Genomic DNA, 56,076 nt, shown 5'->3' on the forward strand with positions numbered 1-56,076 from the left:
AGAACCGAGAGCCGAAAGAGCCAAGCGTATGACTGATTCCATCCTCGTAACCGGCTCCAGCCGTGGCATCGGCCGCGCCATCGCCTTGCGCCTGGCGCGGGCCGGCTTCGATCTGGTGCTGCACTGCCGCAGCGGCCGCACCGAAGCCGATGCCGTGCAGGCCGAAGTCCAGGCACTGGGGCGCAGCGCCCGCGTACTGCAGTTCGACGTGGCCGACCGCGAAGCCGCGCGCAACATCCTCGAGGCCGACGTGGAAACCCATGGGGCCTATTACGGCGTGGTGTGCAATGCCGGCCTGACCCGCGACGGCGCCTTCCCTGCGCTCACCGAAGAGGACTGGGACCAGGTGCTGCGGACCAACCTCGACGGTTTCTACAACGTCCTGCACCCGGTGATCATGCCGATGATCCGCCGCCGCCAGCCGGGACGCATCGTCTGCATCACCTCGGTGTCCGGGCTGATCGGCAATCGCGGCCAGGTCAACTACAGCGCCTCCAAGGCCGGTGTGATCGGCGCCGCCAAGGCGCTGGCCATCGAGCTGGGCAAGCGGAAAATCACCGTGAACTGCGTAGCGCCGGGCCTCATCGACACCGCGATGCTCGACGAGCAGGTGCCGGTGGAGGAAATCCTCAAGATGATCCCCGCCCAGCGCATGGGCACCCCGGAAGAAGTCGCCGGCGCGGTGAATTTCCTGATGTCGGCCGAGGCCGGCTACATCACTCGCCAGGTGCTGGCGGTCAACGGAGGGCTGTGCTGATGAAGCGCGTCGTCATCACCGGCATGTCCGGCATCACCTCACTGGGTTCGGACTGGGCGAGCATCGAGGCGAACTTCAGCGCCAACCAGAGCGGCATCCGCCGCATGGACGAGTGGGACCGCTTCACCGAGCTGAACACCCGCCTGGCCGGCCCGGTGCTGGACTTCACAGTGCCCAAGCACTGGACCCGCAAGCAGCTGCGCAGCATGGGCCGCGTCTCGCGCCTGTCGGTGGGCGCCGCCGAGCGCGCGCTGGCCGACGCCGGGCTGCTGGGCGACGCATCCATCCGCGACGGCCGCATGGGCGTCGCCTGCGGCTCGTCCACCGGCAGCACCGACGAGATCAAGGCGTTCGGCAACATGCTGCTGAACTCGGTGGCCGACGGCCTCAACGCCAACTCCTATGTGCGCATGATGCCGCACACCACGGCGGCGAATATCAGCATCTTCTTCGGCCTCACCGGCCGGGTGATCCCCACCTCCAGCGCCTGCACCAGCGGCAGCCAGGGCATCGGCTACGCCTACGAGGCAATCCGCTTCGGCCGCCTGCCGCTGATGCTCGCCGGTGGCGCCGAGGAGCTGTGCCCGACCGAGGCCATGGTGTTCGATGCGCTCTACGCCACCAGCCTGAAGAACGACACCCCGCAGCAGACGCCGCGCCCCTATGACAGCAGCCGCGATGGCCTGGTGATCGGCGAAGGCGCCGGCATGCTGGTACTGGAAGACCTCGACCACGCCCTCGCCCGCGGTGCGCGCATCCACGCCGAGATCGTCGGCTTCGGCAGCAACGCCGACGGCCAGCACACCACCCGCCCGGAACAGTCGACCATGCGCCGCGCGATGGAGTTGGCGCTGGAAGATGCCGGCCTGCCGACCGAGGCCATCGGTTACGTGAACGGCCACGGCACCGCCACCGAGCAGGGCGATATCGCCGAAACCCTGGCCACCAGCGAACTGTTCGGAAATCGCATGCCGATCAGCTCGCAGAAGAGTTTCCTGGGCCACACTCTGGGAGCGTGCGGCGCGCTGGAGTCCTGGTTCAGCATCGAGATGATGAACAGCGACCGCTACGTGCACACCCTCAACCTGGACGAGATCGACCCGCGCTGCGGCGACCTCGACTACCTGCGGGGCGAGCCACGCGCGATGAGCCACGAGTACGTGATGAACAACAACTTCGCCTTCGGCGGCATCAACACCTCGCTGGTCTTCCGCCGCTGGCACTGAGCCCTTCTCACTGTTACCGCCCAACGACACTGCAAGGAGAGCAAACCATGTCCCGACTGATCCGCAGCCTGCTGCTCTGCGTGGCCACCGCGATGGCCGTCGGTTGCACCACAAAGCCCGTGGAAAACATCGACCAGAGCCTGCCGCCGGACAGCAACCGCACCTCGGTGCAGGTGCAGGCGGCGATCCACGATGCGCTGGAAGAGCAGAAATGGACCGTGCAGCAGGACTCCGGCAACGTGATCTACGCCGAGATCACCGTGCGCGAGCGGCACCACGCCGAAGTCAGCATTCCGTACAGCAGCCAGCAGTACTCCATCAAGCTGCGCAGCAGCCGCGGCCTGGACGAGAAGGACGGGCAGATCCACCGCAACTACAACAAGTGGGTCGCCATCCTCAACAACAAGATCCTGCAGAACCTGCACCTCGCCCCGCCGAGCAACTGATCCCCCTCATCGACAAGGAGTCGATCCATGCAACGCAAGACCCTCGGGCTGTTCGCCCTCGCGCTCTGCGCGTCCATCCCCGGCATCAGCCAGGCTCGCGACACCACCCTGCACCTGCCCTTCGACGAAGTCGTCGCCGAGGCGGTGAAGGCCGGTCGCCTGGACGGCAGCGTGAAGTTCTACCTGGCGGGCAACCCGGCGGGTGACAAGCTGAGCGTGGTCCAGTCCGGCGCCATCACCAACAAGAAGACCAATGCCTTCAACAAGAGCGACGAGGAAGCCTGCCGCTGGGCCCTGCAATCGGCGCTGATCACCCTGCAGGATTCGGCGAAGAAGGCCGGCGCCACCGCCGTGACCAACATCGTCAGCTACTACAAGCGCAACGAGTTCAAGGACGCCAAGCAGTTCGAGTGCCACGCCGGCGCGGTCATCGCCGGCGTCGCGCTGAAGGGCGACTACGCCAAGTAAGCCTCTGCCCCACAACGCTATCCGCCGTGCCCAGCTTTGGCCATCGGCGGATAAAGCGTTCCGCGTTATCCGCCGATGTGCCAGAGTCAAGCCTGGATTTGCTGGGTCACCAGGTCGAAGAACGACTGCGCCAGGCGTGACGTCTCGTTGCGCCGCCGCACCAGCCACACCGAGCTGGTCGCGCCCGGATCGCTGAGGGTGCGATAGACCACGCCGTCCACCCGCGTCCGGCGGAACGACGCCGGCAGCATCGACACGCCGAGCCCGGCCGCCACCAGGCCGATGATGGTCATCGCCTCGCCCGCTTCCTGGGCGATGCGCGGGCTGAAGCCGGCCTGCCGCGACAGCGCCATCAGCTGACTGTAGAGGCCCGTGCCGTAGCTGCGCGGGAAGAACACGAAAGGCTCGTCCGCCAGCAAGGCGAACTCCAGCCCCTCCTGGCTGGCCTGCGCCAGCGGATGATCGGCGCGCAGCACGGCGACCAGCGGCTCGCTGAACAGCTCCACGGCTTCCAGGGTTTCCGGCAGCGGGATCGGACGAATCAGGCCGACCTGCACGCGCTCTTCCAGCAGCGCCTGCACCGCTTGCCCGCTGCTCAGTTCCTGCAGGTCCAGATGCACGTCCGGGTAGGCCTGACGGAACGCCAGGATGGCGCGCGGGATGCTGGAGGTGAACGGCGCCGAGGCGGTGAAGCCGACCTTCAGCTCGCCGATTTCGCCCTGGTGCGCACGCCGCGCCAGCAAGACGGCTCGGTCCACCTGCTGCAGCACCTGCCGCGCTTCGTCGAGAAACAGTTTGCCGGCCTCGGTGAGCGCCACGCGGCGGTTGGTGCGTTCTAGCAGGCGCGCACCGATCTCTTCCTCCAGCGCCTGGATCTGCTGGCTCAGCGGCGGCTGGGAAATACCCAGCTGCTCGGCGGCGCGGCCGAAGTGCAGCTCTTCCGCAACGGCAATGAAATAACGCAGGTGTCGCAGTTCCATCCGGCCTCCGCCCTTAACGATTCGTAAAACGAATCAAACGTGTCGATTAATATATTGGAAATAATAAAGCCCGCTCCTTATCCTTTCCACACAAGCCCAATAACGACTACCAACCTGCTCCTTGCCTGGCCGCGCGGGCCTTTTCCGCCACTCCAGGTCCTCTGCTGTCATCTACCCCAGCTTTTCCATCCAGAGGTGTGTCGTGAGTCAACCTGCCCTGCGGGCTTTGCGGGAAGAACATTCCATGGCGGCCGAGCCGTCTGTCGTACAAGAACCGGTAGCCGCCAACGACCCGGCCGAGCTGCTGGACGCTGCGCGTGAAGCCAACGACGACGTGGTGCGCGCCGTCGAAGAGATCGAAACCTACATCGAGAAAGGCACCCCGGAATTCATGCGCACATCGCTGGCGCTGTTCTCCGGCGGCTTCGCCACCTTCGCCCTGCTGTACTGCGTGCAGCCGATGATGCCGGTGCTGTCCAGGGCCTTCAGCCTGACCGCCGCGCAGAGCAGCCTGGTACTGTCGATCTCCACCATCACCATGGCCTTCGGCCTGCTGGTCACCGGGCCGATTTCCGACGCCATCGGGCGCAAGTCGATCATGGTCGCCTCGCTGGTCCTCGCCGCCCTTTTCACCATCGGCAGCTCGCTGATGCCGACCTGGCACGGCGTGCTGGCCATGCGCGCGCTGCTCGGCCTGTCACTTAGCGGCCTGGCGGCGGTGGGCATGACCTACCTCTCCGAAGAAATCCACCCGCAGCACATCGGGCTGTCCATGGGGCTGTACATTGGCGGCAACGCCATAGGCGGCATGAGCGGACGACTGATCAGCGGCGTGCTGGTGGACTACGTGAACTGGCACGTCGCTCTGGCCACCCTGGGCGTGCTCGCCCTGGCCGCGGCACTGCTGTTCTGGCGCATCCTTCCCGAATCGAAGAACTTCCGCCCGGCGCCGCTCAAGCCGCGCCGGCTCATCGAGGGCTTCACCGGGCACTTCCGCGACGCCGGCCTGCCCTGGCTGTTCCTCGAGGCGTTCCTGCTGATGGGTGCCTTCGTCACCCTGTTCAACTACATCGGCTACCGCCTGCTGGCAGAGCCCTACCACCTCAGCCAGGCCATCGTCGGCGTGCTCTCGCTGGTCTACCTGTCGGGCATCTACAGCTCGGCCTGGGTCGGCTCGCTGGCCGACAAGCTGGGCCGGCGCAAGGTGCTCTGGGCAATGATCGCGCTGATGCTCGGTGGCGTACTGATCACCCTGCTGCAACCGCTGGCCCTGGTACTGGTCGGCCTGCTGGTGTTCACCTTCGGCTTCTTTGGCGCGCACTCGGTGGCCAGCAGCTGGATCGGCCGCCGCGCCCTCAAGGCCAAGGGCCAGGCGTCGTCGCTGTACCTGTTCTGCTACTACACCGGTTCCAGCGTCGCCGGCACCGCTGGCGGCCTGTTCTGGCACCAGTACGGCTGGAACGGCGTGGGCCTGTTCATCGCCAGCCTGCTGGGCATCGGCCTGCTGGTGGCCCTGCACCTGGCGCGCCTGCCTGTGTTACCGCGCGCCCTGCCCGTACTCAACAAAGCTGGGTAGTTTCTACACATATAACAATCTGCATGCCTAAAAACGACATGGAACGGTCGTACAAAGACATTTATCTCAGATCCGACAACGCCTGCCAGGCGGGCGTTGTGGGATAAATTCCCAACCTACGACTTAAGTCGTAACAGAATGTGGCGCGATCCTTGCGTTCATTATGTCGAACGACTTGTTGGAATCCTGAAACGGACCTCGACTCCCGCAGTACGCAATTCCCTCCGCAGTTGTAGGTAAAGCATGAGCAGCACCCCCTCTTCCGGGCTCTCCCAGGGCCTGCAAAATCGTCACGTCACGATGCTTTCGATCGCCGGTGCCATTGGCGCGGGCCTGTTCGTAGGCTCCGGCCACGCCATCGCCGAAGCCGGCCCGGCCGTCATGGTTTCCTATCTTGTCGCCGGCCTGCTGGTGGTCCTGGTGATGCGCATGCTGGCCGAAATGGCCGTCGCGCAGCCGGACAGCGGCTCCTTCTCCACCTACGCCGACCGCGCCATCGGTCACTGGGCCGGTTTCACCATCGGCTGGCTGTACTGGTGGTTCTGGGTCCTGGTGATCCCGCTGGAAGCCAACGCCGCCGCAGCGATCATCCACGCCTGGTTCCCCGGCGCGCCGATCTGGATCCTGGCCTTCCTGATCACCTCCGCACTGACCGTGACCAACCTGTTCAGCGTGAAGAACTACGGTGAGTTCGAGTTCTGGCTGGCGCTGATCAAGGTCGTCTCGATCATCGCCTTCCTGGTGCTGGGCTGCGCGGCCATCTTCGGCTTCTCGCCCAACAGCGAAGTCTCCGGCATCGGCCATCTGACCAGCGAAGGCTTCCTGCCCAAGGGCTGGGGCGCCGTGCTCGCCGCGCTGCTGACCACCATGTTCTCCTTCATGGGTTCGGAAATCGTCACCATCGCCGCCACCGAGTCCAAGGACCCGGAGCAGCAGATCACCCGCGCCACCAACTCGGTGATCTGGCGTATCGCGCTGTTCTACCTGCTGTCGATCATGATCGTGGTCTGCCTGGTGCCGTGGAACGACCCGCGCCTGGTGAGCATGGGCTCCTACCAGACCGTGCTGGAGCACCTGCATATCCCGTACGCCAAGCTGATCGTCGACATCATCGTGCTGGTCTCGGTGACCAGCTGCCTGAACTCGGCGCTCTACACCGCTTCGCGCATGATGTACTCGCTGAGCAAGCGCGGTGACGCACCGAAGATCGCCCAGGTAACCAGCGCCAGCCGCACCCCGGTCTACGCCGTGCTGCTGTCCACCGCCATGGCCTTCCTGTGCACCTTCGCCAACTACCTGGCCCCGGCCGAAGTGTTCAACTTCCTGCTGGCCAGCTCCGGCGCCATCGCCCTGCTGGTGTACCTGGTGATCGCCATGTCGCAACTGCGCATGCGCAAGAAGCTGCTCGCCCAGGGCCACCAGCTGAAGCTGAAGATGTGGCTGTTCCCCTGGCTGACCTGGGCGGTGATCATCTTCATCGTCGGCGCCCTGGTGATCATGCTGATCCGCCCGGATCACCGCATGGAAGTGGTCGCTACCACCCTGCTGACCGTCGTGGTGGTCTGCTCCGGCCTGCTGGTGTCCAACCGCCGCAAGTCCCAGCGCGCCGCCGGCCTGGTGGGCGACGCTGCGTGATGCATTCTGAAGGGGCCTGAGGCTCCTTAAGGGAATGAAGAAGCCCCGCTGCAGAGCGGGGCTTTTTTATTGCGTCGCGAAATGCCGTGCCGTTCAGGCCGATCGCGGACAGAGTCCGCTCCTACGCCCATATCTGCATTCATACGGGGCATGACCTGCTTCTGCAGAGGACGGTCGGCGCCAAGCAGTTCGCGAGCAAGCTCCTACGAAGAGCCGATGCCTCGCCCGCCCCTGGCTTGGGCTTTGGCTCTTGAGGACTTCCATAGAAACATCCGCACACGCCGACTGCCCCGTTCAGGAGGCCTCGTTGAAGCGGAGTTTCAGGGGTTGAGCGACATGGATGTCGCGAGAGCTGCGATGGGCCAAGGATGGCCCTTCGCAGCGTGCCCCTGAAACTGCGCTTCAACGAGGGTATTTTTCGCCCCAAGCGAAAAACCGGATGTCCGGGGCAAGCCTTCTTGGTTACTTCTTTGGCGTTTGAAAGAAGTAACTCGCCCGAGGGGGCGAAACACAGAGTCCACGCGCACGCCGAAGCGGCGCAGAAACACCCAAGCCAACGCAGCAAACCTGCAACACCAGAGTAAAAGAAAGCGCCGGCCCAGCCGGCGGATCGCGGGCATGGCCCGCTCCTACAGGGAGCCACAAAAAAGCCCCGCATAGGCGGGGCTTTTCAGTGACGTGTCAGGCTTAGTGATACTGCGCCGACAACTCGTGCACCGCTTCGAAGAAGGCACCAGCATGCGCCGGATCGACTTCCGGGGTGACGCCGTGGCCGAGGTTGAACACGTGGCCATTACCGTTACCGAAGGCGCCGAGGATACGCGCGACTTCAGCGCGGATGGCATCCGGCTTGGCGTAGAGCACCGCCGGGTCCATGTTGCCCTGCAGGGCAACCTTGTCGCCGACGCGGGCGCGGGCACTGCCGATGTCGCAGGTCCAGTCCAGGCCCAGCGCTTCGGCGCCGGTATTGGCCATAGATTCCAGCCACAGGCCGCCACCCTTGGTGAAGAGGATCACCGGCACGCGACGCCCTTCGTGTTCACGGATCAGGCCGTCGACGATCTTCTGCATGTAGGCCAGGGAGAACTCCTGATAGGCCGCCGCCGACAGGCTGCCGCCCCACGAATCAAAGATCTGCACCGCCTGGGCGCCCGCCAGGATCTGGCCGTTCAGGTAGCTGGTGACCGACTGCGCCAACTTGTCCAGCAGCGCGTGCATGGCCTGCGGATTTTCGTAAAGCATCGCCTTGGACTTGCGGAAGTCACGGCTGGAGCCGCCCTCAACCATGTAGGTGGCCAGGGTCCAGGGGCTGCCGGAGAAGCCGATCAGCGGCACGCGGCCGTTCAGCTCACGGCGGATGGTACGCACGGCGTCCATCACGTAGCCCAGGTCCTTTTCCGGATCGGGGATCGGCAGGGCTTCGATGTCAGCCAGGCTGCTGACGACCTTCTTGAAACGCGGGCCTTCGCCGGTCTCGAAGTACAGGCCCTGGCCCATGGCGTCGGGGATGGTGAGGATGTCGGAGAAGAGGATCGCCGCGTCCAGCTGCGGGTAGCGGTCCAGCGGCTGCAGGGTCACTTCGCAGGCCATCTGCGGGTTCATGCACAGGCTCATGAAGTCACCGGCCTTGGCGCGAGTGGCGCGGTACTCCGGCAGGTAGCGGCCGGCCTGGCGCATCATCCAGACAGGGGTGACATCGACGGGCTGCTTGAGCAGGGCGCGGAGGAAGCGATCGTTCTTCAAGACAGTCATAACGGCATCCGGCAAAAAAGTGCGGGTATTTTCGCAAAGCCCAAAAGAAAAGGCACGGCGGGTGCCGTGCCTTTCGTCCATCGCGACAGTTTGTCGCTGCGTCAACCTCGTAGGGCGCATAAGGCGTTCCGCCTTACTCGCCCTATGTGGATCGCACTCAGACGCCCAGGTAGTCCAGGATACCTTCGGCGGCGGTGCGGCCTTCGAAGATCGCCGTCACTACCAGATCGGAACCGCGGACCATGTCGCCACCGGCGAAGATCTTCGGGTTGCTGGTCTGGTGCTTGAACTGCGAGGCGGCCGGGGCGATGACGCGACCCTGGCTGTCGATTTCCACCTGGTGCTGGTCGAACCACGGGGCCGGGCTCGGGCGGAAGCCGAAGGCGATCAGCACGGCTTCTGCCGGGATGATTTCCTCGGAACCCGGGATCGGCTCGGGGCTGCGACGGCCACGGGCGTCCGGCTCGCCGAGACGGGTCTCGACGACCTTCACGCCTTCCACCTTGTCCTCGCCGACGATGGCGATGGGCTGGCGGTTGAAGAGGAACTTCACGCCTTCTTCCTTGGCGTTCTTCACCTCTTTGCGCGAGCCGGGCATGTTCTCTTCGTCACGGCGGTAGGCGCAGGTCACGCTCTTGGCGCCCTGGCGGATGGAGGTGCGGTTGCAGTCCATCGCGGTGTCGCCACCGCCCAGTACCACGACACGCTTGCCCTTCATGTCGACGAAGTCTTCCGGCGACTTCTCGAAGCCCAGGTTGCGGTTCACGTTGGCGATCAGGAAGTCCAGCGCGTCATGCACGCCGGGCAGGTCCTCGCCGGGGAAGCCGCCTTTCATGTAGGTGTAGGTGCCCATGCCCATGAACACGGCATCGTACTCATCGAGCAGCTGCTCCATGGTGACGTCCTTGCCGATCTCGGTGTTCAGGCGGAACTCGATACCCATGCCGGTGAAGACTTCGCGACGGCGCGAGAGCACCTGCTTCTCCAGCTTGAACTCGGGGATGCCGAAGGTCAGCAGGCCGCCGATTTCCGGGTTCTTGTCGAACACCACCGGGGCCACGCCATTGCGCACCAGCACGTCGGCGCAGCCCAGGCCCGCCGGGCCCGCGCCGATCACGGCTACGCGCTTGCCGGTGGGCTTGACCTTGGACATGTCCGGGCGCCAGCCCATGGCGAAGGCGGTGTCGGTGATGTACTTCTCCACCGAGCCGATGGTGACCGCGCCGAAGCCGTCGTTCAGGGTGCAGGCGCCTTCGCACAGGCGGTCCTGCGGGCACACCCGGCCGCAGACTTCCGGCAGGGTGTTGGTCTGGTGGGACAGTTCGGCGGCGGCGAGGATGTTGCCTTCGGAAACCAGCTTCAACCAGTTGGGGATGAAGTTGTGGACCGGGCACTTCCACTCGCAGTACGGGTTGCCGCAGCCCAGGCAACGGTGGGCCTGGTCAGCCGCCTGCTGCGGCTTGAACAGGTCGTAGATTTCCACGAACTCGCGCTTGCGCTGGCGAAGAAGCTTCTTCTTCGGATCCTTGCGCCCGACTTCGATGAACTGGAAGTCATTGTTAAGACGTTCAGACATTTTCAGACCTCATCAAACTTCTGGCGCTTATTGCGGGTTGGCACGAGTGCTGGTCAGCAGGGAACCGAGGCTTGCGGCCTTCGGTTTCACCAGCCAGAACCGACGCAGGTAGTCGTCGAGGTTCTCCAGCAGATGTGCGCCCCACTCGCTCGCCGTTTCCGCCACGTACTCGACCAGCACCTTGCGCAGATGGTTGCGCTGGGCTTCCATCGCTTCGCCGCTGATGCGCTGGATTTCCACCAGCTCATGGTTCACGCGGTCGACGAAGGTGTTGTCCATGTCGAGGACATAAGCGAAGCCGCCGGTCATGCCGGAGCCGAAGTTGTAGCCGGTCTTGCCCAGTACGCAGATGAAGCCGCCGGTCATGTATTCGCAGCAGTGGTCACCGGTACCTTCAACCACGGCATGGGCGCCGGAGTTGCGCACGCCGAAACGCTCGCCCGCGGTGCCGGCGGCGAACAGCTTGCCGCCTGTGGCGCCGTATAGGCAGGTATTGCCAACAATGGCCGATTCCTGCGACTTGAACGGGCTGCCCTTGGGCGGGGTGACGATCAGCTTGCCGCCGGTCATGCCCTTGCCGACGTAGTCGTTGGCGTCGCCTTCTAGGTACAGGTGCAGGCCGCCGGCGTTCCACACGCCGAAGCTCTGGCCCGCGGTGCCCTTGAAGCGGAAGGTGATCGGCGACTTGGCCATGCCCTGGTTGCCGTGGACCTTGGCGATCTCGCCGGAAATCCGCGCGCCGATGGACCGGTCGCAGTTGCAGATGTCCAGTTCGTACTCGCCGCCCTTGGCGCCCTGGATGGCGGAGCGCGACAGCTCGACCATCTTCTCGGCCAGCAGGCCCTGGTCGAACGGCGGGTTCTTCTCGACTTCACAGAACTGCGGCTTCTCGGCCGGGATCAGGTCGCTGCCCAGCAGCGGCGTGAGGTCGAGGTTGCCCTGCTTGGGCGTCTCGCCCGGCAGGATTTCCAGCAGGTCGGTACGGCCGATCAGCTCTTCCAGGCTGCGCACGCCGAGCTTGGCCAGCCACTCACGGGTCTCGCTGGCGATGAAGGTGAAGAAGTTCACCACCATGTCCACGGTACCGATGAAGTGGTCCTTGCGCAGCTTGTCGTTCTGGGTGGCGACGCCAGTGGCGCAGTTGTTCAGGTGGCAGATACGCAGGTACTTGCAGCCCAGGGCGATCATCGGCGCGGTGCCGAAGCCGAAGCTTTCGGCGCCGAGGATGGCCGCCTTGATGACGTCCAGGCCGGTCTTCAGGCCGCCGTCGGTCTGTACCCGGACCTTGCCACGCAGGTCGTTGCCGCGCAGGGTCTGGTGCGCCTCCGCGAGGCCCAGCTCCCACGGGGAACCCGCGTACTTGATGGAGGTGATCGGCGAAGCACCGGTACCGCCGTCATAGCCGGAGATGGTGATCAGGTCGGCATAGGCCTTGGCCACGCCAGCGGCGATGGTGCCGACGCCGGGCTCGGAAACCAGCTTCACCGATACCAGCGCCTGCGGGTTGACCTGCTTGAGGTCGAAGATCAGCTGGGCGAGGTCTTCGATGGAGTAGATGTCGTGGTGCGGCGGCGGCGAGATCAGGGTCACACCGGGTACGGCATAGCGCAGGCGGGCGATCAGGCCGTTGACCTTGCCACCGGGCAGCTGGCCGCCTTCGCCGGGCTTGGCGCCCTGAGCCACCTTGATCTGCAGGACTTCGGCGTTGACCAGGTATTCCGGGGTCACACCGAAGCGGCCGGTGGCCACCTGCTTGATCTTCGAGCTCTTCAGCGTGCCGTAGCGCGCCGGGTCTTCGCCACCCTCACCGGAGTTGGAGCGACCGCCCAGGCGGTTCATGGCTTCGGCCAGGGCCTCGTGGGCCTCCGGCGACAGCGCGCCGAGGGAGATACCGGCGGCGTCGAAGCGCTTGAAGATGGATTCCAGCGGCTCGATCTCGTCCAGGCTCAGCGGCTGCTCGACGGTCTTCACCTTGAGCAGGTCGCGCAGCATCGACACCGGGCGGCTGTCCACCAGCGCTGTGTATTCCTTGAACCTGGCGTAATCACCTTGCTGCACAGCGGCCTGCAGGGTGTTCACCACATCCGGGTTGTAGGCGTGGTATTCGCCGCCGTAGACGAACTTCAGCAGGCCACCCTGCTGGATCGGCTTGCGGTTGTTCCAGGCCTCGAAGGCCAGCAGCTTCTGCTCGTTCTCGATGTCGAGGAAGCGCGCGCCCTGGATGCGGCTCGGGGTACCCGGGAAGCACAGGCCGGTGACTTCGTCGGCCAGGCCGATGGCTTCGAACAGCTGGGCGCCACGGTAGGAGGCGATGGTGGAGATGCCCATCTTCGAGAGGATCTTCAGCATCCCCTTGGAGATGCCCTTGCGGTAGTACTTGAAGACCTCGTAGAGGTCGCCCAGCACTTCGCCGGTGCGGATCAGGTCGGCCAGCACTTCGTAGGCGAGGTACGGGTAGACCGCGGAAGCGCCAAAGCCCACGAGAACCGCGAAGTGGTGCGGGTCACGGGCGGTGGCGGTTTCCACCAGGATGTTGGAGTCGCAACGCAGACCGGTCTGCACCAGGCGGTGGTGCACGGCGCCGACGGCCAGGGCCGCATGCACCGGCAGCTTGCCGGGGGCGATGTGACGGTCGGACAGCACCAGCAGCACCTTGCCGGCGCGCACGGCTTCCTCGGCCTGGTCGGCGATGTTGCGCACGGCCGTTTCGAGGCCGACGGACTCGTCGTAGTTCAGGTCGATGTGGTGCAGGTCGAAGCCCGGACGCTCCAGGTTCATCAGGGTCCGCCACTTCGCCGGGGAGATCACCGGGGTGGTCAGGATCGCCTGGTTGGCGTGGTGCGGGGACTCTTCGAAGATGTTCTGCTCGATGCCCAGACAGGTTTCCAGGGACATCACGATCGCTTCGCGCAGCGGGTCGATCGGCGGGTTGGTCACCTGCGCGAAGACCTGGCGGAAGTAGTCGTACGGCGAGCGGATGCGCTTGGACAGCACCGCCATCGGGGTGTCGTCGCCCATCGAGCCGACCGCTTCCTGGCCCTGCTCGGCGAGCGGGCGCAGCACCTGGTCACGCTCCTCGAAGGTGACCTGGAACATCTTCATGTATTGCTTGAGCTGGTCGCCGTCGTAGCTGGCAACGCCCTGGTCATCGTCCAGGGTCGCCTGGATGCGCAGCGCGCTCTGACGCAGCCACTGCTTGTAGGGGTGGCGCGACTTCAGGCGGTTGTCGATGTCCTCGGTCTGCAGCAGCTGGCCGGTCTCGGTGTCCACCGCGAGGATCTGGCCCGGACCGACACGGCCCTTGGCGATGACGTCCTCGGGCTTGTAGTCCCACACGCCGATTTCCGAGGCGAGGGTGATGTAGCCGTTCTTGGTGGTGACCCAGCGCGAGGGACGCAGGCCGTTGCGGTCGAGCAGGCAGACGGCGTAGCGGCCGTCGGTCAGCACGACGCCGGCGGGGCCGTCCCACGGCTCCATGTGCAGCGAGTTGAATTCGTAGAACGCGCGCAGGTCGGCGTCCATGGTCTCGACGTTCTGCCAGGCCGGCGGAATGATCATGCGCAGGCCACGGAACATGTCCATGCCGCCGGTGACCATCAGCTCGAGCATGTTGTCCATGCTGGAGGAGTCGGAACCCACGCGGTTGACCAGCGGGCCGAGCTCGTCGAGGTCCGGCATCCACTCGTTGGCGAACTTGGCGCGACGGGCCTGGGCCCAGTTGCGGTTACCGGTGATGGTGTTGATCTCACCGTTGTGCGCCAGCAGGCGGAACGGCTGGGCCAGCGGCCATTTCGGCAGGGTGTTGGTCGAGAAGCGCTGGTGGAAGACGCAGATGGCGGTCTTCAGGCGCTCGTCGGAGAGGTCCGGATAGAAGGCGGCGAGGTCCGCCGGCATCATCAGGCCCTTATAGATGATGGTCTTGTGCGAGAAGCTGCAGATGTAGTGGTCGGCGTCCTCGGCGTTGGCCACGGAGGAGCGGCGACGGGAGCTGAACAGCTTGACCGCGAATTCCTGGTCGGACAGGCCTTCACCACCGATGAACACCTGCTCGATCTGCGGCAGGCGCTCCAGCGCCAGGCGACCCAGGACGCTGGTGTCGATCGGCACCTTGCGCCAGCCGACCAGCTTCAGGCCGGCGCGCTCGATCTCGCGATTCATGTTCGCGCGGGCGGCTTCGGCTTTCACCGGGTCCTGGTTGAAGAAGACCATGCCCACAGCATACTGGGCGGGCAGCTCGGCGCTGAAGGACTCTTGGGCCACGGCGCGCAGGAACTGGTCGGGCTTCTGGATCAGCAGCCCACAGCCGTCCCCGGTTTTCCCGTCCGCGTTGATCCCACCTCGGTGGGTCATGCAGGTCAGTGCTTCGATGGCGGTTTGCAGAAGTTCGTGGCTTGCCTCGCCCGTCATATGGGCGATCAGACCGAATCCGCAGTTATCCTTGAACGTCTCAGGATGGTACAGACCTGCTTTCATAGGGAACTCTCACCGGCAAAACTTTTATAAATTCCAGGGTCTGCTGACGTTTCGCCATCGCCCTGTTTCGCCGTGCAGGCTCGTTTCCCGCGCACCCCAAAGGCTCGGGCCGCATCTATCGTGCAGCGCCGTTCTAGCCCCTGGTTCACCTGGAATGACCGTTCCGCGCGAGGTGCCACGTCTTACCCAACGTGGCGGCGGTTCCGGCCCTGGCCATGACGAAACGTCAGCAGACCCTCTTCAAGCACTTCGCCTGTCTACTCGCTCAAGCGGCAAGTTTCCGATAGGCAAAGGGAGGTCATTGTACACATGGGGAAAGCGACGTCACTGTTTTTTTTGACGCACTGCTGACACCCGATGTCGCATTTTTATAAGAATGCAGCAAAAGACACAAGCCAATAAAAAAGCCGAGCCCCAGGCTATGGGGCTCGGCTTTTTCAGTATTGCGACCCTGCGACCTTTCAGCGCGCCCCGGCGATGTCCTGCTGGATGCTGGAGAAAGGACGAGCCCAGGGCTTGGAAGCCTGGATCTTCGCCGGCAGCTTCTTGATCGCCGCCTGCGCGGAGGCGCGGTCGGCAAAGCTGCCGTAGGTCACGACATAGAACGGCTTGCCCTGCAGGTTCTTGCGGAAATAGCGGTAGTCGCCGCCCCCCTGCTGGCTGATGAAGGCCTTGGCACTGGCTTCGGAGCCGGTACCCAGCACCTGCACGGAGTAGCGCGAACCGGCCTGGGACTGGTACCAGCTACTGCCACCGGCGCTACCGGTTGCGCCGGCGGGCTTGCTGGCGGCGGTCGCCGGCTTGGCGCTGGCAACGGTGGTGGCGGGCTTGGTCGCAGCCGGCTTGGCAGCCTGGACAGGCTTGGCCGGCGCGGTGGCGGCAGGCTTGACCGGCTCCGGACGCGGAGTGGGCACAGGAGTCGGGGCTGGCTGGATCGCAGCCTGCTGCTGGACGGGAGCCGCCGGCACCGGGTTCAGTGGTTTCGGGCCATTGTTCGCCAGCGGGGTCACCGGCGGCGCGGTGGTGGTCACGGTCGGCGGGATGGCGGCAGAGGGCATGGCGCCTTCGTCGGCATCTTCCTGGCCACCGGCCTGGGCCATGGGTTCGCGGATCACCGGCTGGCTTTCGCCTACCAGCGGCAGCGGCAGCGGCTGGTTGGAGCCGGCGAACTCCACCGACGGGCCATTGCCCTGGGCATCCGGCTGCGGCTGCGCGCCCGGCTGCGGAGCAGCAGCGCCACCCAGCGGCAGTTGCGACGAAGTCTGCGCGGCGGTGTTGCTCGCAGTCTCCGGCTTGGTGGTCTTGCCTTGCATGAACCAGGCAGCGATGACGCCGATGGCGACCACGCCAAGGATCGCCAGGTGCTTCTTCGGCAGCTTGAAGCCGGCACCGGCGGCTTTGCGCTCGCCACTGCGGTCGGCCAGCATCGCTTCGATCATGGCGTCGCGGGCAGTCTGGTTGATGGTGCCGGGCCAGCCGCCGGATTGCTCGTGGATGTCGGCCAGCAGGTCGGCCGAGATCAGCTCGATGCCCTGCCCCGCACCTTCGAGGCGCTGCGCCAGGTATTCGCGGGTCTCTTCCTCGCTGTACGGCTGCAGCTCGATGGCGTGGAAGCGCTCTTCGCCCTCGGACAGCACTTCGAGGCGCGACAGCAGCTCGGGCTCGCCGAACAGGAAGACGTGCAGGCGCGCTTCGGAGTTGCCGGCCGCCAGCAGCAGCAGGACTTCGAGGGCGTCGTCGCGCAGTTGCTCGGCGTCATCCACCAGCAGGTAGACATCCTGGCCGGTGATCGCCAGCTGGGCGACCTTGGCGAGGATCGGCTCGATGCTGGTCTGGGTGATGCCCAGTCCTTGTGCGAGCTGACGCAGCAGAGTGGCTTCATCGGTCACCGAGCGACCGGAAATCACCACGCTGGAGACGGCGTCCTTGTTGGTGCTGGCCACCAGGGCCTGGCGCAACAGGGTCTTGCCACTGCCCAGCGGGCCGGTGACGGCCAGCAGCAACTGGCTGTAACGCGCCAGGTGGTGCAGCTGACCCAGTACGGGCTTGCGCTGCGCCGGGAAGAACTTGAAGCCCGGAACCCGCGGTGCGAACGGGTCGTGGCTGAACTGGTAGTGGGCCAGGAAGGCCTCATCGGCATGCAAGCTGGACATGGGACCTCAGTGTTCTCCTGCCTGACCGACCAGTGTCTGGTAGTCAGCGCGCAGTGTTTCTTCCAGAATCTCACGGGGGAATTCGGCGGTCACGACCGCGCCCCCCAGCCCTTGGAGCAATACCAGACGCAGACGGCCATCGAGCACTTTCTTGTCGACAGCCATGTGCTCGAGAAAATGCTCGGCGTTCATTTCCTGCGGCGGGACCACTGGCAGCTTCGCCGCGGCGAGCAGGCGGATGCCGCGATCGAGCTCGGCCTTTGTCAGCCATCCCAGCCGATGCGACATCTCAAGTGCCATCACGGTTCCCGCACCCACGGCTTCGCCGTGTAGCCAGACGCCATAACCCATGTGAGTCTCGATGGCGTGGCCGAAGGTATGACCCAGGTTGAGGGTGGCGCGCACGCCGGTTTCCTTCTCGTCGGCACCGACCACGCGGGCCTTGGCCGCGCAGGAGCGCTCGATAGCTTCGGTCAGCGCTGTCGACTCCAGCGCCAGCAGGTCGTCCATGTGCGCTTCCAGCCAGGTGAGGAAAGGCTCGTCGCAGATGAAGCCATACTTGATCACTTCCGCCAGGCCCGCAGACAGCTCGCGCGGCGGCAGGGTCTTCAGGGTGGCGGTATCGATGACCACGGCCTGAGGCTGGTAGAAGGCCCCGACCATGTTCTTGCCCAGCGGGTGGTTGATGCCGGTCTTGCCGCCCACGGAGGAATCCACCTGGGACAGCAGGGTGGTCGGCACCTGGATGAAGTCGACGCCGCGCTGGTAGCAGGCTGCGGCGAAACCGGTCATGTCGCCGATGACGCCGCCGCCGAGGGCGATCAGGGTGGTCTTGCGGTCATGGCGCGCGGTGAGCAGGCCATCGAAGATCAGCTGCAGGGTTTCCCACTGCTTGTAGGCCTCGCCGTCAGGGAGCACGACCGTGGTGACCTTGTAGCCGGCCAGGGTCTTCTGCAGTCGATCCAGATATAGCGGCGCGATGGTTTCGTTGGTGACGATGGCTACCTGACGGCCGCGGATGTGCGGCTCGAAGTAGCGCAGATCGTCCAGCAGCCCCTCACCGATATAGATCGGGTAGCTGCGATCGGCCAGATCGACGTTGAGTGTGCGCATGGAACCCCCAGGCAAGAAAGGGGACTAGGATACCGCAGATTGCAGCGCCGTTAATGGCGCTCCAGCTCACGCAGGCGCTCGATGATCTCCAGGACGACAAGACGCGGAGGCCGCTCGTCGGTTTCGATGATCACGTCGGCAATTTCGCGATAAAGCGGATCACGCATCTGCATGAGATCGCGAAGGATCTGCTCCGGATTGGGCTTCTGCAGCAACGGGCGATTCTTGTCGCGCGCCGTACGGGAAATCTGCTGCTCGACCGAAGCGTGCAGGTAGATCACCTTGCCGCCACCCTTGAGGATGAGTCGATTGGCGTCACGCATGACGGCGCCGCCGCCGGTGGCGATGACCATGCCCCCTTCATCGCACAGCTCGGCCAGCATCGCTTGCTCACGCTCACGGAAGCCAGCCTCGCCCTCGACATCGAATATCCAGGGGATGTTGGCTCCGCAGCGCTGCTCGATCTCTTTATCCGAATCTTTGAAGACGAGGTGAAGCTCTTTGGCGAGAAGACGCCCGATGGTGCTTTTACCAGCTCCCATCGGGCCTACCAGAATCAAATTGGACACGACATTGATCAACGGCCGATTGCAATGGCCTGATTATTCATGATCCGCGGGGTAAGGAAAACCAGCAGCTCGTTCTTGCTGTCGGTCACATAGTCGTTCTTGAACAGGCGGCCGATCATCGGCACGTCGCCCAGGAACGGCACCTTGGCCGTGGACTTGGTCTGGGTATTGGAGAACACGCCACCAATCACGATGGTTTCGCCATCGTTGACCAGCACTTTCGCGTTCACCTCGTTCTTCTTGATCGGCGGCACGCCGTTCAGGGCGTTGGCGTAGTCCGGCTCGTCCTTGTTGACCTTCACTTCCATGATGATGCGGTTGTCCGGAGTGATCTGCGGGGTCACTTCCAGGGACAGTGCCGCTTCCTTGAAGGACACCGAGGTCGCGCCGCTGGAGCTGGCTTCCTGGTAGGGAATCTCCGAGCCTTTCAGGATCTTCGCGGTTTCCTTGTCCGAGGTGACGACCTTCGGCTGGGATACCACTTCACCGTTACCGGTTTTCTCCATGGCGTTGAGCTGGAGGTCCAGGATGGTGTTGTTGGTGGTGAAGCCGATGCTGATACCCGAAGTCGGGGTGGTATTCGACGAGCCCAGGTCAACGAAGGTGTTGCCGGTGCTGTTGGTGCCGCCGGAGACATCGAAGTTGCCGTGACCGGAGAGCGAGCCGCTCCAGTTCACACCCAGCTCCTTGGTGTAGTCGACGTTGGCTTCGACGATGCGCGCCTCGATCATCACCTGACGAACCGGGATGTCCAGCTGGGCGACGATGCGGCGCAGCTCGTCCAGGCGATCCTGGGTCTGGTAGGCGATGATGCTGTTGGTGCGGTCATCCACGGTGATCGAACCGCGGTTGTCGCCCTGCGCAGCCGCCGCAACTCCAGGAGCGCTGGCACCGCTGCCGGTGACGGAGCTGAACAGCTTGGCGATGTCCGCCGCCTTGGCGTAGTTCACCTGAATCAGCTCGCGACGCAGCGGAGCCAGTTCGGAGATCTGCTTCTGCGCTTCCAGTTCCTGACGTTCGCGAGCCGCGATCTCGTCAGCCGGCGCGACCAGCAGTACGTTGCCGACCTTGCGCTTGTCCAGGCCCTTGGTCTTGAGCACCAGGTCCAGCGCCTGGTCCCACGGCACGTTCTGCAGGCGCAGGGTGATGTTGCCCTGTACGGTGTCCGAAGCCACCAGGTTCAGGTCGGTGAAGTCAGCGATCAGCTGCAGTACCGAGCGCACATCGATGTCCTGGAAGTTCAGCGACAGCTTTTCACCGGTGTAGGCGAAGGTGTCCTTCTTGCGCTTCTCGGCATCATCCTGGGTCAGCGGCTTGATGCTGACGGTCATGCGGTTGTCGGTCTGGTAGACGAGGTAGTCGTACAGACCGGTCGGCTCGATGGTGATGCTGGCCTTGTCGCCGACCGCGGAAGCGTTGACCAGCTGTACCGGGGTAGCGAAGTCCTTCACGTCCAGACGGACGCGCAGATTGTCCGGCAGCTGGGTACGCGGGAAGTCCAGGCGAATCTTGCCGCCTTGCTCCTGAATGTCCGGGCTGACAGTCGGATCGGACAGATCGATCACGACATTGCCTTCGCCTTGCTCGCCACGCTGGAAGTCGATATTACGAATCGCCTTGCCAGCCGGGATGTAGGGCTTGGGCTGAGCGGGCTTGGCCGCTGGAGCCGCTGCCGGCGCCGCGGAGGCGTAGGAGCTGGAAGTCGCTGCGCCCGCACCGACCACGACGTACAGGTTCGAACCTTCCGCACGGGTGCTGTAGGGCACGAGGGTCGCCAGATTGACGATCAGGCGAGTACGGTCCTTCGCCTCGACCACGGTCAGGCTGCGGGCATTGCCCACGCCCAGCTCGCGGTTCTTGCTGCCCAGTTTGTTCTGCACGCCCGGCAGGTCCAGCGCGATGCGCGCCGGCTGCTCGATGGTGTAACCACGCGGCGCGGCCACCGGCTCGTCGAAGCCCAGCTTCAGCTCCACGCGATCGCCCGGCAGTGCCGCCACATCGACACTCTGCAGGTTCGCGGCCAGAAGAGCCGGCGCGAATACGGCCGCGAGCACGGAAATGCCGAGGCGGGAAAGCTTTCTATTCATCGTCTGAATCCGTCGTGCAGACTGCTGTTTGTTATCCATGTTCATCCCCGCCCTTAGGAGCGTTCCTTGAGAGTCAGACTGCGCGGACGCTCCAGCCAGCCACCCTCACCATCAGGAACGATTTCAATCACGTCGATCTTGGCTTCGTTGATCGCAACGATCTTGCCGTCGTTGCGCCCAAGGTAGTCACCCACTCGCACCCGATGCACCCCTCCTGCACCTTTCACGAGAGCGAATACCTGACTGTCCTTGGCCAGGGTGCCGACCATTTCGAAGGTTTCGATGTTGAAGCCTTCGAGGAACTGCTTGACCCGTGTTTCATCGGGCTTGATGACCCTGTTGCCCTTCTGCTTGATCGCCAGGTCGATCTTCACCGGCGGCTGGAAGGGACTGCGCAGGGACGAGGCGCTATAGGTGAAAGCCTCGTAGCTCTGGAACTTGGGCAGCGGCTCGATCGTCCCCTTCGGGCGAGCGCGGACCTCGTCCATGTATCCCTGCAGGTCGGCAAAATCACTACCCGAGCCACAACCGTTCAAGGTCAGGAGCAGGAAACTGCAAATGATCAGGCGCCCCCTCATTTCTTCGCTCCTGTCTTCGCTCCAGCCGCCGGGGCCGTAACCTTCACGCCCTTGTCGTTGTAGCGATAGGTTTTCGCCAGGATGCTCATGCGCAGCTTGGAGGTGCTGTCGGTGCTCGCCGGCTTGATATCGAAGTCATGCAGCGTGACGATCCGCGGCAGGCTGGACACGCCACTGACGAAGGTCGCCAGATCGTGATATCCGCCGACGACACTGATCTGGATCGGCAGCTCGATATAGAACTGCTGGGTCACTTCCGGCAGCAGCTTGATCTCTTCGAACTCCAGACCGCTACCCAGCCCGGTGCGGGTGATGTCTTCCAGCAGGCCAGGCACTTCGGTATCGCTCGGCAGCTGGCGCAGCAGGGCACCGAAGGATTCTTCCATCTCCTTCATCTGACCCTTGTAGGCTTCCAGGTTCGCCGCCTGGAAGGCCTTGGTCGAGAACTGCTGCTTGAGGGTCTGTTCTTCCTCGCGGTTGCGGTCAAGCTGATCCTGCAGGTCCTTCAGATGGAAGTTGTAGCCAAGCGCCAGAACCACGGCCATCAGCAGGATGCAGGCGATGACCTTGACTGCTGCCGGCCAGGAACCAAGGTTGTTCAGGTCAAGATCGTTGATATCGATCTTGCGCAAGCTCTCAAGAGAACTGGCCAGACTCATTTCTTGGCTCCTTGCGGGGTGTTCTGCTTGTCCTGCTCTTCGCTGCCGGGCTGGGTCTGCTGCACCGTCAACTGGAAGACGTTCGCCTGATCCAGCGCGCCCTGGGTAACGGCCTTCACTTCGGTCAGGTTCGGCGAAGTCAGCCACTCCGACGAGTCGAGGTTGCGCATGAGATTGGAGACGCGGTTGTTGGACTCGGCCGCGCCGGCAATGGCAATGGATTTCCCGGACATCTTCAACTCAGTGAAGAAGACGCCATCGGGCAAGGTGCGGACCAGTTGGTCGAACACCCGGCCAATGATCGGGCGGTTGCCCTGCAGGTCCTGAATGATCTTCATCCGCTCCAGCAATTGCTGGCGACGGGTCTTCAGCTCGCTGATCTCCTTGATGCGCGCATCCAGCACGGCGATTTCCTTGCGCAGGAAGTCGTTACGCGCAGTCTGGTTCTCGATGGCAGAGTTGAAGTACTGATCACCCAAGAAAACGATCGCTCCGGAAGCCAGCAGAACGGCACCCAGGATCACCAGGAAGCGCTGCTTGCGCTCCTCGCGCAGCTGCTCCCGCCACGGCAATAGGTTGATGCGTGCCATCAGTCGAAACTCCTCATCGCCAGACCGCAGGCAATCATCAGCGCGGGCGCATCACTGGCCAGCGCACCGGCGTTGACCTTGCCACTCAGCACCATGTCCGCGAACGGGTTGGCCACCAGGGTCGGAGTACCGATCTTCTGCTGGATCAGGCGATCCAGGTCAGGGATGGACGCAGTGCCTCCCGCCAGCAGGATGTAGTCCACATCGTTGAACTGGCCGGCCGCGAAGAAGAACTGCAGCGAACGCGACACCTGCTGAACCACGGCGTCCTTGAACGGCTGCAGCACTTCGCTGTCGTAGTCATCCGGAAGACCGCCCTGCTTCTTGGCGAGACCAGCTTCCTCGACCGACAGTCCATAGCGACGCTGGATCTCCTCGGTGAGCTGACGCCCGCCGAAAAGCTGCTCACGCGTATATATGGTGCGGCCATGGTGCAGGACGCTCAGCGTGGTCATGGTGGCGCCGATATCGACCACCGCAACTGTGAGCTCGTCGGCATTGCCGCCCAACTGGTCTCCCAGCAGACTGAACGCTCGCTCCAGCGCGTAGGCTTCGACGTCGACGACCTTGGCCGTCAGGCCCGCGAGCGCCAGCGCAGCTTCGCGCACCTCGACGTTCTCCTTCCGGCATGCGGCGAGAAGAACATCGACGCGATCCGCGTTGCGTGCGGACGTGCCCTGCACCTCGAAGTCGATCGCGACCTCTTCGAGGGGATAGGGGATGTACTGGTCGGCCTCGATCTTGAGCTGATTCTCCAGCTCGTCGTCCGAGAGTCCGCCGTCCATCTCGATGGTTTTAGTGATGACCGCCGAGCCGGCAACCGCGACCGCAGACGTTTTCACTGCGGTCCGCGCCTTGGCGACCACACGTGACAGCGCCTGGCCGACACCCTCCAGCTCAGCGATGTTCTTTTCTACCACTGCATTGGGCGGGAGCGGCTCGACAGCGTAGGCCTCTACCTTGTAGCGGCCTCCAGAGCGGCTCAATTCGAGAAGTTTGACCGAAGTCGAACTGATGTCTATCCCCAGCAGCGTGTTCGCTTTCTTATTGAAGAGCCCTAGCACGACTGATTTCCTATCAGCATCCGAGACTTACGGACGATTTATGTTTTTCCACATTAGATACCAGACTTGACAGCTTCGCAAATGGCTCGCCAGCAAAAAAACTGCTTATAATGTGATCAGCTTTTCCCTTTTTACCGCGCCATCCGCTTAACTCTTTCTTTTCCCTGGAAATCCAAGACCTTCCCGATGCGCCTGCTGAAGTTTCTGTGGTGGACATGCGTCACCATTATTTGTGGAGTGCTGCTCAGTTTCAGCGGCGCCTATCTGTACCTCAGCCCGAACCTCCCGTCCGTGGAGGCCTTGCGCAACGTGCGGCTGCAGATGCCGCTGCGCGTGTACAGTGCTGATAACAAATTGATAGCAGAGTTTGGCGAGATGCGCCGAACGCCGATTCGATTTGCTGAAATCCCCCCGGATTTCACCCACGCACTGTTATCGGCTGAAGATGACAATTTCGCCAACCATTATGGCGTGGACGTCAAAAGCCTGATGCGTGCTGCCGCGCAATTATTGAAGACCGGGCACATCCAGACCGGCGGCAGTACCATCACCATGCAGGTGGCGAAGAACTACTTCCTCACCAACGAACGCAGCTTCTCCCGCAAGATCAATGAGATCCTGCTTGCCCTGCAGATCGAGCGCTCGCTCACCAAGGACGAGATCCTCGAGCTCTACGTCAACAAGATCTACCTGGGCAACCGCGCCTACGGCGTCGAAGCCGCCGCCCAGGTCTATTACGGCAAGTCCATCAAGGACCTGAGCCTGGCGCAGATGGCGATGATCGCCGGCCTGCCCAAGGCACCGTCGCGCTACAACCCGCTGGCCAACGCCGCACGCAGCCTGGAGCGTCGCAACTGGATTCTCGAGCGCATGCTCAAGCTCGGCTTCATCGACCAGCCGCGTTATCAGGCCGCCATCCAGGAGCCGGTCGGCGCGTCCTACCACGTCCAGACTCCGGAGCTGGCAGCCCCGTACATCGCCGAGATGGCCCGCGCCGAACTGGTCGGCCGCTTCGGTGGCGACGCCTACACCGAGGGCTATCGCGTCTACACCACGGTGCGCAGTGACCTGCAGGAAGACGCCAACACCGCGCTGCGCGAAGGCCTGCAGGATTACGACCAGCGACACGGCTACCGCGGCCCCGAGACGCGCCTCCCCGGCAAGACTCGTGACGCCTGGCGCCAGGCCATCACGCAGCAGCGCCCGCTGGGCGGCCTGGAACCGGCCATCGTCACCCAGGTCGAGAAGAGCGGCGCCATGGTCATGACCCGCGACGGCAAGGAAGAAGCCCTGAGCTGGGACGGCATGAAGTGGGCTCGCCCCTACCTGAGCAACAACAGCATGGGCCGCATGCCCAGCCAGCCCAGCGACGTGGTGCAGGCCGGCGACGTGATCCGCGTACAGCGCAAGGACGACGGCTCGCTGCGCCTGACCCAGGTGCCGGCCGCGCAGAGCGCCCTGGTCTCGCTCAACCCGCAGGACGGCGCGATCATGGCGCTGGTCGGCGGCTTCTCCTTCGAACAGAGCAACTACAACCGCGCCACCCAGGCCCGTCGCCAGCCCGGCTCCAGCTTCAAGCCATTCATCTACAGCTGTGCGCTGGACAACGGCTTCACCGCCGCCTCGCTGATCAACGACGCCCCGGTGGTGTTCTACGACGAGTACCTGGACAAGGTCTGGCGTCCGAAGAACGACACCAACACCTTCCTCGGCCCGATCCCCATGCGCGAGGCGCTGTACAAGTCGCGCAACATGGTGTCGATCCGCATCCTCCAGGCCCTGGGCGTCGACCGCGCACGCAACTGCATCAGCAAGTTCGGCCTGAACAAGGACGACCTGCCGCCGAACCTGTCCATGGCCTTGGGCACCGCGACCCTGACTCCCATGGAGATCGCCAGCGCCTGGACCGTCTTCGCCAACGGCGGCTTCAAGGTCGCGCCCTACATCGTGCAGCGCATCGAAAGCCGCGACGGGCAGGTGCTTTACCAGGCCAACCCGCCGAGCATTCCGCAGAACGAGGGACAGGTGCAGGCGCAGCCGCAACCGGCCGGCACCGACGCCTTCGGCAACGACGACCCGAGCCAGGCCAAGACCACAATCGAGCCGGCGGCCGCCGAGCGCGTCATCGATGCGCGCACCGCGTACATCATGACCAGCATGCTGCAGGACGTGATCAAGCGCGGCACAGGCCGCCGCGCACTGGCACTCAAACGCGATGACCTGGCAGGCAAGACCGGCACCACCAACGAGTCGAAGGACGCCTGGTTCTCCGGCTTCAACGCCGACTACATGACCACCGTCTGGGTCGGCTTCGACCAGCCGGAAAGCCTCGGTCGCGCCGAATACGGCGGCAACGTCGCCCTGCCGATCTGGATGCGCTACATGGGCGCGGCGCTGAAAGACAAGCCGTCGCACCTGCTGCCCGAGCCGCCCGGCCTGGTCAGCCTGCGCATCGATCCGGTCACCGGCCGCGCGGCGCCTCCGGGCACCCCGGGCGCGTACTTCGAACTGTTCAAGAACGAAGACACGCCTCCGTCGATGAACGAACTGGCACCCGGCAGCGCCCCCGGCAGCGGCATGCCGGCGGACGAAGAAGCGCCGATCGACCTGTTCTGACAGAAAGGCCCCTCCTCGGAGGGGCCTTCTCATTTTCGGGAGTCATTCCCGACAAAGTTATGGCATTTCGCCAAATCATTGATTAATCTGGGCTTTGCGGCGGCGAACAACCCCAGGCGACCGACCCCATCCGGCGCGTCAGGGGCTTCCCGCGGCAACTTCATCAGGAGTTTTGAATGCCACGTGCCCTGCCAGGCTGGCTGTTCTGCCTGATCGCCCTTCTTCTCGGCGCACCCTTGCTGCGCCTGCTCGCACAACCCCGCTCGCTCGAACCCGCACCCGATCTCGTCTATCTCGACCAGTTGTTTGCCGTGCTGATTGCCAGCGCCGGCCTGGCGGGCCTGCTGATTGCCTTCCTGCTGCGCCTTGCCGGGAGAGTCCTGGTGGCGCTGGCGCTCCTGGTGCCGGCAATCGCCCTTTGCGCGTGGCACCTCACCCACACCCACCTCGGCCCGGTTTCGCCCACCACAGAGCAATACGAGTGGCTGCTGGCGGGCCTCGCGCTCTATGCGCTGGTACTGGTGGGCATCAATTGGCTGAACCGGGGCGAGAACGGCCCGCTCACGGCGCTGCGCTACCTGGGCTTCGTCCTGCTGCTGCCGTGGAGCCTGGGACTGCTCTACCTCGGGCGCCTGTACTACTGAGGCAGGTCGCGCCAGGTCAGGTAGACACGCAGGTCGAACTCCAGCTGGTGGTAACCGGGCAGCATGTGCTCGCAGAGCTGGTAGAACGCCTTGCTGTGATCGCGCTCCTTCAGGTGCGCCAGCTCGTGAACGACGATCATCTGCAGAAATTCGGGGGCCGCGTCCTTGAACAGCGAGGCGACGCGGATTTCCTTCTTCGCCTTGAGCTTGCCGCCCTGTACACGGGAGATCGCAGTATTCAGCCCCAGCGCGCGCTGCACCACGTCAAGCTTGTTGTCGTAGAGCACCTTGTCCACCGCCGGCGCGGTGCGCATGTACTGCTGCTTGAGGTCCATGGCATAGCCGTACAACGCCTTGTCGCTCTGCACGTCATGGCGGCCCGGATAGCGGCGCTCCAGGTACTCGCCGAGGCGGTCCTGCTCGATGAGTTGGCGCACCTGGTCCTGGAGTTGTGGCGGATAGGCCTGGAGATAACGAAGCGGCTGCATGGGAAACGACTGGCGGAGGAAACGTCCGCCAGTCTACCGCATTCCCCGATCAGGCCAGCGCGCGGGTGCTGTAGGCCTCGGTGCGATAGGGGAAGGCGACTTCGCTGCGCCCCTTCAGCGCCGGGTGCGTGGCGATCAGCTCATGCAGTTGCTCGGCGACGCGCTGTTTCTGCTCGTCGGGCAGCGCCGCGATGAAGCTCACCGACAGGGTGCGCGCGACGATCACCTGTTCCGGCGGGCCGATGTGCTGGTAGCTGAACTCGCGCAGGCGCAGGTCCTCGAAGCGCGACCCGGCAAAGGCGCGGCGCCACAGCCCGGTGTGGAAGCGCGGCGTGCTGCCTTCGTAGCGCTCGAGGATGCGCGTCACCTGGGCGACCCAGTCGACACGCTCGTCGCGCACATTCCAGACCAGCCCGAGATGGCCGCCCGGTCGCAGCACGCGATGGATTTCCTCCAGCGCCCGCTCGTGGGCGAACCAGTGGAAGGCCTGGGCGCAGGTCAGCGCATCGATGCTTTCCGCCACCAGCGGCATCGCCTGGGCCGTTCCATCGAGCACCTTCACGACGGGCAGTGAAGCGCCGAGCTGCTCGCGCATGGCCGCCACCGGCTCGATAGCAGTGACCTGCGCACCGGTGCGCAACAACAGCGAAGTGAACTTCCCAGTACCCGCGCCAAGGTCGACCACTTCCTGGCCGGCACCTATGCCCAGCTCTTCGCCGAGCCAGCCCAGCAGCTCGTCCGGATAGTCCGGGCGCCCATGGGCGTAAGCCTTCGCTTCACGGGAGAAACCTTCCTGCGCACTGCCATGTACATCCGTCATCGTGCCTCCAGAGCCCGCCCGGCCCGAGCACCAGCGCTCAGCGGAACCGGCAGGCCTTGCCGTCGAGAGTGGTCTTTCCATCAAGGTAACTACGGTAGCAGCTGAGCAGGCGCGATTCCTTGATACGGCAGCGCTTCTGCCGGCATTCGCTGGAGAACTCGAAGCGGCCGCCATCCGGGGCGGCGAGCTGGATGCGAATAGCCGGCCAGCCCTTCTTCGGCGACTTTTCCGGCGTGCTGAGTACACGGTTCTCGTTTTCTACCAGGGCCGCGCCCGCCTCGGCATAGTCGAAGACGAACAGCAGGGTGCGCGAGGTCTTCAGCGTGCACTCCTGATGGGTCAGGCAGTTCTGTGCGTCCACCGGCAGGTCCACCGGCGGCTTGGCCGGCGGCTCGACAGGCGCGGGCGGGCGCAGCGAACAACCGGCGAGAAGCGTCAGCAGCAGGACGGAAAGCAAGGCACGCAGCATCGACAATTTCCTTCTAGCGGATACGAAAGAGCCCCGCAGGGCGGGGCTCTTCAGGAGCAAACCTGGGCCGGGATCAGTTGACCTTCGACACCAGCTCACCCTTGGCGTAACGCTGGAACATGCCTTCCAGGGAGATCGGCTTGATCTTCGAGGCATGGCCGGCGGTGCCGAAGGCTTCGTAGCGAGCGATGCAGATATCACGCATGGCGACGATGGTCTGGGCGAAGAACTTGCGCGGGTCGAACTCGCTCGGCTGCTCGGCCATCATGCGGCGGATGGCACCGGTGGAAGCCAGGCGCAGGTCGGTGTCGATGTTGACCTTACGCACGCCGTGCTTGATGCCTTCGACGATTTCCTCGACCGGCACGCCGTAGGTTTCCTTGATGTCGCCGCCGAACTCGTTGATCACCTTCAGCCACTCTTGCGGCACCGAGGAGGAGCCGTGCATCACCAGGTGGGTGTTAGGGATGCGCTTGTGGATTTCCTTGATGCGCTCGATGGAGAGCACGTCGCCGGTCGGCGGCTTGGTGAACTTGTAGGCGCCGTGGCTGGTGCCGATGGCGATGGCCAGGGCGTCGACCTGGGTCTTCTTGACGAAGTCGGCGGCTTCTTCCGGATCGGTCAGCAGCTGGCTGTGGTCCAGCACGCCTTCGGCGCCAACGCCGTCTTCCTCGCCGGCCATGCCGGTTTCCAGGGAGCCCAGGCAGCCCAGTTCACCTTCCACGGACACGCCGCAGGCGTGGGCGAAGGCAACGGTCTGCTGGGTGACACGGACGTTGTAGTCGTAGTCGGCCGGAGTCTTGCCGTCTTCCTTCAGCGAGCCGTCCATCATGACGGAGGAGAAGCCCAGCTGGATGGAACGCTGGCAGACGTCAGGGCTGGTGCCGTGGTCCTGGTGCATGCACACCGGGATGTGCGGGAATTCTTCGATGGCCGCGAGGATCAGGTGGCGCAGGAAGGGCGCACCGGCGTATTTGCGGGCACCTGCGGAGGCCTGCACGATCACCGGGGAATCGGTCTTGTCGGCCGCTTCCATGATGGCGCGCATCTGCTCGAGGTTGTTGACGTTGAAAGCCGGAACGCCGTAGCCGAACTCGGCGGCGTGGTCCAGCATTTGGCGCATGCTGATGAGTGCCATGGTCTTCGCTTCTCCCAGAAGTCAGGCTCGGTTACACGAGCCCCTTAACTACATGTTTGGAAGCCTGCCGCAGGGGCAGGCCGTGTTCAAGTCTTCCGGCGCGTGCCGGACAATCGGCGCTCAGCGCGCCTTGCAACCACGACCGATCAGGTCGTTGCTCTCGACCCAGTAGACCAGGCCCTGGTCGCCTTTGATGCTCAAGCCGATCAGCCCGTCGCTATAGAAAGCGCCGGAGCCGCCGGGTTCCTCTTCCAGGTGATGAACCACGTCATCCTCCCCCAGCTTCAGGTCGACGACCGATTTGCTGGGGTCAACGTAGCGCCACCGCACTTCGGCCTCGCTGTCACAGACCCAGTGGTTCCAGCCGCCCTGCGCAGCGGAGCTGCCGCCTGTCGAGTGACTGGAACAACCCGCCACCAGCGCAAGCGCCAGGGCCGGGACGAGATAACGCAACATCGGGCGACTCTCCTTCGGGCGGACGCGCCGCCGGATATCCAATGCGCCAGATTGCCCGTCCCGCCGCAGGAACGCCAGTGCCGCCTGCGCCGGGGCGCGGGCGGTACTGTCAGATCGTGATCCCGGCCGCCAGGGCGCTGCCTCAGGGGCAGTTCACCGGCTTCTGGTCGGGCGTCGGATCGCCGCTGCTCTGGCTATCCACCCGCTCGCGGTTCTGGTCCGAAGGCACCATGACCGAGGGCGGGCTCATCACTTCACAGGTACTGGGGGTTCCACCGCTTCCGGCACAGCCGACCAGCACGAGGCAAAACGACAGCAGAGGGGTGACAGCTCGCATGACCGTTCTCCTTGGCATCCGTACAAGGGTTGTGACCCAGGGATGCCGCAGAGGTTTGCTTTACTGTCGCCCGGCAGTGTTGCCTGGATCAGGCCTTGGCGCGCTGCTCCAGCACTTCCACGGCCGGCAGGACCTTGCCCTCGACGAACTCGAGGAAGGCGCCACCACCGGTGGAAATGTAGGAGATCTGCTCGCCGATGCCGTACTTGTCGATCGCCGCCAGGGTGTCGCCACCGCCAGCGATACTGAAGGCGGAGCCTTCGGCGATGGCCTTGGCCAGGGTTTTGGTGCCTTCGCCGAACTGGTCGAACTCGAACACGCCGACCGGACCGTTCCACAGGATGGTCTTCGAAGTCTTCAGCAGCTCGGCGAACTGGGCGGCGGTCTTCGGGCCGATGTCCAGGATCATGTCGTCGTCGGCCACGTCAGCGATGTCCTTGACGGTGGCGACGGCGGTCTCGGCGAACTCCTTGGCAACCACGACGTCCACCGGCAGCGGAACGCTGACCTTGGCGGCGATGGCCTTGGCGGTATCGACCAGATCGGCCTCGTACAGCGACTTGCCGACCTTGTGGCCCGCCGCGGCGAGGAAGGTGTTGGCAATGCCGCCGCCGACGATCAGCTGGTCGCAGATCAGCGCCAGACTGTTCAGCACGTCGAGCTTGGTGGACACCTTGGAGCCGGCGACGATGGCCGCCATCGGGCGCGCCGGGTTGCCCAGGGCCTTGCCCAGGGCATCCAGTTCGGCAGCGAGCAGCGGACCGGCGGCGGCGACCTTGGCGAACTTGGCCACGCCGTGGGTCGAACCCTCGGCACGGTGGGCGGTGCCGAAGGCATCCATGACGAACACGTCGCACAGGGCGGCGTATTGCTGGGCCAGCTCGTCGGCGTTCTTCTTCTCGCCCTTGTTGAAGCGCACGTTCTCGAACAGCACGACTTCACCCGGCTTCACTTCGACGCCGCCCAGGTAGTCCTTGACCAGCGGCACGGCGCGGCCCAGGGCCTTGGACAGGTAGTCGGCGACCGGCTGCAGGCTGTTCTCGGCGGAGAATTCGCCTTCGGTCGGGCGGCCCAGGTGCGAGCAGACCATCACTGCCGCACCCTTCTCCAGGGCCAGCTTGATGGTCGGCAGCGAGGCCAGGATGCGCGCGTCGCTCTTGACCACACCGTCCTTCACCGGAACGTTGAGGTCTTCGCGGATCAGCACGCGCTTACCTTGGAGGTCGAGGTCGGTCATCTTCAACACGGTCATGACAGTCAGTCCTGTTGGGGCTGTTTGATTAACGTTCGGTAGCGGCGACCCACAGGAAGTGCCCTGCGGTATCGAGCATGCGGTTGGCGAACCCCCACTCGTTGTCGAACCAGGCCAGCACGTTCACCAGGCGGGGGCCGGAAACGCGGGTCTGGCTGCCATCGACGATGGCCGAGTGCGGGTCGTGATTGAAATCGCAGCTGGCGTGGGGGAGCTCGGTGTACGCCAGCAGGCCTTTCAGCGGGCCTTCGGTGGCGGCCTGGCGCAGCACGCGGTTGATCTCCTCGGCGGACGTATCGCGGGAGACCTGCAGGGTGATGTCCAGGGCCGAGACGTTCACCGTCGGCACCCGAATGGCTTTGGCCTGGATTCGCCCGACGAGTTCCGGCAGCAGGCGCTCGATACCACGCGCCAGCCCGGTGGACACCGGGATCACCGACTGGAAGGCCGAGCGCGTGCGGCGCAGGTCTTCGTGGTGGTAGGCGTCGATCACCGGCTGGTCGTTCATCGCCGAGTGAATGGTGGTGATCGAGACGTACTCGATGCCCACGGCTTCGTTCAGCAACTTGAGCAGCGGCACGCTGCAGTTGGTGGTGCAGGAGGCGTTGGACACCAGCGTCTCGGCGCCGGAGAGGCCCTGCTGGTTGATGCCGAAAACCACGGTGGCGTCGATGTCCGCCTCGCTGGCCATCGGCTGCGAGAACAGCACCCGCGGCGCACCGGCACCGAGGAAGCGCTCGCCGTCGGCGCGGGTGTTGTAGACGCCGGAGCATTCCAGCACCAGGTCGATGTCCAGGGCGCGCCAGTCGATGGCCTCGGGCTCGGCTTCGCGGAACACCTTCACGCAGTCACCGCCGACATGCAGGCAGCCGTCGGCCACGCTCACCTCGCCAGGGAAGCGGCCGTGGGTGGAGTCGAAGCGGGTCAGGTATTCCAGGCTGGCCAGGTCCGCCAGGTCGTTCAGCGCGACGATGGAGAAATCAGCCTTGGCGCCGCGTTCGTGCAGAGCACGGAACACGCAGCGGCCGATACGGCCGTAGCCGTTGAGGGCAACTCGGTAAGGGCGCTTGGACATTGTTATCCCTTGGTGATCGCTGCCGGGGCTTGATGCGCCCCGGCAGGCTCAGGCGCTCGTCAGGCTTCGAGCAGCTCGGCGGCGACTTCCAGCACGTTCTCGACGGTGAAGCCGAAGTGCTCGAACAGCGCCGGGGCCGGGGCCGACTCACCGAAGGTGGTCATGCCGATGACGCGGCCTTCCAGGCCGACGTACTTGTACCAGTAGTCGGCGTGGGCGGCTTCGATGGCGATACGCGCAGCTACCTGGACCGGCAGCACGGCCTGCTTGTAGCCGGCGTCCTGCTGGTCGAAGACGCTGGTGGACGGCATGGAGACCACGCGCACCTTGCGGCCTTCGGCGCTGAGCTTGTCGAACGCCTGGACGGCCAGGCCGACTTCGGAGCCGGTGGCGATCAGGATCAGTTCCGGCTCGCCGTCGCAGTCCTTCAGCACGTAGGCGCCACGGGCCACGTCGGCCAGCTGGGCGGCGTCGCGCGGCTGGTGCGGCAGGTTCTGGCGGCTGAAGATCAGCGCGGACGGACCGTCGGCACGCTCGATGGCGTACTTCCAGGCCACCGCGGATTCCACGGCGTCGGCCGGGCGCCAGGTGTCCAGGTTCGGGGTCAGGCGCAGGCTGGCCAGCTGCTCGATCGGCTGGTGGGTCGGGCCGTCTTCGCCCAGACCGATGGAGTCGTGGGTGAACACGTAGAGCACGCGCTGCTTCATCAGAGCGGACATGCGCACCGCGTTACGGGCGTATTCCATGAAGATCAGGAAGGTCGCGCCGTAGGGGATGAAGCCGCCGTGCAGGGCCACGCCGTTCATGATGGCGCTCATGCCGAACTCGCGCACGCCGTAGAACATGTAGTTGCCGTTGGCGTCGTCGGCAGTCACGCCCTTGCAGCCTTTCCACAGGGTCAGGTTGGAACCGGCGAGGTCGGCGGAGCCGCCCAGCAGTTCCGGCAGCAGCGGGCCGAAGGCGTTCAGGGCGTTCTGGCTGGCCTTGCGGCTGGCAATGGTCTCGCCTTTCAGCGCGACGTCGGCGACGTAGGCGGCAGCCTTCTCGGCGAAGTCGGCCGGCAGCTCACCGGCAACACGGCGCTCGAACTCGGCGGCCAGTTCCGGGTGCGCGGCCTGGTAGGCGGCGAAGCGCTTGTTCCACTCGGCTTCACGGGTGGCGCCGGTGTCCTTGGCGCTCCACTCGGCGTAGATGTCCGCCGGGACTTCGAACGGCGCGTGGTTCCAGCCCAGCGCGGCGCGGGTGGCGGCCACTTCGTCAACGCCCAGGGCGGCGCCGTGGCTTTCTTCCTTGCCCTGCTTGTTCGGCGAGCCGAAGCCGATGATGGTCTTGCAGCAGATCAGGGTCGGCGCGTCGCTCTTGCGGGCGGTCTCGATGGCGGTCTTGATCTCGTCGGCGTCATGGCCGTCGACATTGCGGATCACCTGCCAGCCGTAGGCTTCGAAGCGCTTGGGGGTGTCGTCGGTGAACCAGCCGTGGACTTCGCCATCGATGGAGATGCCGTTGTCGTCGTAGAAGGCGATCAGCTTGTTCAGGCGCAGGGTGCCGGCCAGCGAAGCGACTTCATGGGAGATGCCCTCCATCATGCAGCCGTCGCCCAGGAAGGCGTAGGTGTAGTGGTCGACGATGCTGTGGCCGTCACGGTTGAACTGCGCGGCCAGCACCTTCTCGGCCAGCGCCATGCCCACGGCATTGGCGATGCCCTGGCCCAGCGGGCCGGTGGTGGTCTCGACGCCGGCGGTGTAGCCGTACTCCGGGTGGCCCGGGGTGCGCGAACCCATCTGGCGGAAGCTCTTCAGGTCATCGACGGTGACGTCGTAACCGGTCAGGTGCAGCAGCGAGTAGATCAGCATCGAGCCGTGGCCGTTGGACAGCACGAAGCGGTCACGGTCAGCCCACTGCGGGTTGCTCGGGTTGTGCTTGAGGAAGTCGCGCCAAAGCACCTCGGCGATATCCGCCATGCCCATGGGGGCGCCGGGATGGCCGCTGTTGGCTTTCTGCACGGCATCCATGCTCAGTGCGCGGATGGCGTTGGCTCGCTCACGACGGCTGGGCATCGCTAATCTCCTGCGGGGGCTGCTTCGAAAGATCGAAGGGAATGAAAAAAGGCCGGTATTTTCGCCCAGCCGGGCCTCGCGGGGCAATGACAGATCGGCAGATGCCTGATGCAAGGCACGCGCAGAGGGCATCCAACTGGTCAAAAACCGCTCATCCGTCAATATCAAAACTTTTTGATACAGCTATTGCCCGCTCCGGAAGCCGCGACTAGACTGCCCGACCTATGAGTCTGCGCCTGCCCGAAATCCGCCACGACGATTGCGACCAGCTGGCTGCCCTGTGCAAGGCCGGCGGCGATCCGCTGCGGCTGAATGTCCTGCGGGTGCTGGCCAACGATTCGTTCGGCGTGCTGGAGCTGGCGCATATCTTCGGCGTCCGCCAGTCAGGCATGAGCCACCACTTGAAGGTGCTGGCCCAGGCCGGACTGGTCGCCACCCGCCGCGAAGGCAACGCGATCTTCTATCGCCGCGCCCTGCCCCAGGGCGAAAGCCTGGGTGGCACGCTGCACGGGGCACTGCTCGAAGAAGTGGACGAACTGGCACTGGCCGATGACGTCAGCGCCCGCATCGATGGCGTACACGCCCAGCGTGCCGCCGTCAGCCGCGATTTCTTCGCCCGCAGCGCGGAGAAGTTCCAGGCGACCCAGGACCTGATCGCAGGACTGCCGCAATACCGCGAAAGCGTGCTGGCGCTGCTCGATGCCCTGAGCTTCGTCCCCGGCGCCACGGCGCTGGAAGTCGGCCCCGGCGACGGCGGATTCCTCCCCGAGCTGGCCCGGCGTTTCGGTCAGGTCACGGCGCTGGACAACAGCGAGACCATGCTCGAGATGGCGCGGCAACGTTGCGCCAGCGAAGGGTTGAACAACGTCCGGCTACGGCTGGGCGATGCCCTGCAGGACGTCGACGACGCGGCGGACTGCGTGGTGCTGAACATGGTGCTGCACCACTTCGCCGCACCGGCGGAGGCCGTGAAGCAGCTGGCACACCTGGTGAAACCCGGTGGCAGCCTGCTGGTGACCGAACTCTGCAGCCACGACCAGAGCTGGGCCCGCGAGGCCTGTGGTGATCTCTGGCTGGGGTTCGAACAGGAAGATCTGGCCCTCTGGGCCGACGCCGCCGGGCTCGCGTCTGGCGAAAGTGTTTACATCGGTTTACGTAATGGCTTTCAGATCCAGGTACGGCACTTCGCCAAACCGGATTCGCGAAGCGTCCTCACCCACCGGTAATTGAATGGGAACCGTTAGATGAGCGAATACTCTGTTTTCACCTCCGAATCCGTCTCCGAAGGCCATCCGGACAAGATCGCGGACCAGATTTCCGATGCGGTGCTCGACGCCATCATCGCCAAGGACAAATACGCCCGCGTGGCCTGCGAAACCCTGGTGAAGACCGGTGTCGCGATCATCGCCGGTGAAGTCACCACCTCCGCCTGGGTCGACCTGGAAGACCTCGTGCGCAAGGTCATCATCGACATCGGCTACAACAGCTCCGACGTCGGCTTCGACGGCGCCACCTGCGGCGTGCTGAACATCATCGGCAAGCAGTCCGTGGACATCAACCAGGGCGTCGACCGCGCCAAGCCGGAAGACCAGGGCGCTGGCGACCAGGGCCTGATGTTCGGCTATGCCAGCAACGAAACCGACGTGCTGATGCCCGCGCCGATCTGCTTCTCCCACCGTCTGGTGGAGCGCCAGGCCGAGGCCCGCAAATCCGGCCTGCTGCCGTGGCTGCGCCCGGACGCCAAGTCCCAGGTCACCTGCCGCTACGAAGGCGGCAAGGTCGTCGGCATCGACGCCATCGTCCTGTCCACCCAGCACAACCCGGAAGTCAGCTACAAGGACCTGCGCGAAGGCGTGATGGAGCTGATCATCAAGCAGGTGCTGCCGGCCGAGCTGCTGCACAAGGACACCCAGTTCCACATCAACCCGACCGGCAACTTCGTGATCGGCGGCCCGGTGGGCGACTGCGGTCTGACCGGCCGCAAGATCATCGTCGACTCCTACGGCGGCATGGCCCGTCACGGCGGCGGCGCGTTCTCCGGCAAGGACCCGTCCAAGGTTGACCGTTCCGCCGCCTACGCCGGCCGCTACGTGGCCAAGAACATCGTTGCCGCCGGTCTGGCCGAGCGCTGCGAGATTCAGGTGTCCTACGCCATCGGCGTGGCCCAGCCGACCTCCATCTCGATCAACACCTTCGGCACCGGCAAGATCAGCGATGACAAGATCATCCAACTGGTCCGCGAGCACTTCGACCTGCGTCCGTACGCGATCACCAAGATGCTCGACCTGCTGCACCCGATGTACCAGCCGACCGCGGCCTACGGCCACTTCGGTCGCAACCCGATCGAAATGACCTACGGTGACGACACCTTCACCGCCTTCACCTGGGAGCGCACCGACAAGGCTGCCGCCCTGCGTGACGCCGCCGGCCTGTAAGACCCGGTAGCAGGAAAAGCCCCGCCTCGGCGGGGCTTTTTCGTTTCCGCTCTCCCACAAAACCTCACGAAGAATCCACATCCATCCCAGCGTCGAGCGCTGCGCCACAGTCCTAGCCTTGCGGGTTTACGCCGTCCGGACGCTCGCCATGCCTCGCCTTGCCCTCGCCTTCCTGCTGTGCCTCCCCCTCGTCGCCAAGGCCTGTCCCGACGGGCCGGCCGAGCAGGCCTTCCGCCAGATCGACGCACTCCAGGCACAACTGACACAGTGGGATGACGACTACCACCGTGACGGCCAATCACCGGTCGCCGACGAACTCTACGACCAGGCCCGCGAGCGCCTGCGCCAATGGCAGGCGTGCTTCCCGCAAGCCACTGCCACCCCAGAATCGCCGCTGGCCAGCAGTGCCGGGGAGGTTCGCCAGCCATTCGTCCACACAGGCCTCGACAAGCTTCCCGACGCCTCGGCCGTGGGCACCTGGCTGGCGAACCGCAGCGATCTCTGGGTGCAGCCCAAGGTCGACGGTGTGGCGGTCACGCTGGTCTACCGCAACGGTCGGTTCGCCCAGGCAATCAGCCGAGGCGACGGCACCCGCGGGCAGGACTGGACTGCCAATGCGCAGCGGATCGACGCCATCCCCAAGGAGTTGCCCGGCACGGGTGGCGAATTGGTGCTGCAAGGCGAACTGTACTGGCGCCTGCCGCAGCATGTGCAGGCGCTGAAGGGCGGTGCGGGCGCGCGCGGCAAGGTCGCCGGACTGATGGCGCGCAAGGAGCTTGGCGACGAGGGCACGCAGATAGGCCTGTTCGTCTGGGAGCTGCCGGACGGCCCGCTGGAGATGCCCGAGCGCCTGGCACGCCTGCGCCAGCTGGGATTCGGCGACAGCGCCGAGCTGACCGAGGCGGTGACAGGGCAGCCCGAAATCGAAGCCTGGCGCGAACGCTGGTATCGCCAGCCCCTGCCGTTCGCCAGCGACGGCATCGTCATCCGCCAGGGCCGTCGGCCGCCGGGCAAGGCCTGGAGCGCACAGGCACCGGGCTGGGCGGTGGCCTGGAAATACCCGCATCAACTGGCGCTGGCCGATGTGCGACGAGTGGAGTTCAAGGTCGGCCGCAGCGGGCGAGTGACGCCGGTGCTGCATCTCGCCCCGGTGGAGCTGGATGGGCGGACCATCCAGCGCGTCGGCGCCGGCTCGCTCAAGCGCTGGCGCAGCCTCGACATCCGGCCCGGCGACCAGGTCGCCATCGCCCTCGCCGGGCTGACCATCCCTCGCCTGGACGGCGTGGTCTGGCGCTCGCCGATTCGCCCCGAACTTGCTGTACCCAAGGACGAGCAGTTCAACGCCCTCTCCTGCTGGAAACCCACCGAGGGCTGCGCGGAACAGTTCCTCGCCCGCCTGCAATGGCTGAGCGGCAAGAGCGGCCTGGGACTCTCGGGCGTCGGTCCGGGCACCTGGCGGCGCCTGCACGAAGCCGGCCTGCTGGCGGGACTACTCGACTGGATGACGCTGACCCCGGAGCAACTGAGCCAGGTACCCGGCCTGGGCGAGCGCAGTGCCGCCAGCCTGCACCAGCAGTTCCAGCTGGCTCGCCAACGCTCGTTCGCTGTCTGGCTGCGCGCGCTCGGCGCGCCCTCGCCGAACGCCCATCCGGCTGGAGAAGACTGGTCCGCACTGGCCACCCGCAGCGCGCCGCAGTGGCAGGAGCTACCCGGCGTCGGCAAGGTCCGCGCGACGCAACTGGAAGCCTTCTTCCAGGCACCGGAAGTCGTGCAACTGCGCGAGCGGTTGCACGACCTCGGCGTCTCCGGTTTCTGAGCGCCTCAGCGCATCTGGAAGGCTTCCTGGTGGAAGCGGCTGCCCGGCATGCCCTGGCGGCGCAGGTCACGGCGCAGCAGTTCGGCCAGCGCCTGCGGACCGCAGAACCAGACGCTCGGCCAACGCCCCTGCGCTCCGGGCTGCAGGCCCAGGTCCGCCGCCTGCAGGTAGCCTTCGCTTTCGCTGTAATGCACGCGCAGATCGATGCGTGGCAGTTTCGTGCAGAGCTCACGCAGGCGGCCGGCGTAGATTGCGTCGGACGGCGAGCGCACGCAGTACAGCAGGGTCACTTCCGGGCAGTCCTCCGGCCGCGCCTGTAGCGACTCGAGCCAGGCCAGGAACGGCGTGATGCCGATACCACCGGCGATCCACACCTGCCGCTCACCCTTGTCGCGACGGAAGTCGAAGCGGCCGTAGGGCCCTTCCACCTTCACCGGATCACCGACCTTCAGAGCATCCTGAAGGCGCTGTGTGTAGTCCCCGAGCGCCTTGATGCTGAAGCGCACCTCGCCATTGCCCAAGTCGCCGCTGGAAAGGGTGAAGGGATGCTGCCCCTCCAGTCGATCACAGGTGAGGAAGGCGAACTGGCCGGCGCGATGCTGCCAGCGGCCCTGCAGCTTGCAGGTCACTTCCAGCATGCGCTCGCCGGGGCGTTCGATCGCCACCACAACGCCTTCATGGGTACGCCGGCGACCGATCTGCCCGGTGAGCGACCAGAGCGCGCAGAGGCTGCCCACCACGGCGCAGAACGCCACCAGCCAGCCCACCGGCTGCGTCCAGTAACCCGCCGGCGCCAGCACCACGCCATGGAAGGCGAGCACCAGGTAGACCACCGCGAGGGTTTTGTGGACGTAGCGCCACAGGTGGTACGGGAAGCGTTGCCAGAGGGTGATGACCAGCATCGCCGCCAGCAGCCAGGCCGACCATTCGCCCAGGTCCTTGGCCGATCCGCGGAACACGTCGAGGAAGGTCTCTACCCGTGGCCCCTTGGCGGGCTTGGCGATGAACTCGGCGAGCAGCGGCCCGCCCAGCTCCATCAGGTAGTGCAGCAGGCCCAGCACGATGGCCAGGATGCCGGCCCACTTGTGCGCGCGGTACATGCGGTCGAGGCCGTCCAGCGGCTTTTCCAGCCAGACCGGGCGCACCGCCAGCAGCATGATCAGCGACATCAGCGCGAAGGACGCGACGCCGGTGAAGAGAATGGCCTGCTTGCGCAGGACCCAGATGTCCAGGGTTGCCGGCGGGTCGACGAACAGCGCCAGGCCAAAGGTGGCAGCAACGGCCAGCAGTACGATCCAGATGAGTTTCATGAGTCCTCCTTGGGGCGCCAAAGCAGCGAGCCCAAGCGGGAAGCTGAAGGAATCTTCTGAATCATCCCTTAATTTCGAAAGGTCTTTAGTCGGCTATCGGCAATGCCATGACCCATGTCAAACGCATCGCCCTTCGTTATGCTCGGCACATTCCTACAGACCAATTTCATGCCATGCGCCTGCGAGTCCTGTCCGACCTCCACCACGAACACTTTCCCAACGGCCGCCGCGAACTGCCGCAGACGGCCGCGGATGTCGTCGTATTGGCCGGCGACATTCATGAGCACCTGCAAGGCCTGCACTGGGCGCGGGAGGAATTCCCGGACAGCGAAATCATCTACGTCGCCGGCAACCACGAGTACTACCACTCCGATCTGCCCGAGCTGACGCAGGCCATGCGCAACCTGGCCCGCGCACTGGATATCCACTTCCTCGAGAAGGATGCGCTGATCCTCGGCGGCGTGCGCTTCCTCGGCACCACGTTGTGGACGGACTTCCAGCTCTACGGTGAACGCGCGTCGGAACTGGCCTGCGAGCAGGCACAGCTGCTGATGCCCGATTTCAATACGGTGGATTACTTCACCCAGCCCTTCACCCCGCAGATGAGCCGCGAACTCTGCGGCGCCAGCTGCGAATGGCTGGCGGCGGAACTGGATCAACCCTTCGCCGGCCCGACGGTGGTGGTGACGCACCACGCACCCAGCGCCCGCTCCATTCCCTCGCACTACGTCGGCGACGCCCTGTCGCCGGCCTTCGCCTCGAACCTGGAAGGCCTGGTCGAGCGCTGTGACCTGTGGATTCACGGACACGTGCACGAATGCCTGGATTATCGGGTCGGCCGGGGCCGGATCGTCGCCAACCCCGGCGCCTACCCCGGCGAGGACAGCGGCTTCGATCCCTGCCGGGTGATCGAACTCTAGAGCGGCGGCTCGATGCGTGCCGGCTCGTCGGGTGACAGCTCGCTGAAGAAGCGCCAGATCTCAGCCGGCCCGTCCAGTTGCGGGTCGACCTGGCCGAGCAGGCGCGGCGGTCGGTACAGCGGCTGCGATATCAGGTGCCCGCCGCCGAACACCGTCACCAGTTCCACGGGCGGCCCGTCGCCGGCAGCCCAGCGCTGCCGCTGCGTCCACACCGGGCCCGGCTGGGTCAGCTTGTCCACCTGCGGCTCGCCGCCCTGGCCGTTACGCCGCGCCAGCGCGAGGGCAGAGTCCTCGGCTGAGAGCACGTCGCCGCGATCACCGAAGCCGAACAGCGTGACCCGGCCACCCGCGTAGGGATTGATCGGGTCACGCGTGCCATTCATCAACAGTGCGGCCTTGGGCTGTTCGGCCGGACGGCAGGCGTCGTTGTCGGCGCCCGGCAGGCTGGCAGCCACGGCGGCGACGCCATCGACCTTGTCCGGCGCCTCGGCGGCCAGGCGCAGGGCCATCTGCCCGCCATTGGAGTAGCCGGTGACGAATACCCGCGCGGGGTCGACGCCGCGCTCGCGCTGCAGGCTTTCGATCATCTGCGAGAGGAAACCGACGTCGTCGATGTTCAGGCGCCGCGCGCTGTAGGAAGCCACCCGCCGACAGTCGTTCCAGTGCCCTTCGAAACCATCGGGATAGAGCACCAGGAAGCCATCGCGATCGGCCAGGGCATCGAAGCGGTAGCCGCTGTCGCGGCGCATGCGCTCGCCGTTGCTCTGCGAGCTGTGCAGCACCACCAGCAGCGCCGGGCGCTCGGCCAGCTTCTGCGGCACGTAAAGGACATAGCTGCGGCGCCGTTCGCCCTGGCGCACCGAGGCATCTTCGCTGCTGCCGGTCAGCACCGGCTGCAGCTTCAGCTCACCGGGCACGTACCACCAGCCGCCCACCAGCAGCGCCAGCACCAGCAGCGCGATGAGTGCCTGCACGATCCGCATCGCCACCCGCATACCGCCTCTCCTTGCCCGCCTGGCGGGCCTTGCGAGTCCCGGCCTGGTCCTGACGGGGGCAATTGTCCTGAGGCAGCCCCTCGCCGCGCCGTCCATGGCAAACTCTAGCCGTTGACTCCAACGTCATAGTGTTTGGTAACCAAGGACTCCGAAAATGTTCCGAAGCTCTGCCCTGCTGGCCGCCGTTCTCGCCCTCGGCTGCTCAAGCCCGCTGCTTGCCGCCGATGCCGCCAAGCAACCGCTGACCGGCTGCGCGGCCAAGCGTGCCGCCATCGAAACCCAGCTCGAACAGGCCAAGGCCCAGGGCAACGGCAACCGAGTTGCCGGCCTGCAGACCGCGCTGGAAAAGGTGAAGACCTACTGCACCGACGCCAGCCTCACGCAGGAGCGCAAGCAGAACGTGCTGGATGCCGAGAAGGACGTCGCCCAGCGCGAGAAGGACCTGCGAAAGGCGATGAACAAGGGCGACGCGGAGAAGATCGAGAAGCGCAAGGACAAGCTGGCTGAAGCACGCGCCGAACTGGAGCAGGCCAAGCGCGAGCTGGAGGAGTAACCGGAGCGCGAATCGGCCCGCCCCTGCTGGAGCGGGCCACGCCCGCGAAGGCGGACAAGGTCCGCCACTGCTCTGCGCTTTAGAGCGCGCGGAATTTCTTGTGGCAGGCTTCGCAGGCGTCTTCCACCGCGGCGAAGTCCTTGCGCACGCCCTCGGGCGTCGGCGCGGCGTTGCGGGTGTTCTCGCCAAGCGCGTGGACAGCCTGCTGGAAGGTCTTGGCGTCGGCCTGGAACTCCAGCTGGCGCTGCCAGATTTCCGCCTTGGCGCGGGTATCGTCGCTTTCCACCTTGTCAGCTGGCGGCTGGGTAGTGGGGAAATACTGCCAGGGCTTGTCGGCCAGCTCGCCGAGCTTGGTCGAGTTCGCGCGGAACTTGTCCGCATCGAAGGGGATGCGTCCGCGCAGCATGCCGCCCATGTCCTCGCTGGTCTTGAGCATCTCCTTGAACACCGCCTGGCGCTTGTACTCCGGCGAGTTGGGGTCCTGGCGATGGCAGCCGGCGAGCGCCGTGCCGGCGAGCAGCAGAACGAGCAGGGTCTTCAACTTCATGGGGGACTCTTGTAGGACGGCTATTCACGGAAGCGCCGGATTATCCGCCCCGATGTCCGAATGTTCCAGACCACGCCCAAGCAGCTGCGGCCATCCGCCGCAGCCGTGCGCCTTTCGTTCAGCCGCCGTTCAGGCGGCCGAAACGACGAAGATCGCGATGATCAGGCCCATGCCGAGGAACCAGACAAGCGAGCGCAGCAGCGCCAGGTCGGCGACGTAGAAGATCAGGTAGAGCAGGCGGCTGGTGACCCAGGCGATGGCCAGGCGGTCGATGGTGGCGGGTTCGGCGTTGTTCACCACGTAGGCGATGATCACCGCCGCGGCGAAGGCCGGGGTGACCTCGAAGCTGTTCATCTGGAAGGCGTTGGCGCGCTTGCGGTAGCCCTCCAGCGTGGCGAGGAAGGTGCGCGGGTCGTGGTTCTGCCGGGGACCGAAGCCGCCACCGGTGAACTTGGCGAGGCTGGTGCCGACGTAGGGCAGGAAGATCGCGATCAGGACGCACCAGAAGGCAATGGGCATGGGGGGAATCTCGTCGAGGGGAAAGCGCGCAGCTTAGGTCATCGCCGCACGCCGCGTCCTTGACCGGCCTGGCGCCACGCGGCGTAGCGCGGGCCAATCCTCAGAGCTTCATCACCAGCATGCCCGCCAGCACCAGGCTGCAGGCGGCCAGGCGCGGCAGGCCGAAGGGCTCCTTGAGGAAGCGCATACCGAACAGCACCACCAGCAGCACGCTGGTCTCGCGCAGCGCGGCGGCCTCGGCGATGGAGCCCATCTGCATGGCCCAGAGCACCAGCCCGTAGCTGAGCAGCACGCAGAAGCCGACACTCAGGCCGAGCTTCCAGTCGTTGATCCAGAACTTGGCGAAGGCTCGCGTTCGCCCGACCAGCGCCACCAGCGGGAACGGCAGGCCGGACAGCAGCGACAGCCAGACCAGGTAGTCCAGCGGCTTGGGCCAGAGCTTCAGCGCGTTGCCGTCGGTCCAGGTGTAGCTGCCGATGCACACACCCATCAGCAGCACGGTGGGATAGGCGATCCACGGCAGCTTCGAGCCGCCACCGCCCTTGAGCAGGAACAGCATGCCGACCGGGATCAGCAGGATGCCAAGGATCTGCTTGTCGGTCAGGTGCTCGCCACCGAAGTACAAGGTCAGCGCCAGCACCACCAGCGGCGACAACCCGCGCATCAGCGGGTAGACCAGCCCCAGGTCGCCGACCTTGTAGGCCTGGATCAGCAGCACCCGGTACACCAGCTGCAGCGACACGGCGGCCAGCAGCCAGGGCCAGACCTCGGCAGGGGGAATCTCGATCCAGGGCAGCAGGACCAGCGCGGCGGCCAGGCCGACCATGTCCATGCAGGCGACCACCAGCAGGCGGTCGCTGCTGAATTTGACGAGGGTGTTCCAGGTGGCGTGCAGCAGGGCGGCCAGCAGCACCAGGGTAGTGGCGAGCACGAAAGCGAACTCCTGGTATAGACCAAGCCAATTCTACCCCGAGCCACCCCATGGCCCGCAAGCATCGGCTGTTTCGGACATTTCCATCTGACTCCTCAGCCGGAACTGACCTAGACTGGGCCTTTTCGCCAGCACGAGCGTCTGCCATGCCCCGTTTGATCAAGTTCCTCACCGGCTACATCCTGGTCACCCTGCTCTCCGGTTGCGGCTACAACGCCATGCAGGCCGGCGACGAGCAGGTGAAGGCTGCCTGGTCGGAAGTGCTCAACCAGTACCAGCGCCGCGCCGACCTGATCCCCAACCTGGTCAGCACCGTGAAGGGCTACGCCTCCCATGAAGCCAGCGTGCTGACCCAGGTGACCGAGGCCCGCGCCAAGGTCGGCAGCACCACGCTCAACGCCGACCAGCTCGGCGACGAGGCTGCCGTGAAGCGCTTCCAGCAGGCCCAGGGCGAACTCAGCTCGGCGCTCTCGCGCCTGCTGGTGGTCACCGAGAACTACCCGCAGCTCAAGGCCGACGGCCTGTTCAAGGACCTGCTGACCCAGCTCGAAGGCACCGAGAACCGCATCACCGTCGCCCGCGGCCGCTACGTGAAGTCCGTGCAGGAGTACAACGTGATGATTCGCCAGTTCCCGCAGGTGATCACCGCGAAGATCTTCGGCTACCAGCCCAAGGCCAACTTCAGCGTGGAGAACGAAGCCGCCATCTCCACCGCGCCTAAAGTGGACTTCGGCAACGCGCCGGCGCAGCCCGCGCAATGACCCTGCCGCGCTGGCTGCTGGCCGCCCTGCTGCTGTGCTGGGCGAGCCTGCTGCAGGCGGCGCCGGTCGCCATCCCACCGCTCAGCGCCCGCGTCACCGACCTCACCCAGACACTCGACGCGGGCCAGCGCGCGCAGCTGGAAAGCCAGCTCGCCGGCCTGGAGCAGCGCAAGGGTGCGCAGATCGCCGTGCTGCTGATCCCCAGTACCGGCGAGGACAGCATCGAGGACTACGCGGTCCGCGCCTTCGAACAGTGGAAGCTGGGGCGCAAGGGCGTGGACGACGGCGTGCTGCTGGTGGTCGCCAAGAATGACCGCGCGCTGCGCATCGAAGTCGGCTACGGCCTGGAAGGCACCATCACCGACGTGCAGGCCGGGCGCATCATCCGCGATCAGATCGTCCCGCACTTCAAGACCGGTGACTTCGCCGGCGGCATCCAGGCCGGCGTGGACAGCCTGATAGCGCTGATAGAACCGCCAGCGGCAGCCCCTGCCGAACCCGATGCGGGCGCAGCGGATCAGTTGCCGCAGACGGGCCCGGTGACGGGCTACAGCGACGCCTACTCCAACCGCAACGCCAGCGCCGCCGAGGACATCCCGCCTGCGCGCCTGCTCGGCCTGCTCGCCCTGCTGGTGGGTGTGCCGCTGCTGTGCCTGCTGTTCCCGGTGCAGTGGCTGCGCCAGCGCAGCATGGGCCGCTACCTGCTGTGCAGTGCGCTGGTCGGCGGCGTGGCCTCGGCGGTATTGCTGTTCAGCGAGTCCAATCCCGCAGCCCTGCAGCAGCAGATGATCGGTTCCTTCTCAATTCCGCTGGTGCTGTACATCTTCTTCCTGCCGCCGATGTGGCTGACCTCGGGCGTACTGCAGCTGCTGCTGATGATCATCAGCTCGATCGGCCGTGGCGGCGGTGGGCGTGGGGGCGGCGGAGGCGGTGGCTTCCGTGGCGGCGGTGGCTCCAGCGGCGGCGGCGGGGCCTCCGGCCGCTGGTAAGCCCATGCACGCTTGAGAACTACAGGGAAGTGACGCCCTGCTCTTCTTCGCGGATCGAACGCAGCACCTGCCGCTGCAGGTCGATGAACTCGGCGCTGGCGGCCATGTCCTCGTGGCGCGGGCGGCCGAGCTTCACGTCGAAGGTGGTCTTGATCCGCCCCGGGCCCAGGCCCATCACCACGATGCGGTCGGACAGGTAGACCGCCTCCTCCACGTCATGGGTGACGAACATCACTGTCAGCCGGTGGGTCTCCCAGATGCGCGTGAGCAGCTCCTGCATCTGGTGGCGGGTCATGGCATCCAGCGCGCCGAAGGGCTCGTCCATCAGCAGGATCTTCGGCCGGTAGGACAGCGCTCTGGCAATCGCCACGCGCTGCTTCATGCCGCCGGACAATTCGTTCGGATAGGCCTCGGCGAACTTCGTCAGCTTCACCAGCTCCAGGTGCTCGTCGGCGATCTCGCGGCACTGCGCGCGGGACATGCCGGCCGCCTTGAGGGCGAACTCGACGTTCTGCCGCGCAGTGAGCCAGGGCAGCAGGGTGTAGGACTGGAACACCACGCCACGGTCCAGGCCGGGACCTGCGATCGGCACACCGTCCACCTTCACGCTACCGCTGTCGAATTCCTCCAGGCCGGCAGCGATGGACAGCAGCGTGCTCTTGCCGCAGCCCGAGGTGCCGACGATGGAAACGAACTCGTTGTCCGCCAGGGTCAGGTCGATACTGCGCAGCACCTCGCGGCGCTCCTTGCCGACCGCGAAGCTCTTGTTCAGGCCGGAGATTTCCAGGGTCGCCATCAGCTGCGTCTCCGGTTGTAGCGGAACAGGACCTTCTCGCCGGCGCGCATGGCCTGGTCGGTGACCAGCCCGAGGAAGCCCAGCAGAAGGATGTAGCCAATGATGGTGTCGGTCTGGAAGAAGCGCTGGGACACGGTGATGCGATAGCCCAGGCCCGAGGTCGCGGCCACCAGTTCGGCCAGCACCAGCCAGGTCCAGGCCCAGCCGAGGCTGATCCGCAGGGCGTCCCAGATGCCCGGCAGCGCACTGGGCAGGACGATCTTCAAGAGTATGCGACGGTCCGGCATGCCGAGGGTACGGCCGAGGCCGACGAAGTCCGCCGGCACGCGCTTGATGGCATCCATCACCATCAGCACCTGCTGGAAGAAGGTGCCGATCCAGATGATGAGGAATTTCTGGAAGTCGCTGGTACCGGCCCAGAGGATGGTCAGCGGGACGAAGGCAACCACCGGCATGTAGCGCACGAAGTCCACCAGCGGCTCGGTGGTGGCTTTCCAGAAGCCGTAGCAGCCGGCGAATACGCCGATCACGATGGACATCGCCGAGGACACCAGGAAGGCCACGGCAATGCGGTACACGCTGACCTTCAGGTCCGACCACAGGGTTCCGTCGGCGGCCAGCTTGAGCATCCGCGCCCAGACGTCGCCGGGCGCCGGCAGGAAGATCTTCGGCACTGCGCCGCTGGCGCCGGCCAGCCACCAGAGCAGCGCCAGCAGGACGAACACGGCGCCGCCGATGAGCAGGAAGTGGCGCTGCGCGATCGGCTTGCCGATGGTGAACAGCGGGTTGGATTTACGGGCTTTCATGTCGGGCTCGTCGAACGGAGAAAGACGCGCGCCGGCTCAGGGCCGGCGCGCGGGGTGGATCACGAAGTCAGAGAGCCTCGACGAAGCGCGCGTCGATGGCCTGCGCCGGGGTGACCGGCTGCTGGAGGATGCCGGCTTCGCTGGCGGCCTTCTGGATGTGCTCGAACGAGCCCTTCTGGAAGGCGCCCTTCAGCTCGGTCTTGTTCTCCTTCACCGAGTAGAAGTGCACGCCGTCGAAGGCGCTGGTCAGCTCGGACTCGTCGGCGCCCACGCCCTTGGCGATGGCGGCGCGGCCTTCGGCGCCCTGCTCGTTGTAGTGCTTGAGGCCGGCTTCCCAGCTCTTGATCAGCGCCAGCACCTGGCCGGGACGCTCCTTCAGGACCTCATCGCGGACCACGAATACGTCGCTGATGATGCCCGGATCATCCGAGCCCTTGTACAGCAGGTTGACCTTGGGGTTCTGCTGCTTGGCGGCGGACAGGTAGGGCTCGTAGGTCACGGCGGCCGGGACCTGGCCGGCGATCAGCGCGCTGCCGGCGTTGGCGGCAGGCATCGGCACCGGCTGCACATCGGCGATGGTCAGGCCGGCCTTGCGCAGGGCGCTGTGCAGGAGGATGTCGCTGGTGGTGCCTTCTTCGTAGGCAACCTGCTTGCCCTTGAGGTCGGTCAGGGTCTTGATCGACGGGTCGACGATCAGCGCGTCGGCGCTGGTGCTCTGGTCCAGCAGCAGGACGATCTTCACCGGCAGGCCGGCGGCGACCATGGCCATGGCGGTGTGGGTGGCGAGGTTGCCGCCGTCGATCTGGCCGCTGGCCAGGGCGGCGTTCATGTCCTTGTCTTCGGTGAAGTTGACCAGCTCGACCTGTTCCAGGCCGTTGGCCTTGAAGGCGCCAGCCTGTTCGGCGACATACCACTGGCCGTAGCCCAGCCAGGGCTGCATGCCCATCTTGAAGGTGCCGGCTTCGGGCTTGGTGTCGGCCTTGATCGCTGCGGCGTGCGCGGCGCCGGCCAGCAGCAGGCTGGCGCAGGTGGCCACGGCCAGTTGGCGCAGCGCGGATGCGAAGGTGGTGTGCATGGTCTCTCCCCGGTCATTGTTTTGCAGGCACATTCGGGTGAATGCGTGCTGCTGGATCGGCGGGGAGCGTGCGTCGGCCCATGCCCGCCGTGGGCGGGCAAAGGCTCACATTCAATCGACGCAAATGCAAAGGTTTTCGCCGCGGTTCGGCTTGGCTCCGGGCACGCTGGCAATCACCTCGGCGAGTCAGCCATCAGGGCTGGGGAATGGCGTCGTCCTTGAACTGGTCCTTGATGTAGAGGATCTCGGTGCGGCCGTGCGGCGCCGGCTGACCGTCCGGGCCGATGTTGACGAAGACCATCTTGTCGACCGTGAGAATGCTCTTGCGGGTGATCTTGTTGCGCACTTCGCAGCTCAGGGTAATCGAGGTGCGGCCGAACTCGGTGGCGGTGATGCCCAGTTCGATGATGTCGCCCTGGCGCGCGGAGCTGACGAAGTTGATCTCGGAGATGAACTTGGTGACCACGCGCTGGTTGCCCAGCTGAACGATGGCGTAGATCGCCGCTTCTTCGTCGATCCACTTCAGAAGACTGCCGCCGAACAGGGTGCCGTTCGGGTTGAGGTCTTCAGGCTTGACCCATTTGCGGGTATGGAAATTCATGGAAGCTCCTTCTTGGGAGATTGCGCCTCGTGAGCGCGATGACGGGGAAAGCCCCGCCGGCTATGCAAGTCTGGACCCGGCCGGCGCCTGTCTGCTTGTCATGGCTCAGCCAAGGCCGGCTTCGGCTCTGTACCGTGCCGCCTCGTCGACCAGCCAGTCGCGGAACGCGCCCAGGGTCGCCGACTCCACCTTGCGTTCGGGAATCATCAGGTAATAGGCATTTTCGCTCAAATAGGCATGTTGCATCGGCACGATCAGCCGGCCGTCGGCCAGCTCCTGCTGGATCAGCATCGGCGGAATCAGCGCCACGCCCATACCATGCATCGCCGCCTGGGCGAGCATGGAGAACAGCTCGTAGCGGGTGCCGCTCATGTCGTGCGCCACGCTCATGCCCAGCGAGCCGAACCACTGGCGCCAGGCGTAGGGCCGGGTGGTCTGCTGCATCAGCGGCAGCTCGGCGATCTGCGCCGCGGACAGCTCCCTCCGCCCATCCAATAGCTCAAGGCTGCACACCGGCACCGGGTTCTCGTGCATTAGGAAGTTGGCGACCGTACCGGACCACACGCCATCGCCGAAATACAGCGCGGCATCGAACTCGGTGTCGGCGAAGAGGAAGGGCCGGGTGCGGTTGGTCAGGTTGACCGTGACTTCCGGGTGCAGGCGCTTGAAGTCCTTCAGCCGCGGCAGCAGCCACTGGGTGGCGAAGGTTGGCACCACCGCCAGCTCCAGCGTGCCGCCGCCCTGCTGGCCCATCACCGCCAGGGTGTCGCGCTCCACGGCGTCCAGCCGCTGGGCGACGCGGCGGCTGTAGTTGAGCCCTGCTTCGGTCAGCTTCACCCCGCGCCGCGAACGGCGAAACAGCTCGACGCCGAGGAACTCCTCCAGCGTGGCGATCTGCCGGCAGATAGCGCTCTGGGTCAGCGACAGTTCGTCGGCGGCCTTGGTGAAACTCTCGTGGCGGGCGGCGGATTCGAAGGCGACCAGCGCCGCGGTGGTCGGGATCTTGCGTCGCATCGAATGCCTCTTCGGAATATCGTGATGCGCAGGAAACGCCAGGAACGCCTGATATAGAGGCTGACGCGCAAAATAGCGCCGCAAGCAGGCGATTACGGAGTGACAAAATAGCACAACAGCGTGCGAATTAGTCGGTTGCCCGGCTTCCCGACGGCTGACTAGGATGGCCCACACCGAGCCCGCCTAGACTTGTGCGGGTCTTTCACTGTCTGCGTTCGAGGTTTCTCCATGGCGACCAAAGCAAGCTTCAACTGGGAAGATCCGCTGCTGCTGGATCAGCAACTCACCGAAGAAGAGCGCATGGTGCGCGACAGCGCCTACCAGTTCGCCCAGGACAAGCTGGCCCCGCGCGTGCTGGAAGCCTTCCGCCACGAGCAGACCGACCCGGCGATCTTCCGCGAGATGGGCGAAACCGGCCTGCTCGGCGCGACCATCCCCGAACAATACGGCGGCAGCGGCCTGAACTACGTGTGCTACGGCCTGATCGCCCGTGAAGTCGAGCGCATCGACTCCGGCTACCGCTCGATGATGAGCGTGCAGTCCTCCCTGGTGATGGTGCCGATCAACGAATTCGGCAACGAAGCCACCAAGCAGAAATACCTGCCGAAACTGGCCAGCGGCGAATACATCGGCTGCTTCGGCCTGACCGAGCCGGACCACGGCTCCGACCCGGGCTCGATGATCACCCGCGCCAAGAAAGTCGACGGCGGCTACCGCCTGACCGGCGCCAAGATGTGGATCACCAACAGCCCGATCGCCGACGTCTTCGTGGTCTGGGCCAAGGATGACGAAGGCCAGATCCGTGGCTTCGTCCTGGAAAAAGGCTGGGAAGGCCTGTCCGCCCCGGCGATCCACGGCAAGGTCGGCCTGCGCGCCTCGATCACCGGCGAGATCGTGATGAACAACGTGTTCTGCCCGGAAGAGAACGCCTTCCCGGACGTGCGCGGCCTGCGTGGTCCGTTCACCTGCCTGAACTCCGCCCGCTACGGCATCTCCTGGGGCGCCCTGGGTGCCGCCGAAGCCTGCTGGCACACCGCTCGCCAGTACACCCTGGACCGCAAGCAGTTCGGCCGCCCGCTGGCTGCCAACCAGCTGATCCAGAAGAAACTGGCCGACATGCAGACCGACATCACCCTCGCCCTGCAAGGCTGCCTGCGCCTGGGCCGGATGAAGGACGAAGGCACCGCCGCCGTCGAAATCACCTCGATCATGAAGCGCAACAGCTGCGGCAAGGCCCTGGACATCGCCCGCCTGGCCCGCGACATGCTCGGCGGCAACGGCATCTCCGACGAGTTCGGCGTTGCCCGCCACCTGGTCAACCTGGAAGTGGTGAACACCTACGAAGGTACCCACGACGTCCACGCGCTGATCCTCGGCCGCGCCCAGACCGGCATCCAGGCGTTCTTCTAAACGCCTCGCGCCGGCCCGGCTCTCATCGAGGGCCGGGTTGGCGACCGCTTACCTCTCGCCCGAGAGGCCCCGGGGAGGACCGTGGAGTCCCCGCACTGCGCCCTCCCCGCCCCTATTCACGTTGCAGGTGATTGCATGTCCGGCGCCCTTTCGCACATCCGTGTCCTCGACCTCTCCCGCGTTCTCGCCGGCCCCTGGGCCGGGCAGATCCTCGCCGACCTCGGCGCGGAAGTGATCAAGATCGAGCGCCCCGGCAGCGGCGACGACACCCGCGCCTGGGGCCCGCCGTTCCTCAAGGACAGCGATGGCCGCGACACCAGCGAAGCGGCGTATTACCTGTCGGCGAACCGCAACAAGAAATCCCTGACCATCGACTTCACCCAGCCCGAAGGCCAGCGCCTGGTGCGCGAACTCGCCGCCAAGGCCGACATCGTGCTGGAGAATTTCAAGGTCGGCGGCCTGAAAGCCTACGGCCTGGACTACGAGTCGCTGAAGGCGCTGAACCCGAAGCTGATCTACTGCTCGATCACCGGCTTCGGCCAGTTCGGCCCCTACGCCAAGCGCGCCGGCTACGACTTCATGATCCAGGGCCTGGGCGGCCTGATGAGCCTGACCGGCCGTTCCGACGCCGAGGAGGGCGCCGGCCCGGTGAAGGTCGGCGTCGCGCTGACCGACATCCTCACCGGCCTGTACTCGTCCACCGCGATCCTCGCCGCCCTCGCCCACCGCGACGTCAGCGGCATCGGCCAGCACATCGACATGGCGCTGCTGGACGTGCAGGTCGCCTGCCTGGCCAACCAGACCCTGAACTACCTGACCACCGGCAACCCACCGCGCCGCCTGGGCAACGCGCACCCGAACATCGTGCCGTACCAGGACTTCCCCACCGCCGATGGCGACCTCATCCTCACCGTCGGCAACGACGGCCAGTTCCGCAAGTTCGCCGAACTGGCGGGCCACCCGGAATGGGCCACCGACGAGCGCTTCGCCACCAACCAGGCGCGCGTGGCGCACCGCGAGGTGCTGATCCCGCTGATCCGCCAGTCCACCGTGATGCGCACCACTGCCGAATGGATCACGTTGCTGGAACAGGCCAGCGTGCCCTGCGGCCCGATCAACGATCTCGCGCAGGTCTTCGCCGACCCGCAGGTGATCGCCCGCGGCCTGCGCGTGGACCTGCCGCATCCGCTGGCTGGCAGCGTGCCGCAGGTGGCCAGCCCGATCCGTCTGTCCGAGACGCCCGTGGAATACCGCAACGCCCCGCCGACCCTCGGCCAGCACACCCAGGAAATCCTCGAAGGCGTGCTGGGCCTGGACCAGGCCGCCATCGGCAAGCTGCGCGACGACGGCGTGATCTGAGCCAACTGACAGCCGGCGCCGCGCTCCAGCGGGCGCCCAACGATCCCCGCAACGACGCCCGCGCCAGGGTTTTCACGGCCCCTGGCGCGGGCGCGACGGGGATCCCGGCCGCGATCCATTGCGCGAACGCGACCAAAAGCCTTTGGCTTGTCATGCGCCATGGCTATAATCCGCGAGCTTCAATAACGGCCGGCGCTGCCCGGTCGTTCCCGCCACCTGTCCGAGGGGCGCTGCAGCAGGTCGATTCGCTTCGGCTTGTCAGGCTCGGACGGGGCGCGTCACGGTCGGCTGCCGCCGATCGCCAAACGCATCAACGGCGCCCATTCGCAGACAACGAATGGAGTTACACATGAGCGCTGCTTTTACTGACTACAAAGTCGCCGACATTTCCCTGGCCGCCTGGGGCCGCCGCGAGCTGATCATCGCCGAGTCCGAAATGCCGGCTCTGATGGGCCTGCGCCGCAAGTACGCCGCCAGCCAGCCGCTGAAAGGCGCGAAGATCCTCGGCTGCATCCACATGACCATCCAGACCGGCGTGCTGATCGAGACGCTCACTGCGCTCGGTGCAGAGGTCCGCTGGTCGTCCTGCAACATCTTCTCCACCCAGGACCAGGCCGCTGCCGCCATCGCCGCCGCCGGCATCCCGGTCTTCGCCTGGAAAGGCGAGACCGAGCAGGAATACGAGTGGTGCATCGAGCAGACCATCCTCAAGGATGGCCAGCCGTGGGACGCCAACATGGTGCTGGACGACGGCGGTGACCTGACCGAAATCCTGCACAAGAAATACCCGCAGATGCTCGAGCGCATCCACGGCGTCACCGAAGAGACCACCACCGGTGTGCACCGCCTGCTCGACATGCTCAAGGCCGGCACCCTGAAAGTCCCGGCGATCAACGTCAACGACGCTGTGACCAAGAGCAAGAACGACAACAAGTACGGCTGCCGTCACAGCCTGAACGACGCCATCAAGCGCGGCACCGACCACCTGCTGTCGGGCAAGCAAGCGCTGGTGATCGGCTACGGCGACGTGGGCAAGGGCTCCGCCCAGTCCCTGCGCCAGGAAGGCATGATCGTGAAGGTTTCCGAAGTCGACCCGATCTGCGCCATGCAGGCCTGCATGGACGGCTTCGAGCTGGTCTCCCCGTACAAGAACGGCCTGAACGACGGCACCGAAGCCAGCGTTGACGCCGCCCTGCTGGGCAAGATCGACCTGATCGTCACCACCACCGGCAACGTCAACGTCTGCGACGCCGGCATGCTCAAAGCGCTGAAGAAGCGCGCCGTGGTGTGCAACATCGGTCACTTCGACAACGAGATCGACACCGCCTTCATGCGCAAGACCTGGGCCTGGGAAGAGGTGAAGCCGCAGGTGCACAAGATCCACCGCACCGGCGCTGGCGACTTCGATCCGGCCAACGACGACTACCTGATCCTGCTGGCCGAAGGCCGTCTGGTGAACCTGGGCAACGCCACCGGCCACCCGAGCCGCATCATGGACGGCTCGTTCGCCAACCAGGTGCTGGCGCAGATCTTCCTGTTCGAGCAGAAGTACGCTGACCTCTCCGCGCAGAAGAAAGCCGAGCGTCTGACCGTCGAAGTCCTGCCGAAGAAACTGGACGAAGAAGTGGCCCTGGAAATGGTCAAAGGCTTCGGTGGCGTCGTCACCCAGCTGACCCCGAAACAGGCCGAGTACATCGGTGTGACCGTGGAAGGCCCGTTCAAGCCGGACACCTACCGCTACTGATGTGCCAGAGGGCAGACGAGCAATCGTCTGCCCTCTTTGCCATCTGGTGCCCCATGGATCTGCAGGACAGCTACAACCAGGCCTGGCTCTTCGCCGCCGGCGCTCACGCCGGGCAGACGCTGACCGCCTCGACGCTGCCCTACGCAGTCCACCTGGCGATGGTGACCAATGAAGTGATGGCGGCCGACCGCGAAGCGCCCATCCAGCGCCTGGCGGAAACGGTCCAGATCGCCCTGCTGCACGACGTGCTCGAAGACACCCCGGTGCCCTTCGAGGAACTGCAGACGCGTTTCGGCGACTTTGTCGCCGAAGGCGCCCAGCGCCTGAGCAAGGTGGTGAATGGCGAGAAACTGCCATTCGACATCTACCTCGAAAGGCTGGCGACCGGCGCGCCGCAGTATGCGATCGTCAAGCTGTGCGACCGGATCACCAACCTGCAGC

The 56,076-nt window shown here is 65.2% G+C and carries 51 protein-coding genes and 1 riboswitch (2 of these 52 only partly in view); of the genes, 20 read left to right on the plus strand and 31 right to left on the minus strand.

The features are described 5' to 3' along the window. The 5 genes in view from ABKS89_RS27800 to ABKS89_RS27820 are tightly spaced (at most 47 nt apart) and all read left to right on the plus strand, a layout consistent with a single transcriptional unit that may run on beyond the window. Positions 1-32 carry the 3' portion of a hotdog family protein gene (locus ABKS89_RS27800; RefSeq protein WP_081515433.1) on the plus strand. The gene continues 466 nt to the left of window position 1, outside the view, so only the last 32 of its 498 coding nucleotides appear in the window; its start codon lies beyond the left edge, outside the window; it ends in the stop codon at positions 30-32. Continuing rightward, complete coding sequence (gene fabG, locus ABKS89_RS27805) at positions 29-757, plus strand: 3-oxoacyl-ACP reductase FabG (protein ID WP_348588385.1); 729 nt, start codon at positions 29-31, stop codon at positions 755-757. Before ABKS89_RS27800 ends, fabG begins: the two co-directional genes overlap by 4 nt. After that, positions 757-1,983 (plus strand): beta-ketoacyl-ACP synthase, encoded by a 1,227-nt coding sequence (locus ABKS89_RS27810; RefSeq protein WP_348588386.1) that lies wholly within the window; start codon positions 757-759, stop codon positions 1,981-1,983. The genes fabG and ABKS89_RS27810 overlap by 1 nt, the downstream gene beginning before the upstream one ends. A gap of 47 nt (positions 1,984-2,030) precedes the next feature. After that, on the plus strand, positions 2,031-2,429 hold the full coding sequence (gene apeA / locus ABKS89_RS27815) for an ApeA family protein (protein ID WP_081515430.1): 399 nt from the start codon (positions 2,031-2,033) through the stop codon (positions 2,427-2,429). A 27-nt stretch (positions 2,430-2,456) separates the two neighbouring features. Continuing rightward, entirely contained in the window at positions 2,457-2,897 is a 441-nt protein-coding gene (locus tag ABKS89_RS27820) for an excinuclease (RefSeq protein ID WP_138213942.1), read from the plus strand. An 86-nt stretch (positions 2,898-2,983) separates the two neighbouring features. On the opposite strand, the gene ABKS89_RS27825 is transcribed toward ABKS89_RS27820, so the two are convergent. Continuing rightward, positions 2,984-3,877: a LysR family transcriptional regulator gene (locus ABKS89_RS27825; RefSeq protein ID WP_081515428.1), complete on the minus strand. Its 894-nt coding sequence runs from the start codon at positions 3,875-3,877 to the stop codon at positions 2,984-2,986. Positions 3,878-4,121: 244 nt separating this feature from the next. On the opposite strand from ABKS89_RS27825, the gene ABKS89_RS27830 reads away from it, so the two are divergent. Next, positions 4,122-5,453 (plus strand): MFS transporter, encoded by a 1,332-nt coding sequence (locus ABKS89_RS27830; protein WP_348588576.1) that lies wholly within the window; start codon positions 4,122-4,124, stop codon positions 5,451-5,453. Between the two features lie 243 nt (positions 5,454-5,696). Beyond that, positions 5,697-7,088, plus strand: coding sequence for a GABA permease (gabP, locus tag ABKS89_RS27835; RefSeq protein WP_348588387.1), 1,392 nt, complete (start codon positions 5,697-5,699; stop codon positions 7,086-7,088). A 687-nt stretch (positions 7,089-7,775) separates the two neighbouring features. Here the strand turns inward: gabP and hemE are convergent. From hemE to ABKS89_RS27890, 11 genes are all read right to left on the minus strand, one after another. Then, on the minus strand, positions 7,776-8,840 hold the full coding sequence (gene hemE, locus ABKS89_RS27840) for a uroporphyrinogen decarboxylase (protein WP_348588388.1): 1,065 nt from the start codon (positions 8,838-8,840) through the stop codon (positions 7,776-7,778). A gap of 157 nt (positions 8,841-8,997) precedes the next feature. Further along, a complete protein-coding gene (locus ABKS89_RS27845; RefSeq protein WP_138213938.1) occupies positions 8,998-10,416 on the minus strand; it encodes a glutamate synthase small subunit GltD family protein in 1,419 nt (472 codons plus the stop codon). Between the two features lie 27 nt (positions 10,417-10,443). Then, complete coding sequence (gltB, locus tag ABKS89_RS27850; RefSeq protein WP_192293156.1) at positions 10,444-14,889, minus strand: glutamate synthase large subunit; 4,446 nt, start codon at positions 14,887-14,889, stop codon at positions 10,444-10,446. 461 nt (positions 14,890-15,350) lie between these two features. After that, positions 15,351-17,042: an AAA family ATPase gene (locus ABKS89_RS27855; RefSeq protein ID WP_348588389.1), complete on the minus strand. Its 1,692-nt coding sequence runs from the start codon at positions 17,040-17,042 to the stop codon at positions 15,351-15,353. A gap of 6 nt (positions 17,043-17,048) precedes the next feature. Beyond that, positions 17,049-18,155: a 3-dehydroquinate synthase gene (gene aroB / locus ABKS89_RS27860; protein ID WP_138213935.1), complete on the minus strand. Its 1,107-nt coding sequence runs from the start codon at positions 18,153-18,155 to the stop codon at positions 17,049-17,051. Positions 18,156-18,205: 50 nt separating this feature from the next. Next, on the minus strand, positions 18,206-18,697 hold the full coding sequence (gene aroK / locus ABKS89_RS27865) for a shikimate kinase AroK (protein WP_263864845.1): 492 nt from the start codon (positions 18,695-18,697) through the stop codon (positions 18,206-18,208). A gap of 35 nt (positions 18,698-18,732) precedes the next feature. Further along, positions 18,733-20,811 (minus strand): type IV pilus secretin PilQ, encoded by a 2,079-nt coding sequence (locus ABKS89_RS27870; protein WP_348588390.1) that lies wholly within the window; start codon positions 20,809-20,811, stop codon positions 18,733-18,735. A 53-nt stretch (positions 20,812-20,864) separates the two neighbouring features. Continuing rightward, a complete protein-coding gene (gene pilP, locus ABKS89_RS27875) occupies positions 20,865-21,389 on the minus strand; it encodes a type 4a pilus biogenesis lipoprotein PilP (protein WP_138213933.1) in 525 nt (174 codons plus the stop codon). Beyond that, positions 21,386-22,048, minus strand: a complete 663-nt coding sequence (gene pilO, locus ABKS89_RS27880; protein WP_138213932.1) for a type 4a pilus biogenesis protein PilO — start codon at positions 22,046-22,048, stop codon at positions 21,386-21,388. The genes pilP and pilO overlap by 4 nt, the downstream gene beginning before the upstream one ends. Then, on the minus strand, positions 22,045-22,638 hold the full coding sequence (gene pilN / locus ABKS89_RS27885) for a type 4a pilus biogenesis protein PilN (protein WP_348588391.1): 594 nt from the start codon (positions 22,636-22,638) through the stop codon (positions 22,045-22,047). The genes pilO and pilN overlap by 4 nt, the downstream gene beginning before the upstream one ends. Continuing rightward, positions 22,638-23,702 carry a pilus assembly protein PilM gene (locus ABKS89_RS27890; RefSeq protein ID WP_017520515.1) on the minus strand — a complete coding sequence of 355 codons (1,065 nt, stop codon included), beginning with the start codon at positions 23,700-23,702 and terminating at the stop codon, positions 22,638-22,640. Before ABKS89_RS27890 ends, pilN begins: the two co-directional genes overlap by 1 nt. Positions 23,703-23,888: 186 nt before the next feature. On the opposite strand from ABKS89_RS27890, the gene ABKS89_RS27895 reads away from it, so the two are divergent. Both ABKS89_RS27895 and ABKS89_RS27900 read left to right on the plus strand, forming a co-directional pair. Next, positions 23,889-26,318 (plus strand): penicillin-binding protein 1A, encoded by a 2,430-nt coding sequence (locus tag ABKS89_RS27895; RefSeq protein WP_348588392.1) that lies wholly within the window; start codon positions 23,889-23,891, stop codon positions 26,316-26,318. 176 nt (positions 26,319-26,494) lie between these two features. Then, the gene (locus ABKS89_RS27900; RefSeq protein ID WP_348588393.1) at positions 26,495-26,962 is read left to right on the plus strand and encodes a hypothetical protein; all 468 of its coding nucleotides are present in this window, start codon (positions 26,495-26,497) and stop codon (positions 26,960-26,962) included. Here ABKS89_RS27900 and ABKS89_RS27905 read toward each other — a convergent pair. The 9 genes from ABKS89_RS27905 to tkt all read right to left on the minus strand — a co-directional run bounded on the left by ABKS89_RS27905 (position 26,956) and on the right by tkt (position 35,054). Continuing rightward, positions 26,956-27,450 carry a YgjP-like metallopeptidase domain-containing protein gene (locus tag ABKS89_RS27905; RefSeq protein ID WP_081515415.1) on the minus strand — a complete coding sequence of 165 codons (495 nt, stop codon included), beginning with the start codon at positions 27,448-27,450 and terminating at the stop codon, positions 26,956-26,958. The genes ABKS89_RS27900 and ABKS89_RS27905 overlap by 7 nt on opposite strands. A gap of 49 nt (positions 27,451-27,499) precedes the next feature. Further along, positions 27,500-28,270, minus strand: a complete 771-nt coding sequence (locus ABKS89_RS27910; protein ID WP_348588394.1) for a class I SAM-dependent methyltransferase — start codon at positions 28,268-28,270, stop codon at positions 27,500-27,502. 37 nt (positions 28,271-28,307) lie between these two features. Then, positions 28,308-28,739 carry a hypothetical protein gene (locus tag ABKS89_RS27915; protein WP_348588395.1) on the minus strand — a complete coding sequence of 144 codons (432 nt, stop codon included), beginning with the start codon at positions 28,737-28,739 and terminating at the stop codon, positions 28,308-28,310. A 73-nt stretch (positions 28,740-28,812) separates the two neighbouring features. After that, complete coding sequence (fba, locus tag ABKS89_RS27920; protein WP_138213927.1) at positions 28,813-29,877, minus strand: class II fructose-bisphosphate aldolase; 1,065 nt, start codon at positions 29,875-29,877, stop codon at positions 28,813-28,815. A 120-nt stretch (positions 29,878-29,997) separates the two neighbouring features. Next, complete coding sequence (locus ABKS89_RS27925; RefSeq protein WP_138213926.1) at positions 29,998-30,333, minus strand: MliC family protein; 336 nt, start codon at positions 30,331-30,333, stop codon at positions 29,998-30,000. Between the two features lie 142 nt (positions 30,334-30,475). After that, complete coding sequence (locus tag ABKS89_RS27930) at positions 30,476-30,670, minus strand: hypothetical protein (protein ID WP_348588396.1); 195 nt, start codon at positions 30,668-30,670, stop codon at positions 30,476-30,478. Between the two features lie 88 nt (positions 30,671-30,758). Continuing rightward, complete coding sequence (locus ABKS89_RS27935) at positions 30,759-31,922, minus strand: phosphoglycerate kinase (RefSeq protein WP_138213924.1); 1,164 nt, start codon at positions 31,920-31,922, stop codon at positions 30,759-30,761. Between the two features lie 28 nt (positions 31,923-31,950). After that, entirely contained in the window at positions 31,951-32,997 is a 1,047-nt protein-coding gene (gene epd, locus ABKS89_RS27940) for an erythrose-4-phosphate dehydrogenase (protein ID WP_348588397.1), read from the minus strand. A 59-nt stretch (positions 32,998-33,056) separates the two neighbouring features. Further along, positions 33,057-35,054: a transketolase gene (tkt, locus tag ABKS89_RS27945; RefSeq protein WP_348588398.1), complete on the minus strand. Its 1,998-nt coding sequence runs from the start codon at positions 35,052-35,054 to the stop codon at positions 33,057-33,059. A gap of 224 nt (positions 35,055-35,278) precedes the next feature. Here tkt and ABKS89_RS27950 point away from each other — a divergent pair, with 224 nt between their 5' ends. The 3 genes from ABKS89_RS27950 to ligB all read left to right on the plus strand — a co-directional run bounded on the left by ABKS89_RS27950 (position 35,279) and on the right by ligB (position 39,305). Further along, the gene (locus tag ABKS89_RS27950; RefSeq protein WP_138213921.1) at positions 35,279-36,280 is read left to right on the plus strand and encodes an ArsR/SmtB family transcription factor; all 1,002 of its coding nucleotides are present in this window, start codon (positions 35,279-35,281) and stop codon (positions 36,278-36,280) included. Between the two features lie 18 nt (positions 36,281-36,298). Further along, positions 36,299-37,489, plus strand: a complete 1,191-nt coding sequence (gene metK, locus ABKS89_RS27955; RefSeq protein ID WP_138213920.1) for a methionine adenosyltransferase — start codon at positions 36,299-36,301, stop codon at positions 37,487-37,489. Between the two features lie 148 nt (positions 37,490-37,637). Next, a complete protein-coding gene (ligB, locus tag ABKS89_RS27960; protein ID WP_348588400.1) occupies positions 37,638-39,305 on the plus strand; it encodes an NAD-dependent DNA ligase LigB in 1,668 nt (555 codons plus the stop codon). Between the two features lie 5 nt (positions 39,306-39,310). On the opposite strand, the gene ABKS89_RS27965 is transcribed toward ligB, so the two are convergent. Then, on the minus strand, positions 39,311-40,615 hold the full coding sequence (locus ABKS89_RS27965) for a ferredoxin reductase family protein (RefSeq protein WP_348588401.1): 1,305 nt from the start codon (positions 40,613-40,615) through the stop codon (positions 39,311-39,313). Positions 40,616-40,788: 173 nt separating this feature from the next. On the opposite strand from ABKS89_RS27965, the gene ABKS89_RS27970 reads away from it, so the two are divergent. Then, positions 40,789-41,535 carry a metallophosphoesterase family protein gene (locus ABKS89_RS27970; RefSeq protein ID WP_138213917.1) on the plus strand — a complete coding sequence of 249 codons (747 nt, stop codon included), beginning with the start codon at positions 40,789-40,791 and terminating at the stop codon, positions 41,533-41,535. Here ABKS89_RS27970 and ABKS89_RS27975 read toward each other — a convergent pair. Further along, positions 41,532-42,530 carry a CE1 family esterase gene (locus ABKS89_RS27975; RefSeq protein ID WP_348588402.1) on the minus strand — a complete coding sequence of 333 codons (999 nt, stop codon included), beginning with the start codon at positions 42,528-42,530 and terminating at the stop codon, positions 41,532-41,534. The genes ABKS89_RS27970 and ABKS89_RS27975 overlap by 4 nt on opposite strands. 154 nt (positions 42,531-42,684) lie before the next feature. On the opposite strand from ABKS89_RS27975, the gene ABKS89_RS27980 reads away from it, so the two are divergent. After that, a complete protein-coding gene (locus ABKS89_RS27980; protein ID WP_138213915.1) occupies positions 42,685-43,083 on the plus strand; it encodes a DUF1090 domain-containing protein in 399 nt (132 codons plus the stop codon). A 79-nt stretch (positions 43,084-43,162) separates the two neighbouring features. On the opposite strand, the gene ABKS89_RS27985 is transcribed toward ABKS89_RS27980, so the two are convergent. From ABKS89_RS27985 to ABKS89_RS27995, 3 genes are all read right to left on the minus strand, one after another. After that, positions 43,163-43,630 carry a c-type cytochrome gene (locus ABKS89_RS27985; RefSeq protein ID WP_138213914.1) on the minus strand — a complete coding sequence of 156 codons (468 nt, stop codon included), beginning with the start codon at positions 43,628-43,630 and terminating at the stop codon, positions 43,163-43,165. A 129-nt stretch (positions 43,631-43,759) separates the two neighbouring features. Then, the gene (locus tag ABKS89_RS27990; RefSeq protein WP_138213913.1) at positions 43,760-44,149 is read right to left on the minus strand and encodes an MAPEG family protein; all 390 of its coding nucleotides are present in this window, start codon (positions 44,147-44,149) and stop codon (positions 43,760-43,762) included. A gap of 100 nt (positions 44,150-44,249) precedes the next feature. After that, on the minus strand, positions 44,250-45,080 hold the full coding sequence (locus tag ABKS89_RS27995) for an EamA family transporter (protein ID WP_138213912.1): 831 nt from the start codon (positions 45,078-45,080) through the stop codon (positions 44,250-44,252). A 146-nt stretch (positions 45,081-45,226) separates the two neighbouring features. Between ABKS89_RS27995 and ABKS89_RS28000 the strand changes: the two genes are divergently transcribed. Together ABKS89_RS28000 and ABKS89_RS28005 are read left to right on the plus strand one after the other, a co-directional pair. Next, a complete protein-coding gene (locus tag ABKS89_RS28000) occupies positions 45,227-45,841 on the plus strand; it encodes a LemA family protein (RefSeq protein ID WP_192435924.1) in 615 nt (204 codons plus the stop codon). Next, a complete protein-coding gene (locus tag ABKS89_RS28005) occupies positions 45,838-46,830 on the plus strand; it encodes a TPM domain-containing protein (protein ID WP_348588403.1) in 993 nt (330 codons plus the stop codon). The genes ABKS89_RS28000 and ABKS89_RS28005 overlap by 4 nt, the downstream gene beginning before the upstream one ends. Positions 46,831-46,849: 19 nt before the next feature. Here the strand turns inward: ABKS89_RS28005 and ABKS89_RS28010 are convergent, their stop codons facing one another. The 5 genes from ABKS89_RS28010 to ABKS89_RS28030 form a co-directional block, all read right to left on the minus strand. Beyond that, positions 46,850-47,626 carry an ABC transporter ATP-binding protein gene (locus tag ABKS89_RS28010; protein WP_348588404.1) on the minus strand — a complete coding sequence of 259 codons (777 nt, stop codon included), beginning with the start codon at positions 47,624-47,626 and terminating at the stop codon, positions 46,850-46,852. After that, on the minus strand, positions 47,626-48,432 hold the full coding sequence (locus tag ABKS89_RS28015; protein WP_348588405.1) for an ABC transporter permease: 807 nt from the start codon (positions 48,430-48,432) through the stop codon (positions 47,626-47,628). The genes ABKS89_RS28010 and ABKS89_RS28015 overlap by 1 nt, the downstream gene beginning before the upstream one ends. Positions 48,433-48,499: 67 nt before the next feature. Then, positions 48,500-49,507: an ABC transporter substrate-binding protein gene (locus tag ABKS89_RS28020; RefSeq protein ID WP_348588407.1), complete on the minus strand. Its 1,008-nt coding sequence runs from the start codon at positions 49,505-49,507 to the stop codon at positions 48,500-48,502. Positions 49,508-49,700: 193 nt separating this feature from the next. Beyond that, complete coding sequence (locus ABKS89_RS28025) at positions 49,701-50,108, minus strand: acyl-CoA thioesterase (RefSeq protein ID WP_138213907.1); 408 nt, start codon at positions 50,106-50,108, stop codon at positions 49,701-49,703. A 105-nt stretch (positions 50,109-50,213) separates the two neighbouring features. Next, entirely contained in the window at positions 50,214-51,122 is a 909-nt protein-coding gene (locus ABKS89_RS28030) for a LysR family transcriptional regulator (protein ID WP_348588408.1), read from the minus strand. A 228-nt stretch (positions 51,123-51,350) separates the two neighbouring features. Between ABKS89_RS28030 and ABKS89_RS28035 the strand changes: the two genes are divergently transcribed. The 4 genes from ABKS89_RS28035 to ABKS89_RS28050 all read left to right on the plus strand — a co-directional run. After that, a complete protein-coding gene (locus ABKS89_RS28035; protein WP_192293220.1) occupies positions 51,351-52,532 on the plus strand; it encodes an acyl-CoA dehydrogenase in 1,182 nt (393 codons plus the stop codon). Between the two features lie 135 nt (positions 52,533-52,667). Then, positions 52,668-53,891 carry a CaiB/BaiF CoA transferase family protein gene (locus ABKS89_RS28040; protein WP_253448041.1) on the plus strand — a complete coding sequence of 408 codons (1,224 nt, stop codon included), beginning with the start codon at positions 52,668-52,670 and terminating at the stop codon, positions 53,889-53,891. Between the two features lie 216 nt (positions 53,892-54,107). Beyond that, positions 54,108-54,220, plus strand: a riboswitch (S-adenosyl-L-homocysteine riboswitch). Positions 54,221-54,228: 8 nt separating this feature from the next. After that, the gene (gene ahcY, locus ABKS89_RS28045) at positions 54,229-55,635 is read left to right on the plus strand and encodes an adenosylhomocysteinase (protein WP_348588409.1); all 1,407 of its coding nucleotides are present in this window, start codon (positions 54,229-54,231) and stop codon (positions 55,633-55,635) included. Positions 55,636-55,688: 53 nt separating this feature from the next. Next, positions 55,689-56,076, plus strand: partial view of an HD domain-containing protein gene (locus ABKS89_RS28050; RefSeq protein WP_348588410.1) — the 5' portion only. Its footprint extends 143 nt past the window's final position; the window shows 388 of its 531 coding nt (coding positions 1-388); its start codon is at positions 55,689-55,691; its stop codon lies beyond the right edge, outside the window.

Origin of the sequence: Pseudomonas sp. LABIM340, assembly GCF_040017195.2 — a bacterium.
In the GTDB taxonomy this organism is placed as follows: domain Bacteria; phylum Pseudomonadota; class Gammaproteobacteria; order Pseudomonadales; family Pseudomonadaceae; genus Pseudomonas.

Excerpts from the sequence above, each read along its gene's own strand:
- fabG (WP_348588385.1), top strand. The coding sequence starts at position 29 with ATGACTGATTCCATCCTCGTAACCGGCTCCAGCCGTGGCATCGGCCGC.
- ABKS89_RS27810 (WP_348588386.1), top strand. The coding sequence starts at position 757 with ATGAAGCGCGTCGTCATCACCGGCATGTCCGGCATCACCTCACTGGGT.
- apeA (WP_081515430.1), top strand. The coding sequence starts at position 2,031 with ATGTCCCGACTGATCCGCAGCCTGCTGCTCTGCGTGGCCACCGCGATG.
- ABKS89_RS27820 (WP_138213942.1), top strand. The coding sequence starts at position 2,457 with ATGCAACGCAAGACCCTCGGGCTGTTCGCCCTCGCGCTCTGCGCGTCC.
- ABKS89_RS27825 (WP_081515428.1), bottom strand. The coding sequence starts at position 3,877 with ATGGAACTGCGACACCTGCGTTATTTCATTGCCGTTGCGGAAGAGCTG.
- ABKS89_RS27830 (WP_348588576.1), top strand. The coding sequence starts at position 4,122 with ATGGCGGCCGAGCCGTCTGTCGTACAAGAACCGGTAGCCGCCAACGAC.
- gabP (WP_348588387.1), top strand. The coding sequence starts at position 5,697 with ATGAGCAGCACCCCCTCTTCCGGGCTCTCCCAGGGCCTGCAAAATCGT.
- hemE (WP_348588388.1), bottom strand. The coding sequence starts at position 8,840 with ATGACTGTCTTGAAGAACGATCGCTTCCTCCGCGCCCTGCTCAAGCAG.
- ABKS89_RS27845 (WP_138213938.1), bottom strand. The coding sequence starts at position 10,416 with ATGTCTGAACGTCTTAACAATGACTTCCAGTTCATCGAAGTCGGGCGC.
- gltB (WP_192293156.1), bottom strand. The coding sequence starts at position 14,889 with ATGAAAGCAGGTCTGTACCATCCTGAGACGTTCAAGGATAACTGCGGA.
- ABKS89_RS27855 (WP_348588389.1), bottom strand. The coding sequence starts at position 17,042 with ATGTCCAGCTTGCATGCCGATGAGGCCTTCCTGGCCCACTACCAGTTC.
- aroB (WP_138213935.1), bottom strand. The coding sequence starts at position 18,155 with ATGCGCACACTCAACGTCGATCTGGCCGATCGCAGCTACCCGATCTAT.
- aroK (WP_263864845.1), bottom strand. The coding sequence starts at position 18,697 with ATGGGAGCTGGTAAAAGCACCATCGGGCGTCTTCTCGCCAAAGAGCTT.
- ABKS89_RS27870 (WP_348588390.1), bottom strand. The coding sequence starts at position 20,811 with ATGAATAGAAAGCTTTCCCGCCTCGGCATTTCCGTGCTCGCGGCCGTA.
- pilP (WP_138213933.1), bottom strand. The coding sequence starts at position 21,389 with ATGAGGGGGCGCCTGATCATTTGCAGTTTCCTGCTCCTGACCTTGAAC.
- pilO (WP_138213932.1), bottom strand. The coding sequence starts at position 22,048 with ATGAGTCTGGCCAGTTCTCTTGAGAGCTTGCGCAAGATCGATATCAAC.
- pilN (WP_348588391.1), bottom strand. The coding sequence starts at position 22,638 with ATGGCACGCATCAACCTATTGCCGTGGCGGGAGCAGCTGCGCGAGGAG.
- ABKS89_RS27895 (WP_348588392.1), top strand. The coding sequence starts at position 23,889 with ATGCGCCTGCTGAAGTTTCTGTGGTGGACATGCGTCACCATTATTTGT.
- ABKS89_RS27900 (WP_348588393.1), top strand. The coding sequence starts at position 26,495 with ATGCCACGTGCCCTGCCAGGCTGGCTGTTCTGCCTGATCGCCCTTCTT.
- ABKS89_RS27905 (WP_081515415.1), bottom strand. The coding sequence starts at position 27,450 with ATGCAGCCGCTTCGTTATCTCCAGGCCTATCCGCCACAACTCCAGGAC.
- ABKS89_RS27910 (WP_348588394.1), bottom strand. The coding sequence starts at position 28,270 with ATGACGGATGTACATGGCAGTGCGCAGGAAGGTTTCTCCCGTGAAGCG.
- ABKS89_RS27915 (WP_348588395.1), bottom strand. The coding sequence starts at position 28,739 with ATGCTGCGTGCCTTGCTTTCCGTCCTGCTGCTGACGCTTCTCGCCGGT.
- fba (WP_138213927.1), bottom strand. The coding sequence starts at position 29,877 with ATGGCACTCATCAGCATGCGCCAAATGCTGGACCACGCCGCCGAGTTC.
- ABKS89_RS27925 (WP_138213926.1), bottom strand. The coding sequence starts at position 30,333 with ATGTTGCGTTATCTCGTCCCGGCCCTGGCGCTTGCGCTGGTGGCGGGT.
- ABKS89_RS27930 (WP_348588396.1), bottom strand. The coding sequence starts at position 30,670 with ATGCGAGCTGTCACCCCTCTGCTGTCGTTTTGCCTCGTGCTGGTCGGC.
- ABKS89_RS27935 (WP_138213924.1), bottom strand. The coding sequence starts at position 31,922 with ATGACCGTGTTGAAGATGACCGACCTCGACCTCCAAGGTAAGCGCGTG.
- epd (WP_348588397.1), bottom strand. The coding sequence starts at position 32,997 with ATGTCCAAGCGCCCTTACCGAGTTGCCCTCAACGGCTACGGCCGTATC.
- tkt (WP_348588398.1), bottom strand. The coding sequence starts at position 35,054 with ATGCCCAGCCGTCGTGAGCGAGCCAACGCCATCCGCGCACTGAGCATG.
- ABKS89_RS27950 (WP_138213921.1), top strand. The coding sequence starts at position 35,279 with ATGAGTCTGCGCCTGCCCGAAATCCGCCACGACGATTGCGACCAGCTG.
- metK (WP_138213920.1), top strand. The coding sequence starts at position 36,299 with ATGAGCGAATACTCTGTTTTCACCTCCGAATCCGTCTCCGAAGGCCAT.
- ligB (WP_348588400.1), top strand. The coding sequence starts at position 37,638 with ATGCCTCGCCTTGCCCTCGCCTTCCTGCTGTGCCTCCCCCTCGTCGCC.
- ABKS89_RS27965 (WP_348588401.1), bottom strand. The coding sequence starts at position 40,615 with ATGAAACTCATCTGGATCGTACTGCTGGCCGTTGCTGCCACCTTTGGC.
- ABKS89_RS27970 (WP_138213917.1), top strand. The coding sequence starts at position 40,789 with ATGCGCCTGCGAGTCCTGTCCGACCTCCACCACGAACACTTTCCCAAC.
- ABKS89_RS27975 (WP_348588402.1), bottom strand. The coding sequence starts at position 42,530 with ATGCGGGTGGCGATGCGGATCGTGCAGGCACTCATCGCGCTGCTGGTG.
- ABKS89_RS27980 (WP_138213915.1), top strand. The coding sequence starts at position 42,685 with ATGTTCCGAAGCTCTGCCCTGCTGGCCGCCGTTCTCGCCCTCGGCTGC.
- ABKS89_RS27985 (WP_138213914.1), bottom strand. The coding sequence starts at position 43,630 with ATGAAGTTGAAGACCCTGCTCGTTCTGCTGCTCGCCGGCACGGCGCTC.
- ABKS89_RS27990 (WP_138213913.1), bottom strand. The coding sequence starts at position 44,149 with ATGCCCATTGCCTTCTGGTGCGTCCTGATCGCGATCTTCCTGCCCTAC.
- ABKS89_RS28000 (WP_192435924.1), top strand. The coding sequence starts at position 45,227 with ATGCCCCGTTTGATCAAGTTCCTCACCGGCTACATCCTGGTCACCCTG.
- ABKS89_RS28005 (WP_348588403.1), top strand. The coding sequence starts at position 45,838 with ATGACCCTGCCGCGCTGGCTGCTGGCCGCCCTGCTGCTGTGCTGGGCG.
- ABKS89_RS28010 (WP_348588404.1), bottom strand. The coding sequence starts at position 47,626 with ATGGCGACCCTGGAAATCTCCGGCCTGAACAAGAGCTTCGCGGTCGGC.
- ABKS89_RS28015 (WP_348588405.1), bottom strand. The coding sequence starts at position 48,432 with ATGAAAGCCCGTAAATCCAACCCGCTGTTCACCATCGGCAAGCCGATC.
- ABKS89_RS28020 (WP_348588407.1), bottom strand. The coding sequence starts at position 49,507 with ATGCACACCACCTTCGCATCCGCGCTGCGCCAACTGGCCGTGGCCACC.
- ABKS89_RS28025 (WP_138213907.1), bottom strand. The coding sequence starts at position 50,108 with ATGAATTTCCATACCCGCAAATGGGTCAAGCCTGAAGACCTCAACCCG.
- ABKS89_RS28030 (WP_348588408.1), bottom strand. The coding sequence starts at position 51,122 with ATGCGACGCAAGATCCCGACCACCGCGGCGCTGGTCGCCTTCGAATCC.
- ABKS89_RS28035 (WP_192293220.1), top strand. The coding sequence starts at position 51,351 with ATGGCGACCAAAGCAAGCTTCAACTGGGAAGATCCGCTGCTGCTGGAT.
- ABKS89_RS28040 (WP_253448041.1), top strand. The coding sequence starts at position 52,668 with ATGTCCGGCGCCCTTTCGCACATCCGTGTCCTCGACCTCTCCCGCGTT.
- ahcY (WP_348588409.1), top strand. The coding sequence starts at position 54,229 with ATGGAGTTACACATGAGCGCTGCTTTTACTGACTACAAAGTCGCCGAC.